The 57671-nt window shown below is 30.9% G+C and carries 52 protein-coding genes (1 of these 52 running past the window's edge); 27 read left to right on the plus strand and 25 right to left on the minus strand.

The genetic code is table 11. From position 1 onward, the window contains the following. Positions 1–110 precede the first annotated feature (110 nt). A complete protein-coding gene (gene tsaB, locus ACW9UN_RS01180) occupies positions 111–797 on the plus strand; it encodes a tRNA (adenosine(37)-N6)-threonylcarbamoyltransferase complex dimerization subunit type 1 TsaB (protein WP_459483152.1) in 687 nt (228 codons plus the stop codon). Between the two features lies 1 nt (position 798). Here the strand turns inward: tsaB and ACW9UN_RS01185 are convergent, their stop codons facing one another. Further along, positions 799–1593 (minus strand): mechanosensitive ion channel family protein, encoded by a 795-nt coding sequence (locus ACW9UN_RS01185; protein ID WP_459483153.1) that lies wholly within the window; start codon positions 1591–1593, stop codon positions 799–801. Between the two features lie 75 nt (positions 1594–1668). Continuing rightward, the gene (locus ACW9UN_RS01190) at positions 1669–2025 is read right to left on the minus strand and encodes a DUF1304 domain-containing protein (protein WP_459483154.1); all 357 of its coding nucleotides are present in this window, start codon (positions 2023–2025) and stop codon (positions 1669–1671) included. Between the two features lie 218 nt (positions 2026–2243). Between ACW9UN_RS01190 and ACW9UN_RS01195 the strand changes: the two genes are divergently transcribed. Next, the gene (locus ACW9UN_RS01195) at positions 2244–2597 is read left to right on the plus strand and encodes a toxin-antitoxin system YwqK family antitoxin (RefSeq protein WP_459483155.1); all 354 of its coding nucleotides are present in this window, start codon (positions 2244–2246) and stop codon (positions 2595–2597) included. 332 nt (positions 2598–2929) lie between these two features. Here ACW9UN_RS01195 and mdh read toward each other — a convergent pair whose 3' ends face one another. From mdh to gyrB, 3 genes are all read right to left on the minus strand, one after another. Further along, on the minus strand, positions 2930–3856 hold the full coding sequence (mdh, locus tag ACW9UN_RS01200; RefSeq protein ID WP_459483156.1) for a malate dehydrogenase: 927 nt from the start codon (positions 3854–3856) through the stop codon (positions 2930–2932). A 133-nt stretch (positions 3857–3989) separates the two neighbouring features. Next, the gene (locus ACW9UN_RS01205; RefSeq protein WP_459483157.1) at positions 3990–5033 is read right to left on the minus strand and encodes a DUF6588 family protein; all 1044 of its coding nucleotides are present in this window, start codon (positions 5031–5033) and stop codon (positions 3990–3992) included. Positions 5034–5146: 113 nt separating this feature from the next. Then, positions 5147–7084 carry a DNA topoisomerase (ATP-hydrolyzing) subunit B gene (gyrB, locus tag ACW9UN_RS01210; RefSeq protein WP_459483158.1) on the minus strand — a complete coding sequence of 646 codons (1938 nt, stop codon included), beginning with the start codon at positions 7082–7084 and terminating at the stop codon, positions 5147–5149. A gap of 361 nt (positions 7085–7445) precedes the next feature. On the opposite strand from gyrB, the gene ACW9UN_RS01215 reads away from it, so the two are divergent. Beyond that, positions 7446–8702 (plus strand): porin, encoded by a 1257-nt coding sequence (locus ACW9UN_RS01215; protein ID WP_459483159.1) that lies wholly within the window; start codon positions 7446–7448, stop codon positions 8700–8702. Between the two features lie 65 nt (positions 8703–8767). On the opposite strand, the gene gatB/aspS is transcribed toward ACW9UN_RS01215, so the two are convergent. The 3 genes from gatB/aspS to ACW9UN_RS01230 are packed head-to-tail and all read right to left on the minus strand — an operon-like array spanning position 8768 to position 13778. After that, positions 8768–12106, minus strand: coding sequence for a bifunctional amidotransferase subunit GatB/aspartate--tRNA ligase AspS (gatB/aspS, locus tag ACW9UN_RS01220; protein WP_459483160.1), 3339 nt, complete (start codon positions 12104–12106; stop codon positions 8768–8770). Then, complete coding sequence (locus tag ACW9UN_RS01225) at positions 12106–13506, minus strand: amidase family protein (RefSeq protein WP_459483161.1); 1401 nt, start codon at positions 13504–13506, stop codon at positions 12106–12108. The genes gatB/aspS and ACW9UN_RS01225 overlap by 1 nt, the downstream gene beginning before the upstream one ends. Positions 13507–13508: 2 nt before the next feature. Next, a complete protein-coding gene (locus ACW9UN_RS01230) occupies positions 13509–13778 on the minus strand; it encodes a hypothetical protein (RefSeq protein ID WP_459483162.1) in 270 nt (89 codons plus the stop codon). A gap of 719 nt (positions 13779–14497) precedes the next feature. On the opposite strand from ACW9UN_RS01230, the gene ACW9UN_RS01235 reads away from it, so the two are divergent. The 9 genes from ACW9UN_RS01235 (at position 14498) to trpA (ending at position 22141) form a co-directional block, all read left to right on the plus strand. After that, positions 14498–15889, plus strand: coding sequence for an anthranilate synthase component I family protein (locus ACW9UN_RS01235; RefSeq protein WP_459483163.1), 1392 nt, complete (start codon positions 14498–14500; stop codon positions 15887–15889). Between the two features lie 155 nt (positions 15890–16044). Next, positions 16045–16650 carry an anthranilate synthase component II gene (locus ACW9UN_RS01240; RefSeq protein ID WP_459483164.1) on the plus strand — a complete coding sequence of 202 codons (606 nt, stop codon included), beginning with the start codon at positions 16045–16047 and terminating at the stop codon, positions 16648–16650. 28 nt (positions 16651–16678) lie between these two features. Further along, entirely contained in the window at positions 16679–17671 is a 993-nt protein-coding gene (gene trpD, locus ACW9UN_RS01245) for an anthranilate phosphoribosyltransferase (protein WP_459483165.1), read from the plus strand. A gap of 133 nt (positions 17672–17804) precedes the next feature. Further along, positions 17805–17975, plus strand: a complete 171-nt coding sequence (locus ACW9UN_RS01250; RefSeq protein ID WP_459483166.1) for a hypothetical protein — start codon at positions 17805–17807, stop codon at positions 17973–17975. 26 nt (positions 17976–18001) lie between these two features. Then, entirely contained in the window at positions 18002–18355 is a 354-nt protein-coding gene (locus ACW9UN_RS01255) for a four helix bundle protein (RefSeq protein ID WP_459483167.1), read from the plus strand. Positions 18356–18377: 22 nt separating this feature from the next. After that, complete coding sequence (gene trpC, locus ACW9UN_RS01260; RefSeq protein WP_459483168.1) at positions 18378–19166, plus strand: indole-3-glycerol phosphate synthase TrpC; 789 nt, start codon at positions 18378–18380, stop codon at positions 19164–19166. 165 nt (positions 19167–19331) lie between these two features. Further along, complete coding sequence (locus ACW9UN_RS01265; RefSeq protein ID WP_459483169.1) at positions 19332–20015, plus strand: phosphoribosylanthranilate isomerase; 684 nt, start codon at positions 19332–19334, stop codon at positions 20013–20015. 81 nt (positions 20016–20096) lie between these two features. Next, positions 20097–21281: a tryptophan synthase subunit beta gene (gene trpB / locus ACW9UN_RS01270; protein WP_459483170.1), complete on the plus strand. Its 1185-nt coding sequence runs from the start codon at positions 20097–20099 to the stop codon at positions 21279–21281. Between the two features lie 92 nt (positions 21282–21373). Further along, a complete protein-coding gene (gene trpA, locus ACW9UN_RS01275) occupies positions 21374–22141 on the plus strand; it encodes a tryptophan synthase subunit alpha (RefSeq protein ID WP_459483172.1) in 768 nt (255 codons plus the stop codon). Positions 22142–22166: 25 nt separating this feature from the next. Here the strand turns inward: trpA and ACW9UN_RS01280 are convergent, their stop codons facing one another. The 7 genes from ACW9UN_RS01280 to ACW9UN_RS01310 all read right to left on the minus strand — a co-directional run bounded on the left by ACW9UN_RS01280 (position 22167) and on the right by ACW9UN_RS01310 (position 26814). Further along, the gene (locus ACW9UN_RS01280) at positions 22167–22382 is read right to left on the minus strand and encodes a helix-turn-helix domain-containing protein (RefSeq protein ID WP_459483174.1); all 216 of its coding nucleotides are present in this window, start codon (positions 22380–22382) and stop codon (positions 22167–22169) included. Between the two features lie 2 nt (positions 22383–22384). Beyond that, positions 22385–22888: a DUF2975 domain-containing protein gene (locus ACW9UN_RS01285; protein WP_459483176.1), complete on the minus strand. Its 504-nt coding sequence runs from the start codon at positions 22886–22888 to the stop codon at positions 22385–22387. A gap of 83 nt (positions 22889–22971) precedes the next feature. Beyond that, positions 22972–24132, minus strand: coding sequence for an aspartyl protease family protein (locus ACW9UN_RS01290; RefSeq protein ID WP_459483178.1), 1161 nt, complete (start codon positions 24130–24132; stop codon positions 22972–22974). Beyond that, on the minus strand, positions 24129–24563 hold the full coding sequence (locus ACW9UN_RS01295) for a LexA family protein (RefSeq protein WP_459483180.1): 435 nt from the start codon (positions 24561–24563) through the stop codon (positions 24129–24131). The genes ACW9UN_RS01290 and ACW9UN_RS01295 overlap by 4 nt, the downstream gene beginning before the upstream one ends. Positions 24564–24573: 10 nt before the next feature. Beyond that, positions 24574–25182, minus strand: coding sequence for a dethiobiotin synthase (gene bioD / locus ACW9UN_RS01300; protein WP_459483182.1), 609 nt, complete (start codon positions 25180–25182; stop codon positions 24574–24576). Then, positions 25179–25559 (minus strand): putative signal transducing protein, encoded by a 381-nt coding sequence (locus tag ACW9UN_RS01305; RefSeq protein WP_459483184.1) that lies wholly within the window; start codon positions 25557–25559, stop codon positions 25179–25181. Before ACW9UN_RS01305 ends, bioD begins: the two co-directional genes overlap by 4 nt. A gap of 16 nt (positions 25560–25575) precedes the next feature. Beyond that, positions 25576–26814: an aminotransferase class I/II-fold pyridoxal phosphate-dependent enzyme gene (locus tag ACW9UN_RS01310; RefSeq protein WP_459483186.1), complete on the minus strand. Its 1239-nt coding sequence runs from the start codon at positions 26812–26814 to the stop codon at positions 25576–25578. Between the two features lie 37 nt (positions 26815–26851). Between ACW9UN_RS01310 and ACW9UN_RS01315 the strand changes: the two genes are divergently transcribed. The 14 genes from ACW9UN_RS01315 (at position 26852) to ACW9UN_RS01380 (ending at position 47158) form a co-directional block, all read left to right on the plus strand. Further along, complete coding sequence (locus tag ACW9UN_RS01315) at positions 26852–28111, plus strand: Y-family DNA polymerase (RefSeq protein ID WP_459483188.1); 1260 nt, start codon at positions 26852–26854, stop codon at positions 28109–28111. Between the two features lie 53 nt (positions 28112–28164). Continuing rightward, on the plus strand, positions 28165–29478 hold the full coding sequence (bioA, locus tag ACW9UN_RS01320) for an adenosylmethionine--8-amino-7-oxononanoate transaminase (protein ID WP_459483190.1): 1314 nt from the start codon (positions 28165–28167) through the stop codon (positions 29476–29478). Positions 29479–29661: 183 nt separating this feature from the next. Beyond that, the gene (locus tag ACW9UN_RS01325; protein WP_459483193.1) at positions 29662–30894 is read left to right on the plus strand and encodes a beta-ketoacyl synthase N-terminal-like domain-containing protein; all 1233 of its coding nucleotides are present in this window, start codon (positions 29662–29664) and stop codon (positions 30892–30894) included. Between the two features lie 150 nt (positions 30895–31044). After that, complete coding sequence (locus tag ACW9UN_RS01330) at positions 31045–31770, plus strand: hypothetical protein (protein ID WP_459483195.1); 726 nt, start codon at positions 31045–31047, stop codon at positions 31768–31770. A 15-nt stretch (positions 31771–31785) separates the two neighbouring features. Continuing rightward, positions 31786–33855, plus strand: coding sequence for a flotillin family protein (locus tag ACW9UN_RS01335; RefSeq protein WP_459483196.1), 2070 nt, complete (start codon positions 31786–31788; stop codon positions 33853–33855). A 140-nt stretch (positions 33856–33995) separates the two neighbouring features. Further along, positions 33996–38870, plus strand: coding sequence for a DNA repair ATPase (locus ACW9UN_RS01340; protein ID WP_459483198.1), 4875 nt, complete (start codon positions 33996–33998; stop codon positions 38868–38870). Positions 38871–38911: 41 nt separating this feature from the next. Further along, on the plus strand, positions 38912–40009 hold the full coding sequence (gene bioB, locus ACW9UN_RS01345; protein WP_459483200.1) for a biotin synthase BioB: 1098 nt from the start codon (positions 38912–38914) through the stop codon (positions 40007–40009). A gap of 110 nt (positions 40010–40119) precedes the next feature. Next, positions 40120–40968 (plus strand): cupin-like domain-containing protein, encoded by an 849-nt coding sequence (locus tag ACW9UN_RS01350; RefSeq protein WP_459483201.1) that lies wholly within the window; start codon positions 40120–40122, stop codon positions 40966–40968. A gap of 1180 nt (positions 40969–42148) precedes the next feature. Beyond that, positions 42149–42547, plus strand: a complete 399-nt coding sequence (locus ACW9UN_RS01355) for a RidA family protein (protein WP_459483203.1) — start codon at positions 42149–42151, stop codon at positions 42545–42547. An 89-nt stretch (positions 42548–42636) separates the two neighbouring features. Next, on the plus strand, positions 42637–44109 hold the full coding sequence (locus tag ACW9UN_RS01360; RefSeq protein WP_459483205.1) for an aldehyde dehydrogenase: 1473 nt from the start codon (positions 42637–42639) through the stop codon (positions 44107–44109). Between the two features lie 74 nt (positions 44110–44183). Further along, the gene (locus ACW9UN_RS01365; RefSeq protein WP_459483207.1) at positions 44184–44423 is read left to right on the plus strand and encodes a DUF6500 family protein; all 240 of its coding nucleotides are present in this window, start codon (positions 44184–44186) and stop codon (positions 44421–44423) included. Positions 44424–44505: 82 nt separating this feature from the next. Continuing rightward, entirely contained in the window at positions 44506–45282 is a 777-nt protein-coding gene (locus ACW9UN_RS01370; RefSeq protein ID WP_459483209.1) for an SDR family oxidoreductase, read from the plus strand. Positions 45283–45429: 147 nt separating this feature from the next. Beyond that, on the plus strand, positions 45430–45954 hold the full coding sequence (locus tag ACW9UN_RS01375) for a 3-hydroxyanthranilate 3,4-dioxygenase (RefSeq protein ID WP_459483592.1): 525 nt from the start codon (positions 45430–45432) through the stop codon (positions 45952–45954). Between the two features lie 73 nt (positions 45955–46027). Then, positions 46028–47158, plus strand: coding sequence for an amidohydrolase family protein (locus tag ACW9UN_RS01380; RefSeq protein WP_459483211.1), 1131 nt, complete (start codon positions 46028–46030; stop codon positions 47156–47158). A gap of 66 nt (positions 47159–47224) precedes the next feature. On the opposite strand, the gene ACW9UN_RS01385 is transcribed toward ACW9UN_RS01380, so the two are convergent. The 7 genes from ACW9UN_RS01385 to ACW9UN_RS01415 all read right to left on the minus strand — a co-directional run bounded on the left by ACW9UN_RS01385 (position 47225) and on the right by ACW9UN_RS01415 (position 53726). Then, the gene (locus tag ACW9UN_RS01385; RefSeq protein WP_459483213.1) at positions 47225–47848 is read right to left on the minus strand and encodes a hypothetical protein; all 624 of its coding nucleotides are present in this window, start codon (positions 47846–47848) and stop codon (positions 47225–47227) included. 32 nt (positions 47849–47880) lie between these two features. Then, complete coding sequence (locus tag ACW9UN_RS01390; RefSeq protein ID WP_459483215.1) at positions 47881–48300, minus strand: DUF2141 domain-containing protein; 420 nt, start codon at positions 48298–48300, stop codon at positions 47881–47883. Positions 48301–48549: 249 nt separating this feature from the next. Then, positions 48550–50706 carry a TonB-dependent receptor gene (locus ACW9UN_RS01395; RefSeq protein WP_459483594.1) on the minus strand — a complete coding sequence of 719 codons (2157 nt, stop codon included), beginning with the start codon at positions 50704–50706 and terminating at the stop codon, positions 48550–48552. A 151-nt stretch (positions 50707–50857) separates the two neighbouring features. Further along, entirely contained in the window at positions 50858–51781 is a 924-nt protein-coding gene (locus ACW9UN_RS01400) for an AraC family transcriptional regulator (RefSeq protein WP_459483217.1), read from the minus strand. Continuing rightward, positions 51778–52131, minus strand: coding sequence for a hypothetical protein (locus ACW9UN_RS01405; RefSeq protein ID WP_459483219.1), 354 nt, complete (start codon positions 52129–52131; stop codon positions 51778–51780). Before ACW9UN_RS01405 ends, ACW9UN_RS01400 begins: the two co-directional genes overlap by 4 nt. Position 52132: 1 nt before the next feature. Then, entirely contained in the window at positions 52133–52432 is a 300-nt protein-coding gene (locus ACW9UN_RS01410) for a hypothetical protein (protein ID WP_459483221.1), read from the minus strand. Positions 52433–52439: 7 nt separating this feature from the next. Beyond that, on the minus strand, positions 52440–53726 hold the full coding sequence (locus ACW9UN_RS01415) for an NAD(P)/FAD-dependent oxidoreductase (RefSeq protein WP_459483223.1): 1287 nt from the start codon (positions 53724–53726) through the stop codon (positions 52440–52442). A gap of 188 nt (positions 53727–53914) precedes the next feature. Between ACW9UN_RS01415 and ACW9UN_RS01420 the strand changes: the two genes are divergently transcribed. Then, the gene (locus ACW9UN_RS01420) at positions 53915–55630 is read left to right on the plus strand and encodes a hypothetical protein (RefSeq protein WP_459483224.1); all 1716 of its coding nucleotides are present in this window, start codon (positions 53915–53917) and stop codon (positions 55628–55630) included. A gap of 50 nt (positions 55631–55680) precedes the next feature. Here the strand turns inward: ACW9UN_RS01420 and ACW9UN_RS01425 are convergent, their stop codons facing one another. The 3 genes from ACW9UN_RS01425 to ACW9UN_RS01435 all read right to left on the minus strand — a co-directional run. After that, on the minus strand, positions 55681–56217 hold the full coding sequence (locus tag ACW9UN_RS01425) for a hypothetical protein (RefSeq protein WP_459483226.1): 537 nt from the start codon (positions 56215–56217) through the stop codon (positions 55681–55683). Continuing rightward, positions 56218–57105 carry a metallophosphoesterase gene (locus tag ACW9UN_RS01430; protein WP_459483228.1) on the minus strand — a complete coding sequence of 296 codons (888 nt, stop codon included), beginning with the start codon at positions 57103–57105 and terminating at the stop codon, positions 56218–56220. A gap of 297 nt (positions 57106–57402) precedes the next feature. After that, a protein-coding gene (locus ACW9UN_RS01435; protein ID WP_459483229.1) for a LytR/AlgR family response regulator transcription factor crosses the window boundary here: on the minus strand, positions 57403–57671 show its 3' end. Its footprint extends 472 nt past the window's final position; 269 of the gene's 741 nt are visible here — the last part of the coding sequence; its start codon lies off the right edge, out of view; its stop codon occupies positions 57403–57405.

Raw genomic sequence — 57671 nt, forward strand, 5'->3', positions numbered from 1 at the left:
TTATTGATAATTAAATACATAGATTTTTCGACTTCGCTCAAAATGACATCCAAACCTACTTTTCAGACAGCCTCTTTCTTTTTGAACTATATTTGCATAAAAAATACATTTTGAGCATCATCCTTAACATAGAAACTTCCACAAAAAATTGTTCTGTAAGTATTGCTAAAAACGGAGAAATTTTAGCAATTAAAGAATTAAATAATGGCAAGTACTCACATGCAGAAGTTTTACATCCATTTATTGTTGATGTTTTAAAAGAAGCAAATTTAAAAACTGAAGCTATAGATGCAGTAGCTGTAAGTAAAGGACCGGGTTCTTATACAGGATTAAGAATAGGAGTTTCTGCAGCTAAGGGTTTGTGTTTTGCTTTTGATAAACCTTTAATTGCTATAGATACGTTAACAGCATTATCTCATGCTATTGCTATAGATAAAGGTATTATCATTCCAATGATTGATGCTAGAAGAATGGAAGTTTATGCAGCAGTTTACAATCAAAATCATCAACAAATAAGAGAAATTAAAGCAGAAATTATCGATGAAAGCTCTTTTGCTGATTATCTAGAAAAGGATAAAGTTTATTTTTTAGGTGATGGTTCTACGAAGTGTAAACCAATTGTAAATCATAAAAATGCTGTTTTTGTTGATGATAAATTTCCATCAGCAAAACAAATGGCAATTTTATCTTTTGATAAATACAAAAAAAGCGACACCGAGAATGTCGCTTATTTTGAACCATTTTATTTAAAAGATTTTGTAGTGATTCCTGAAAAGAAGAAAAAACCTACTTTTTAATCTACTCAGATTTATTAATGTTAACTCTATGAGGATAAGGTATATCTATACCAGCAGCATCTAGAGCTTCTTTGGTTTGCTCAATTAAATCAAACTTTACATTCCAATAATCTTCCTTTTTTACCCAAACTCTTGTAAAAAAGTTAATTGAGCTATCTGCCAATTCAGATAGATTTACTGCTGGAGCAGGTTCTTTTAAAATAGATGGATGTGCATTTATTACACTAAATATTACTTCTTTAGTTTCTTTAATGTTAGAATCGTAACCAACACCAAAAGTTATGTCTAAACGTCTAGTATCTTCTGTGCTAAAATTAACAATATTGCCATTAGAAAGTGATCCATTTGGTATAATAATTTCTTTATTATCGGGTGTATTTAGTTTTGTTGTAAAAATTTGAATTTCTTTTACAGTACCGCTTTCTCCTTGAGCTTGTATATAGTCTCCAATTTTAAAAGGTTTAAAAATCATAATTAAAACTCCACCTGCAAAATTACCTAAAGATCCTTGTAGCGCTAAACCAACAGCTAAACCAGCAGAGGCAATAATAGCAGCAAACGACGTAGTTTCTATGCCTAATAACGATATTACTGTAATAAAAAGCAGAACTTTTAAAACCCAATTGATAAGGTTTCCTAAAAATCTTTGAAGCGTAACATCTACACCTTTTTTTGTCATTATTTTTTTAGATGATTTAGTAATGACTTTAACCAAGTATAAACCAATAATGAGTATTAGTAAAGCTGTTATCACTTTTGGGGTGTATAAAACCAAAAGATCTATTGCTGATTCCATGTATTTATCCATCATATAATTTGCTAAAATTAGCCACAAAAATAATAGTTTTAAATAGAAGTGTAAAATGATTTGCTAGATTAATAGTGTTGAAATGATACCAAATATTGCAGGTAAAGATTGAATGTAAAATATTCTTATTTTTTTTGTTGAATAACCGCCATAGATTCCAGCAGTAAAAACACATGATAAAAAGAATATTGTAACCTCTGCATTACTTGTAATTAATGACCAAATTAATCCAACAGCTAAAAAACCGTTGTATAAACCTTGATTTGCTGCCATCACTTTAGTTTGCTCAGCAAATTCTTTATTCTTTAATCCAAATGTTTTAATACCTGTTTTAGTGGTCCAAAGCACCATTTCTAAGTAAACGATATACATATGAATGATAATAACGAGTAATGTAAAAGAGATGGCTAGATATTTCATAAAAGAAAAGTGAAAGATAAAATATAGGTTAGTTAGCGTATAACTTGTATTATATCAGGTTGTTATATTTTTTGATCAGAGTAAATATACTTCATTGTCAATAAATAAATCATCTTAAATTTAGTTTCAATGTTAAATTAATGTTACCAAAACATTGGTAAAATGTAAATAAATATGTATATTTGTAAAGTAAATGTAAACCTTAAAATTAAACGATTATGAGAAAAATAATTTCACTTGTTATCTTAAGCTTAACTATAGCTGGATATGCGCAGGAAAATGAACCAACTTTTAAGGCTGAAAAAGATTTAGTAAAAGCTACTTATTACTACGAAGATGGATCTATCAAAACTCAGGGTTTTTTTAAAGATAAAAAATTAACTGGAGAATGGGTTCGTTTTGATAAATCTGGCAACAAAATTCAAATTGGTAATTATGACAATGGTAAGAAAGTAGGAAAATGGTTTTTTTGGGCCAAAGAGTCTTTAAAAGAAGTTAACTACCAAGATAATGCTGTAGCTTCGGTAAATATCTGGAAGTCAGAATCTAAAATAGCACTTAATAACGATTAAATAAAAGTTCAATGTTATTTAAATGAAATCCATTAGAGAATATCTTTAATGGATTTTTTTGTTAAACTTATTTGTTATGATGACCACTTGTTTGAGATAGATTTTTATTTGCTATATTGTATATAATATATAATATGAGTTATACTAAATAAAGTAATGGAGAAAAAGATACGTTGTACTTAAAGGCAAATAGAGTACATGTTGAATTACGTATAGTAAAGAACCGAAACAAAATGAACTCAAAAAACGTTTAGAATTTTCTAAACGTTTTTTGGGTTTTGACTTTATGATTAATCAATATTGTCTAACTTTTCTGTAAACTTTACAAAAAACTATAATTCTAACAATCCGTTAGTTTTAGAAACTCCAGCAGCAGATTCTTGAAGATGTGTTTTTTCAGCTTCATTTAAGTTAATTTCTACAATGCTTTCAATACCGTCTTTTCCTAATATTACAGGAACTCCTATACATAAATCTGATAAGCCATATTCACCATTTAATAAAGTAGAGCATGGGTATATTTTCTTTTGATCGCAAGCTATAGCTTGAACCAAACCAGAAACAGCAGCTCCAGGAGCATACCAAGCAGAAGTGCCTAATAAACCCGTTAAAGTAGCTCCACCAACTTTAGTATCTTGTTTCACTTGTTCTAATCTTTCTTCAGAAATAAATTCTGATACTGGAACAGAGTTTCTAGTAGCCAATCTTGTTAAAGGAACCATACCTTTATCTGAGTGACCACCAATTACCATTCCATCAACATCAGAAATTGGCGCACCTAAAGCTTCAGCTAATCGATATTTAAAACGTGCAGAATCTAAAGCACCACCCATACCAATAATTCTATTTTTAGGCAAGCCAGTTGTTTTATGCACTAAATAAGTCATGGTATCCATAGGGTTAGAAACCACAATAATAATAGTGTTTGGAGAATGCTCTATTAAATTAGAAGAAACTGTTTTTACAATTCCTGCATTAATTCCTATCAATTCTTCACGCGTCATTCCTGGTTTACGAGGAATTCCAGAAGTAATTACACAGATATCAGAACCTGCTGTTTTAGCATAATCGTTTGTGCTACCTGTAATTTTGGTGTCAAATCCGTTTAAAGACGCAGTTTGCATTAAATCCATGGCCTTACCTTCTGCATAACCTTCTTTAATGTCTAACAAAACAACTTCCGCAGCAAAGTCTTTAATAGCTATGTACTCTGCACAACTTGCACCCACTGCACCTGCACCAACAACTGTAACTTTCATATCTTTTCTATTTTTAATTTGTAATCTATTTGTGATGTAAAAATACAATTTATAAAATATTTATATATGATATAAATCATAAAAAAAGGCATCTACAACTAGATACCTTTTTTTGTTAATTTTTTAAGCTTATTTATCTTAAACTAAAAGCAATACCTGCATTTATAGTATTGTATTCTTGTAATGTATAACTTCCAAAAATTTTGAAGAATCCTAAACTAAATCTTGCACCAACAGTTGTCATAAAACCACTAGATTCAAAGTCTAAATTACCTGGAATCAGTAAAGTTTCAGAAATGGTATCATTTGGAGCTGGAAAACCTGTATCATACACACCAGTAAAAGTTCCTGACATTGAGTATGATGAGGAGCCAGAGTTGAAACCTAAACCTCCAAATACGTTAATAAATGGAAAATTTAGTGAAGCAATGGCTTGGATGGTATACGCTGATAAATCGAACTCAGCTAAAGCTGCCTGTGTTCTTATAGGACCTGTTGTAACGTCTGCAATGCTATAACTTACGGTCATATTTGTATACCCGGCTAATAATGATACATGTAAAGGGGTTTTATCTAAAGGGCCAAACCAATCTGTAATTTCTTTTTTCAATCCAACACCAAACATTTGTAAAGAACTATCATCACCATCATCACCAAAATTTAAATTGGGTAGGAATCTACCCATAACTTCAAACTTGTAAGGTAAACCCAAGCTAACCTGCAATGCTGGTGCAGGTACTCTATTTGCAGGAAGATTAACTCCTCCAGGTGCTGTAAACTGTGCATTTACATCTTGGCCTTGAATAGTTCTATTTACAGTAAAAGTTGCTTTTCCAGAATCAGAACCAGAGAAAGATGGTGTTGTATTTGAATTTGCACTTAAGCTAGAGGAGAGTCCTAAAGCAGAGATGTTAATTAGATCTTTTTCAGAAGGTATTGAAGCTCCACTTACTCCAATTGTAATGTCAAATCCTAATTTTTTATGAACTTTAGCTGTGTGATACCAGCCTGTATTCATAGCGTTTATAAAACCTTCCATTCCTGGTGCAAAATAAGCTTGTAACAGTTTTTGTGAATCTTCTGTATCTGCAAGAAGAATGTTTTCGAAACCGTCTTGCGCTCTTAGATTGATTGATAAAGCGAATACAGTTATAAGAAATATAATAGCTTTCTTCATATCGTAGTTGTTTGGTTAATAATTAATTAAATTTAGTTTTTATTTCTACTAATATAAAAAAAAATACACATTTCTTTTAGGAAATGTGTATGATTAGTTCTTAATAGAGTGTATTATACATCAATATTTGCATATTTTGCATTACGTTCTATAAAATCTCTACGTGGTGGAACTTCATCGCCCATTAACATAGAAAAAATACGATCAGCTTCTGTCATACTATCAATGGTTACTTGACGTAAAGTTCTAAATTCTGGGTTCATAGTAGTATCCCATAGTTGTTCGGCATTCATCTCTCCTAAACCTTTATACCTTTGTATATTTACATTTCCACCCAATCTTTGCGCTATTACATCGCGTTGATTGTCATCCCAAGCATATTCTCTTTTTTGTCCTTTTTTCACTAAATATAGTGGAGGTGTAGCAATATAAATATAGCCTTGCTCAATCATCTCTCTCATATATCTAAAGAAAAACGTTAAAATTAAGGTGGCAATGTGAGAACCATCAACATCGGCATCACACATAATTACTACCTTATGGTAACGTACTTTAGTTAAGTTTAAGGCTCTTGGATCTTCTTCTGTACCAATAGAAACTCCTAAAGCTGTAAACATATTCTTAATCTCTTCATTCTCGAAAACCTTGTGTTGCATCGCTTTTTCAACATTTAAGATTTTTCCACGAAGCGGAAGAATTGCTTGAAAGTTTCTGTCTCTACCTTGTTTAGCGGTTCCGCCTGCAGAATCTCCCTCAACTAAGAAAATTTCACATTGTGCAGGATCTGTTTCAGAACAGTCAGATAATTTACCAGGCAAACCACCAATACTCATTACAGTTTTACGTTGCACCATTTCACGCGCCTTACGTGCTGCATGCCTAGCTTGAGCCGCTAAAATTACTTTCTGAACAATGGTTTTTGCGTCATTTGGGTTTTCTTCTAAATAATCAGTCAGCATTTCTGAAACTGCCTGAGAAACAGCAGAACTTACTTCTCTATTTCCTAATTTTGTTTTGGTTTGTCCTTCAAATTGAGGTTCTTGTACTTTTACAGAAACAATTGCGGTTAAACCTTCACGAAAATCATCACCAGCAATATCAAATTTTACATTTTTTAGTAAACCAGATTCATCTGCATATTTTTTTAAAGTATAAGTTAAACCACGTCTAAAACCAGATAAATGTGTTCCACCTTCGTGCGTATTGATATTATTTACATAAGAATGTAAATTCTCTGAGTACGAAGTGTTGTAGACCATAGCAACTTCTACAGGAATACCATTTTTTTCGCCTTCCATTGCAATAACACCTGCAGTTAATTGCTCTCTTGTTGAATCTAAATATTTTACAAACTCAGATAAACCTTCGTTAGAGAAAAAGGTTTCAGAGATATAATTGCCTTCGTCATCTGTTCTTCTTTTATCTGTAAGCGTAATTTTTACACCTTTATTTAAGTAAGATAACTCGCGCATTCTATTGGCAAGTGTTTCGTAATTGTACTCAGTGGTTTGCTGAAAAATAGATTTATCTGGTAAAAAAGTAACTATGGTACCTGTAAAATCTGTTTCTCCAATAGTTTTAACAGGATACAGTGTTTTACCTTTTTGGTACTCTTGTTGCCAAATTTTACCTTCTTTATGAACTGTTGCTGTTAAATGGTCTGATAAAGCGTTTACACAACTTACACCAACACCATGTAAACCTCCAGAAACTTTATAAGAATCTTTATCAAATTTACCACCAGCACCAATTTTTGTCATTACAACTTGTAATGCAGAAACACCTTCTTTTTTATGAATGCCAACAGGAATTCCACGACCATTGTCTTTAGTGGTAATAGAATTATCTTCATTAATAGTAACTTCTATAGCATCACAATGGCCACCCATTGCTTCATCAATAGAGTTGTCTACAACCTCGTAAACTAAATGATGTAAACCGCGAATACCAACATCTCCAATATACATTGATGGACGCATTCTTACGTGTTCCATTCCTTCTAGTGCCTGAATACTGGAGGCATCATAATTATGTTTTTTTTCGTCACTCATTTTATATGATTAAATTATAATTTTGATTGAAAATTGCATCAAGTGCAACCATCAAATATAAGAGAAAAATAGTACTTTTTGACTTGTTTTGTTGATAAAAATAGAAAATGTTAATAAGTATAAAAGTGTCTTAAAACGATTAAAAAGCATCTTAAAATTGATGTTGATAAAAATTATGCTGTTTTTTTTTAATTAAAATCGCAAAATGCGTTATAACTATAGTTTTAAATTTCAAAATTGTAGCAACTACATCGATTTAGCATTAATTTTAGGTAAAAAAAGTAGAATTTTTATGATGTTTATCACGTTTTAACGACATTGTAACTCCTAATTTTGCCTTGTTATTCATAAAAATAATAAAATGAAACATATTAAAAAATGGTTATTACTGGTAGTTTTATTCGCTTCAATCGTTTTAAATAGTCAAGAAAAAACGAAGTTTAAACCAGAAATTAAATGGAATATTAGAGCACAATTATGGATGCGTTATTCTGATTTAAATGAGGGTTCTCTTATTCAAAATGAACCTACTTCTGAATTTTATGATATATCAATTCGTAGATTACGTATTCCAATTTATTCTCAAATAACACCCAAAATATTTCTTTATGCAATTTTGGGTGGCAATAATTTTAATTTTAAAAAGAAAGATATTTCTCTTGAAATATTAGACCTTTATGCAGAATATTCGTTTGCTAAATTTTTTGAAGTTGGTTTTGGAAAATCGGGCTGGCAAGGGTTGAGTCGTTGGAACATTCGTTCTAATAAAACTTTAATGGGGCTTGACTCTCCTTTATTTCCGTTAAATTCAGTCGAGAAAAACGACGATATTGGTCGTTTATTTGGTGCTTGGATTAAAGGACAAGCTGGTAAGTTTGATTATAGATTAGCATTTAATAGGCCTTTTTTAGTGTCTGTTGTTCCTAATGGAGAGGTTAATTTTGCGAATAATATGCCTAGAGTAAAAACATCTACTTATGTGAAATATCAATTTTTTGAACACGAATCAAATAAATCTGCTTATCAAGTTGGTACTTACGTTCAACATAAAAAAGTGTTTAATATAGGTATTGGATATCAATTTCAAAGCAAAGCAATGAGTGATGGTGATGCGATGTTGGCAAGTACTAATTTTTATGATATGGAACATTGGGCAGTAGATTCGTTCTTAAACTTACCTTTGTCTAATGATGATGCAATTACCGCGTATTTAGGGTATTATGATTATGATTTTGGGAATAATTATATTAGAAATGTTGGAGCCAATAACCCTACAAGTGGGGGAGGTGTAGATTTTAATGGTGCAGGAGTAGCTTTTCCGATGATAGGAACAGGAACAACCTGGTACATGCAGTTTGGGTATGCCTTTAAAGAAACAAAAATATTAGGAGATGATTATGTTATTCAGCCAAATGTGGCAATTCAAACCTCAAATTGGGATGCTTTAAATGATCAAATGACCGTATATGATTTTACCGTTAATTTTTTGATGAATGGAAGTCATTCTAATAAGGTTAGTTTAGGTTATCAACACAGACCCATTTTTGATGCTACTACAATTCAACAAAAAGGATATAAAGGAATGGCTGTTTTACAATATCAGGTATCTTTAAAATAATTTTAAAAAAAAATCCTGCGTAAAGCAGGATTTTTTTTGTTTATAAATTCGATAAAATCAATAATCTATCTCATAATCTTTACATTCATTTCTTCTACTTTTTTATCAGAAAGAATTGATGGTGCATTAAATAATAAATCTTCTGATGTTCCCGTTTTTGGGAAAGCCATTACTTCTCTAATAGAAGCTTTCTTTTCTAAAATCATCATTAAACGATCTACTCCCCAAGCAATTCCTCCATGAGGTGGTGCTCCATATTGAAACGCTTTGTACATGGTTCCTACACTTTTCATCATTTCTTCTTTGTTATAACCCATATTTTTATAGGTTGCTTCCAAAATTTCTGCTTTATGTGCACGAACTGAACCTCCACCAATTTCGTAACCATTTAAGATTAAATCGTATTGTTGTGCGATTATGGTTCCAATTTCATCATCTTTACCATTCATGTGTTTTTCTAAATCGTAAACAGCTGGCATAGAAAAAGGATTGTGTGTAAACGTCCATCTGCCTTCATCTGTTTTTTCAAACATTGGGAAATCTACAACCCAAGCTGGTCTTAATTCCTTAGGATTTATCAACTTTAAGATTCTTCCCATTTCTTGACGAACAGCATCTAAGGCTTTGTTTGCTGTAGCATAATCTGCTGCAGAGAAAAATACGATATCTCCAATTTGAGCATCAGTTGCTTTTATGATATTTGCTGCAATTTCTTCGCCTAAAAATTTAATAATTGGCGACTGCAAATCATTTTCATTTACAATGATATAAGCTAAGCCTCCTAAACCATGTTGTTGAGCAATGGCAGTTAAGTTTTCTATTTGCCCTTTAGACATACGTTTGTTGCCTTGTTCTGCAGCAGAAACTTTAATACATTTTACAATTCCACCATCATCAATAGGTTTACTAAACACTTGAAAAGTGGTATCTTTTACAATGGCAGTAATATCTTGCATTTCTAAACCATAACGTAAATCTGGTCTATCACAACCATATTTATCCATGGCTTCTTTGTAGGTAATTACTTCAAAAGGACGTAAAATCCATTTTTTACCATAAATTTTCTTTACAATTTCGTTAAACATTTTGGTGTTTAAATCGATAATTTGTTGCATACTTGCATATGCCATTTCAATATCTAATTGTGTAAATTCTGGCTGACGATCTCCTCTAGAATCTTCATCTCTAAAACAACGTGCAATTTGAAAGTATTTTTCAAAACCACCTACCATTAACATCTGTTTAAATTGCTGAGGTGCTTGTGGTAGTGTGTAAAAAGAACCTACTTGTTTTCTGGTTGGTACAATAAATTCTCTTGCACCTTCATCAGTTCCTGCAGTTAAAATTGGCGTTTCTATTTCTAAAAACTCTTCTTCATCTAAAATATCACGTAGTAACTTAATTACCCTATGTCTGTTTACAATTGCTTTGCGAACATCATCATTTCTATGATCTAAAAACTTGTATTGAAAACGCACATTTTCATTGGTTTTCATGGCTCTTTTAATTTCAAAAGGCAAAGTTTTAGATAAATTTAAAATTTCTAATGTAGCTGTTTCAAGCTCAATTTTACCAGTTCTTAAACCTGAATTGTAATCGTCTTCTCTTCTCTGAACTACAACTCCAGTAACCATAATAACAGTTTCTGGTTTTAGTTTTACCAATTCATCTAAGTTCGGGAAAGTTTCTCTACTTAAACGAACTTGAAAAACTTGATTGCTAGAATCTCTTAAATCGATAAAAATTAATTCTCCATGATCTCTAACACTAGAAACCCAACCAGATAATGTTACTTCTATGTTGATAGAATCATCAGATAAATCTGATATTTTATGGGTTCTGTAGTTATCCTTAATTATTATGGGAGTTTGTTGCAACTCTTGGTTATCAGTACTTTTTTGTTGCTTTTCGTTATTTGCTTTTAGCTTTTGGTCTTTAGCTTTTGGTTGTTGACTAACAGTTAAAGGCGAATCGCTAACAGCGTTAAGAATCTCTTCACGAATCACTTTTCCAGAAGCACCTTTTCCAATAATTTTGATGACTTTACCAACTAAAATTCCAGCTTTACCTTGGTTTCCAGCTTTAATATCGTTAGCAATAGCTTCGTTTTCAGAGATTACTTTAGATACAGCATCTTTAATTTTATCTTCAGAAATGGTATTATCTTCAAAATATTTATTGTAATCGAAAGTACGATCTTTTAAATATCTTGTAATTCCATTCTGTACTAAAACAGAAGTAATTTTATCCGCTTTAAATAATTGAAAAATTTCAATCAACTGATTTACATTATGAATATTGGCATATTCATCAGCAGCAATATTATTTACCAAAGTTTTTGCCACAAAAGAAGGATCTTTTATCACATTATTAATGGCAATAAAAGTTTCAGAACGCAAAGAATCTGCCGTAAAAAACTTAGCATCTTGAGGTAAAACTCCTCCTTTTATCAGAATAGATTCAACTGCAAAAGGCAAAGAACTAATATCAACATCAATGGTTTCTACAACATTTTTGATGTTAACAAAAGGCAAATCTGGTTCAGAAATAAAACGATAATCTGCTTCGAACTCCTTTTTACGCATTGTTTTGGTTTGCTTTAAATCTGCATCAAACAAAACAGTGGTTTGGTCTGGTCTAAATTCTTTGTGTTCTATATAGTAGTTTAATTGCTTTTCTACTTCTTCTTTTAAAGCTTCAATCATAAACTTAAAAGAATTCAAGTTTTTGATTTCTGTACGAGGATTTAAATTATAGCTGTGTTTTTTTCTGAGTGATACAGAAACATCCGATTTAAATTCCCCTTTCTCCAAATTTGCTTCAGAGATTTTTAAATTTTGAACAATTCTCTGAATGTATTGTGCATAGGTTGATGCATCTTCTATATGACGAATACAAGGTTCTGTAACAATCTCAATTAACGGAACACCAGCTTTGTTAAAATCCACCAAAGAAATTTTCTTTTCGTGCATTAATTTTGCAGCATCTTCTTCAATATGAACTTGCGTTAAGTTTACCGTAAATTGCGATCCATCATTTCTAAAACAAGAAACTTGTCCATCAGGAATTACAGGATTATGAAACTGAGTAATTTGTATATTTTTAGGATTATCTGGGTATTCATAATGTTTACGATCCCAAGAAATCAACTCATTTTCGAAAGTAGATTTTACAGCTTTTCCAAAGTAAATTGCTTTGGTAATCGCTTCTTTGTTTACAGATGGTAAAACACCCATTTGTCCAGTACATACAGAACAAATATTTGTATTCGGTTGCTCTGTTTCTTTATTTGCACAAGAACAAAACAGTTTCGATTTTGTGTTTAAACGAACGTGAGTTTCTAAACCAATTACAAGTTCTAACTCGTATTTTTTTAATAAATCATTTAATTTCTCTAGCTCCATTATATCAAATCATTTAAGAAATTAGCGAATTGTAAAACGTATGCATCATTATTTTTAGCCGCTGAAATTTGCAAACCAGTTGCAGTTCCTTTTGGTATGGTTAAGGTTGGTAGTTGGCCTAAACTAAAACCAACTGTGTAAGCATCTGATAAATACATAGCCAAAGGATCGTTTAAACTATCTCCAATTTTTGGTGGAGTAGATGGTGTTACTGGCGATAATATCACATCAACTTCATTAAAATCTTTTTCAAAATTATCAGCAATTTGATCTCTTAAATTCAATCCTTTTAGATAAATTTCATCAGAAAAACCTTGCGATAAAACTTGATTTCCACCTACAATTCTACGTTTTGTTTCTTCAGAAAAATTTTCTGAACGAGTAATAGAATAGGTGTCTTTTAAATTATCACCTTCAATTCTGCTGCCATAATTTGTGCCATCTAATCTAGATAAATTAGAAGCAGTTTCTGCCATTGCTAATGTATAATACGTAGAAACTAAGGTGTCAGATTCAAAGAAATCTAGTTCTTTTACTTTTATTCCTTTGGATTTTATTTTTTCTATGGATGCTAAAAAATCAGTTTTTACTTGAGCATCAATAGCATCACTATCGATAAAGTTTTTAAAATAACCAATGGTTTTTATTTTATCAGTATTTAAAATAGTTTCTTCGGATATTTTTTCTGATTGATACGTAGTTTGATCTTTTATATCTTTACCACTCATCGCATTTAAAACAATTCTAATATCTTCGATCGATTTTGCAATTGGCCCAACACAATCTGTAGAAGATGCGTAAGCCATAATTCCAAAACGCGAAATTCTACCATAAGTTGGTTTTAAACCGTAAACATTATTGTAGCCTGCTGGCTGACGAATAGAACCTCCTGTATCTCCACCAATTGAAAAAACAGTATAATCTTTTGCTACATTTACTGCAGAACCACCACTAGAACCTCCTGAAACTAAATCAGGATTTATGGCATTTTTAACAGCACCAAAAATGGTGTTTTCAGAGGATGATCCATGTCCAAAAGAATCACAATTTTCTTTTACTAACGGAATTGCACCTGCATCTAATAATTTTTGAATGGCTGTTGCTGTGTAAGCAGATTTGTAATTTTTAAGCAAATCAGAACTTGCAGTAGTGTACGTTCCTTGTACCATATAAACGTCTTTAATTCCAAATGGAATTCCTTCTAAAAGTCCGATTTCTTGTCCGCTTTCAATTTTTGCATCAACTTTTGCTGCTAAATCTAACGCCATTTTATCTAACAAAGAATTTACAGAATTGTACGCGTTAGATTTAAGTAAATCTAATTTGTCTTGTACTAACTTAGTACACGTAAATTCTTTGGCCATCAATTGTTGATGGATTTTGTGTATTTGCGATTTCATATTTATTCTTCGATCACTTTAGAAACAACTAAATAGCCGTTTTTTTCTTTCGGAAAATTTTCTAAGATGATTTGTTTTTCTGCGCTTGGGCTATCTATTACAACATCATCTCTTAAATCATCTAGAGAAACAGCATTATTATGATTATTTTGAAAAGAATTATTATTTGTAGCATTGGCATTTTTAATTACTTCAAATAATTGATTTACAGCTTCTGAGGGCTGAGCTCCTTTAATGCTAGACAATATGTCTACTGTCATAATTTTACTCATCTTAATATGCTTTTAATTAAAAAGTAAAGCCTTCCGATTTCGGAAGGCTTCATTTATATATTTCTAAACAACAACCTTCTAATCCTAGAAATTAGAATTATTGAAATTATTATTATTGTTGTTATTATTCATAATTATCACTAATTGCGGGCAAATATATACAGAATTGTTTTCTCTGCCACGTTAATTATTTAGTTTTTAAACGAAAACACCAATAATTTAATAGATAAATCATTGGTGCAGACATTAATTCAGTAAATTCAAATCAAACACTTTGTTTGGAGGTACAAATAAACAAGATTTAATTGTTTATGTAAATCAATACTATTGAATCTGTTAATAATTAATGCTTTTTGGGGTAATTTGGTTTTAAATTGTAATTTATTGGTGATTTGAACTCTGTATCTGTTTAAAGAAATAAATTCGCTAAAAAAAATTTCACAATAAATTTGTTCAACTAAAAAACCCTTTCTACATTTGTATGGTAAATGAAAAATAGTAAAAACAATACTTGGTGGTGGAACTCTCTTATCTAATAAGTGAGAAGAATCCTATATGTATAAAATATAAAAAAAGGCTTATCTCACGATAAGCCTTTTTGCTTTTTTAGTAAGCGTTGTTGCAAGAGTTTACAATAAAGTAATCTCTATTATGAATAAAAACAGGTTGCTAAAGCAAATTAAAATTAGCTTAGCAAAGACAGATAAGATAATTGAAGAATGAAAAAAATACAATTTAAAACCATCCACAAAACAAAAGTTGCAGATACCATAACTCCTGTTGGGTTGTATTTGCGCTTTAGAGATAAATATGCAAATACGCTTTTGCTAGAAAGTTCAGATTATCATAGCAAAGACGAAAGTTTTACGTTTATAGCTATTGAGCCTGTGGTTTCTATAAAAGCAGAAAATCATCATTTAAGTTTTTCGCATAATGGAGTTGAATTAGAAAATCAAGAAATTGGTAGAAACTTTAATACTATTTTCGAAAACTATAGTAAATCAATAGCTTTAGATTGCCCAGCAGCATTAAAATCATTTAATGGTTTGTATGGTTATACAGCTTACGATTCTGTTCAGTATTTCGAAAATATAGAATTATCTGTTGCTGATGCTCCTTCTGCAATTCCTTTATTACAATATAGTTTTTACAGGTTTATTATTGCTATCAATCATTTTAATGATGAAATGACTTTGATAGAAAATATAGAAGAAGGTACTGAATCTCGCATTAAAGAAATTCAGACAATTATAGATGCACAAACTTTTAACACTCAAAAATTTGATATTGTTGGTGATGAAACATCAAATGTAAAAGGAGAAGAGTTTATTGAGTATGTTAAAAAAGCAAAATCACATTGTAAAAGAGGAGACGTTTTTCAGTTGGTTTTATCTCGCCAATTTCAACAAAAATTTAAAGGTGATGAATTTAATGTATACAGAGCATTACGTTCTATAAATCCATCACCATATTTATTTTATTTCGATTATGGTTCTTTTAAATTGATGGGATCATCTCCAGAAGCACAAATTAAAATTTCTGCTGGTAAAGCAACCATCAACCCAATTGCAGGAACCTTCAGAAGAACAGGAGATATGGCTAAAGACATTCAGTTGGGTAAAAAATTATCTGCAGATAAAAAAGAAACTGCAGAACACGTTATGTTGGTAGATTTAGCACGAAACGATTTAAGTAAACATGCAGATAATGTAGAGGTTGAGGTGTTTAAAGAAGTTCAATATTTTAGTCACGTAATTCATTTAGTTTCTACGGTTTCTGGTCAATTAAAAGGAAATCCTATAGAAATTGTGGGCGATACTTTTCCTGCAGGTACTTTAAGTGGTGCACCAAAATACAAAGCTATGGAATTGATTGATACATATGAAAATCAATCTCGTGGATTTTATGGAGGTGCAGTTGGTATTATTGGTTTAGATGGTTCTGTAAATTTAGCCATTGCAATTCGTAGTTTTGTAAGTAAAAACAAGACTTTATATTACCAAGCAGGAGCAGGAATTGTAATTCATTCGGATGAAGAAAAGGAATTGCAAGAAGTAAATAATAAGTTAGCAGCGTTAAAAAAAGCGTTGATTTTAGCAGAAAATATTTAGGGCGTTTTAACGGGCTTTCATTACTCGCTTTTTTTGAGAAAAACAAAAAAGAGCTCAAACAGACCATTCAATCCCTAACGCAGATTGAGCATTTTAATAAAGATTTGTAAACAATTAAACAAATCCACAATTAAACGATTAGACAACAAAAGAATATGAAAATATTAATTTTAGATAATTACGATTCGTTTACCTATAATTTGGTACACATGGTAGAAAAAATTACAGGAAATTTCCCTGCAGTTTTTAGAAACGACGAAATCAGTATTGCAGATGTAGGCAACTACGATATCATAATGTTATCTCCAGGACCAGGAATTCCAGATGAAGCAGGAATCTTAAAAGAAGTAATTAAAACCTATGCAGGAATAAAGCCAATTTTCGGAGTTTGTTTGGGCTTGCAAGCAATCACTGAAGTTTTTGGAGGTACAATTATCAATTTAGATGATGTTTTTCACGGAGTTGCCACTGAAATGAAAGTAACAGATAAAAATGCGACTATTTTTAAAGATGTTTCAGAAACATTTTTAGCAGCACGTTATCATTCTTGGGCAGCAACAGATGAAGGTTTTCCAGAAGAATTAAAAGTAACTGCTATAGATGAAGATGGATTAATACAAGCAATTGAGCATAAAATTTTTCCAATTTCAGCGGTTCAATTTCATCCAGAATCTATTTTAACTGATGTTGGTGAGCAGTTGGTTACTAATTTTATCAACTCTGTAGAGTTGAATGCTGAACTTGATTCAGCATCTAAATAAAAAGATACTGAAATAAATTCAGCATAAAATGAAATCAATTTTAAACAAATTATACAATCACGAAAGATTATCCAAAGCTGAAGCAAAACAAATCTTAACAGATATTGCAGCAGAGAAATATAATGATGCGCATTTGGCTTCATTTATGACGGTTTTTATGATGCGCCCAATTACAGTTGATGAACTTTCTGGATTTAGAAACGCCTTAAAAGAATTGGCTATAAAAGTCGATTTTTCTGATTACAATACCATTGATATTGTTGGTACAGGTGGAGATGGAAAAGACACCTTTAATATATCAACTTTAACCTCTTTTATTGTTGCAGGTACAGGACAAAAAGTAGCAAAACACGGTAATTATTCTGTGTCTTCACAATCTGGATCTTCAGATATGTTAGAGAGTTTTGGTTACAATTTTACCAATGATGAAAACATTTTAAAAACGCATTTAGAAAAAGCGAATATTTGTTTTTTACATGCGCCAAAATTTCATCCAGCAATGAAAGCGGTTGGGCCAACTAGAAAGGCATTAAAATTAAAAACATTCTTTAATATGTTAGGGCCTTTGGTAAATCCGAGTTCGCCAAAAAACCATATGTTGGGTACTTTTAATTTAGAGGTTGCACGTTTGTATAATTACATTTTGCAAGAAGATTCAACTATCAATTACGGAATTATTCACGCCTTAGATGGTTATGATGAAATTTCGTTGACTAGCGGATTTAAATTGTTTACTAAAAACGGAGAGCAATTGATAAATCCTGAAGATTTAGGTCAGAAAAGAATACAACAATCAGAAATATTTGGTGGAAATTCTGTGGATGATGCAGCAAAGATTTTTAAGTCTATTTTAGACGGAAATGGAACTGATGCTCAAAATAATGTTGTTTTAACAAATGCAGCGTTTGCATTAACAATTGTTGATGAAAACAAGTCTTTTGAAACTGCATTTACAGAAGCTAAAGATTCGCTATTTGGCTTAAAAGCCAGACAGACATTAGAAAAATTAGTAAGTTTATAAAATGAAAAAGTTCTCGATACAATTTTCTCAAAAAAAATCGAAAATCACTCGAACTGACATACGTACTGTCGTATTGAGTTAATTTGAGAAGAATGAACAAATTAGTATCGAGCTGTTTTAATAAAAAGTAATAATGACAAAAAAGAAAAACAATATTATTCTAATTATTCCTGCATTTTTGTTGATAGGAACAGCGATAGGAATACAAACCAAAGATCTTTTTAAACAAATGAGTATTGGTTTAATAGTAGGTGTAATTGTTTACTTTTTTTTAAGGAATAGAAATAAGAAATTGAATAGCTAATAATTACGAATTCTTAATTACGAGTGATGAAAAAACACAACATTATACAGATAAAAAGCTATGATTTCGCTGTTAGAGTTGTTAAGTTGTATAAACATTTATCACAAGAAAAGAAAGAGTTTGTATTAAGTAAACAATTATTACGTTCAGGCACTTCAATAGGAGCTAATGTAGAAGAAGCTATTGGAGGGCAAAGTAGAAAAGACTTTTTTGCTAAATTAACAATAGCATATAAAGAAGCACGTGAATCTCATTATTGGATTCGTTTATTAAAAGATACTGACTTCTTGTCTGAAAAAGAATCAGCATCATTATTGACAGATATTGAAGAAATTTTAAAAATTATCGGAAGTATTCAAAAGACAATTCGTAATTCATAATTAAAAATTTGTAATTATTAAAATGACAATTTTAGATAAAATAATCGCATTTAAAAAGAAAGAAATTGCTAAAATAAAAGCAGAAGTTCCTGTTAAAAAATTAGTAGAAAGTCCTAGTTTTGATAGAACACCTTTTTCATTAAAAAAAGCTTTGTTAGAAGTGGGTTCAACAGGTATTATTGCCGAGTTTAAACGCCAATCTCCATCCAAAGGAACTATTAATGATAAAGCAACAATCACAGAAGTAACCAATGGTTATTTAGATGCAAATGTTGCTGCTCAATCCATTTTAACAGATACTTCTTTTTTTGGAGGAACTATGGCAGATTTAATGGAAGCTAGAACAATTAATCAACAAAAACCAATTTTAAGAAAAGACTTTGTAGTGGATGGTTTTCAAATTGTAGAAGCTAAAGCCATTGGTGCAGATGTAATTTTATTAATTGCATCTTGTTTAACATCAGCAGAGTTAAAAAACTATGGAAATCTTGCTACAGATTTGGGTTTAAGTGTTTTATATGAAGTGCATACGCAAGAAGATTTAGATAAAATTAATGATTTAGATAACAAAATTATCGGAATCAATAACAGAAATTTAAAAACGTTTGAGGTTGATTTAGAGCACTCTATAAAATTAGCAAATCAAATTCCTGATACTTGTATTAAGGTTTCAGAAAGCGGAATTTCTGATCCAAAAATTATAACTGGGTTAAAAGAATTTGGTTTTCAAGGGTTTTTAATTGGCGAGAGTTTTATGGCTGCAGAAAATCCTGGAGAAGCTTGTCAAGAATTCATCAGTCAAATTAGGTAGAAAAAGCCCATCCTAACCTTCCCAAAGGGAAGGAACTCTCACTGTTGAGAAAAAGAAAATAATATAATTAAGAGATTTGAAAATATGAATCAGAATAAACCGCAAAGTAATTCACACGTGTTCCCCTTTGGGGAAACAGGGGCTCTGAAATTAAAGGTTTGCGGAATGAAATACATAGAAAATATTCAGCAAGTTGCTGAATTAAATCCTGATTATTTAGGGTTTATTTTCTATGAAAAATCCAAAAGAAATTTTGAAGGTATTATTCCAGAATTTTCAAATTCAATAAAAAAAACAGGTGTTTTTGTTAATGAATATAGAGAGATTGTTATTTCTTTGGTAGAAGAATATAGATTAGATGCTATTCAATTACATGGTGATGAATCTGTAGAATATATTATCGAATTAAAGAAACAATTAGCAGAAAACAGAGCTTTGTTTATCGAAGAAAATAAGCAAATTAAAAAGAAGAAAAATCAACATTATATCTCTAAAAATGAAATTGAAATCATTAAAGTTTTCGGAATTAAAGATGAATTTAATTTTGATGTTTTACAGCCTTATTTAGAAGTTGTCGATTATTTTTTATTCGATACAAAAGGAAAAGAAAGAGGAGGAAATGGAACAAAATTTGATTGGTCTGTTTTAGAAAAATATCCTTATGATAAGCCTTTCTTTTTGAGTGGTGGAATTGGTCCAGAAGATATAGAACAAATCCAAATAGTAAGAAAAACAAATTTACCCATTTATGCGTTAGATGTAAATAGTAAATTTGAAATTGAGCCAGGATTAAAAAAAATTAAGGAATTAGAAAAATTTAAAGCAACTGTCATTTCGAACGAAATGTAATGAAGTTGAGAAATCTAAAGTTAAAATATTTTGAGATTTCTCCATAAAGTGGAAATGACAATCAAACGAATTATATAAATTATGAAATCACAATTTCAGCCAGATGAAAATGGATATTTTGGACAATTTGGAGGAGCTTTTATTCCTGAATTATTGTATCCAAATGTAAAAGAATTAGAAGATAATTACATACAAATTATCGAATCTGAAGAATTCCAAAAAGAATACAAATCTTTATTAAAAGATTATGTTGGGCGTCCAACACCTTTGTATTATGCCAAGCGTTTATCAGAACAAAATGGAGCGTATATCTATTTAAAACGCGAAGATTTATGTCATACAGGTGCACATAAAGTAAACAATACCATAGGCCAGGTTTTAATAGCTAAAAAATTAGGAAAAACTAAAATTATAGCAGAAACAGGAGCAGGCCAACATGGAGTGGCAACAGCTACAGTTTGTGCTTTAATGGGTTTAGATTGTACTGTTTTTATGGGCGAAAAAGATATTGTTCGTCAAGCACCAAATGTTGCTAGAATGAAAATGTTAGGTGCTAAAGTTGTACCAGCAACTTCTGGATCTAAAACGTTAAAAGATGCTACAAACGAAGCCATTCGTTATTGGATTCAGAATCCAGAAACGTTTTATTTAATTGGTTCTGTAGTTGGTCCTCATCCACATCCAGATATGGTGGCTCGTTTACAAGCAGTGATTTCTGAAGAAATAAAATGGCAATTAAAAGAAAAAACGGGTAAAGAAAATCCTGATACGATTATTGCTTGTGTTGGTGGTGGCTCTAATGCTGCTGGTGCTTTTTATCATTATATGGATGATGAAAATGTAGAATTAATTGCAGTAGAAGCTGCAGGTTTGGGTGTAAATTCTGGTGAAAGTGCAGCTACTTCTCAATTAGGTGAAGTTGGAATTATTCACGGATCTAAAACCATTTTAATGCAAGATGAATATGGGCAAATTGTTGAACCGTATTCTATTTCTGCAGGATTAGATTATCCTGGAGTTGGCCCTTTACACGCTTATTTATACGAAAGTAAAAGAGCTAAATTTATGAATGCAACTGATAAAGAAGCATTAGCTGCTGCTTATGAATTAACTAAGGTAGAAGGAATTATTCCTGCTTTAGAAACAGCACATGCATTAGCGGTTTTACCTAAAATTGAGTTTAAAAAAGACCAAGTTGTGGTTGTAAATTTATCTGGTAGAGGAGATAAAGATTTAGAAACCTATATCAAACATTTAGAAGAATAGATTAACTATTGTCATTATGAGGAAGAATGACGAAGTAATCTTTTAATTTAAGATTGCTTCACTTTATTCGCAATATCGAAATAGAAAAAATTATGAATTCAATCGAAAAATTATTTCAAGAAAAAGATAAAAATTTATTATCTATATATTTTACTTGTGGTTATCCAAATTTAAATGATACCACCACAGTAATTTCATCTTTAGAAAAAAGTGGTGTAGATTTTATTGAGGTTGGTTTGCCTTATTCAGATCCTTTAGCAGATGGCCCAACCATACAAGATAGTAGCCAAAAAGCTTTACAAAACGGAATTAACTTAGACTTGGTTTTTGAGCAGTTAATGAGCATTAAAGCATCTAATAAAACTCCTTTGGTTTTAATGGGATATCTAAATCAGATGTTAAAATATGGCGAAGATAAATTCTGTCAAAAAGTTGTAGAATGTGGAATTGATACTTTAATTCTTCCAGATTTACCAATGGTTGAATTCGAAAATCATTATCAAGAATTATTTGATAAATACGGACTTACCAATGTGTTTTTAATCACACCTCACACATCCGAAGAAAGAATTCAAAAAATTGATTCTTATACAAAAGCATTTATTTATGTTGTGGCTTCTGCATCAATCACTGGTGCTAAAGGAGAAATTTCTAACCATCAATTGGCTTATTTTGAGAGAATTAAAGCAATGAATTTAAAAAGTAAATTAATTGTTGGTTTTGGTATTTCTGATAAACAGACTTTTAATACAGCTTGTAATTATGCAAATGGAGCCATAATTGGGTCTGCTTTTATTAAAAATTTAGGAAAAAACGGAGTTGCATCTATTGATGATTTTATAAAACCGATCATTAGCTAGAAAACGGATATATAAACTACTTATCTTAGATAGAAGACTCTTTTTTATACTCTAAAATATCTGCAGGTTGGCAGTCTAAAGCCTTGCAAATAGCTTCTAATGTAGAAAAACGAACCGCTTTTGCCTTACCCGATTTTAAGATCGATAAGTTGGCAGTGGTAATACCAATAATCTCAGCTAATTCTTTACTCCGCATTTTACGTTTGGCAAGCATTACATCTAAGTTTACAATGATTGCCATATTTATATTGTTAAATCGTTTTCTTGTTTTGTTTTTCTGGCTTTAGCAAACACTTCACTTAAAAACATAAAAAATAATCCTATCAGAATAGAAACGATAAGAGAATTATTAATACCTAGTTTTATATCATTAAGAATAATTATTCTAAGAATGAAATTCAATACAGAATAGCTTATGCCTGTAATAAGAATTAGTTTTCCAATTTTTTTAAAATTTTGAATAACCAATTCGGTGAAAAAATTGCCATTAGTTAAGTCTGTAAGTGTGTTTTTTAATAGAAATATGGCTTTTAAAAAAAGAATAAATATTGTAGCATTAAAGAAAATAATCATTGCAAATTGGGGTAAACTTAAGTTAGCAACATCATATTCTCCGTTAAGATCTAAAGATTTAATTTTCCCTAAACCAAATAAAATTGGAAGTACTGCAACCGTAATTACAAAGATTATAAGAAGTAGATAATAGTAAATATGAATTAATTTATTGAGTGTAGCAATTGTTTTCATAAGAGAATAGTTTTTATTATTTGACAATGCAAATATATAAAAATTATTGAAAAACAATAATAAAATATTAAAAAAGAGTAATTTTAATCTTGTAGTATAGAATTCTTGGTTATAGTAAATTGTTTACCATCAGCTAAAGTTATTGTAAAAGGTTTTGAAAGACGAACTGTTTTTCTAAAATAGTTGTCTAAATCGCAAAAATTGTCAAACTGTTTTCCATTTACAGATAACACTTCATCTCCTTGTCTTACACCATTTTGCCATAAAACGCTTTCTTCTGCTACTTTAATAATTCGCATTTTGTTTTTATAAAATAAAACAGAACATGGATATCCTTTAAATGTATTGTTGATATTGGCTTTAGAACTATACAACACATCTTTTTTTAAAGACAAAAAAAGTTGATTATTTTGCCATAATCGATTTCCTATTTTAGAAGATTTTTGGTTGTTATACACTACAATTGGTGAGATACTAACGTCATGAGAAATGCCTTCTGCATACTTTACAATTTTAGCCGATGATGAGGTAAGAAGACCATTTACATCCATACTAGCACTTTGCGTTGACAAATTTGGATAATGATCAATTGTAGAAAATTTGTATTCGCGTTTAGAAATATTAGAAAAACCTCCAGCACCAGTATCTAAAAGAAAGCGAATTTCTTTATTTTTTCGTTTTAGAAAAACATAAGGTCTTTTATCTTGATAATTAAAGTTTAAACGATGCATCGTTTTTAGCTTGTCTGGAAAATAATTTGATGGATACATCACTAAAATTTTTCGCTCAAAATCAATAGTCCAATTCAGCTCTTTTATAATATCTACACCCAGAATTCCGTCGATATTATAGCAAGAAAACACATCATTTTTAGCAGTATTTAATATGCTGTGTTTTCTAATTTTTCTGCTTCCTAGTTCTATTAATCCACTTTTATAAAAGCGCATTTTACTTTTTAAACCACTAGAGGAAGTAATATTTATTGTTTTTCTTGTTGGTTTTAGCTCGTTTTTTGCCCAATCATACGAAACAGAATTGGTAGCGCCAGTATCAAAAGCAAATTGCTTTTTAATGCCATTAAAAGTTATCGGAATAATTATTAAGCCTAAATCAGTTCTAAACGGAATAGTATCTTGAAATGCTGCATGGTTTTGAGCAAAACTTGATGGTAGTAAAGCAATTAAAAGTAAAAATAATAGTTGCTTTCTTAAAAATTCTAAGTAATAGTTAAGCGCTAGATTCAAACTTTTTTAATCACATTCGTTACAATGCCCCAAATCACAAAATCATTATCTTCTGTAATTTTAATAATTGGGTAATTAGGATTTTCTGGTTGCAGCCAAACTTCATTTTTTTCAACTCGTAAACGTTTTACCGTAAATTCGCCATCTAAGAAACAAACGGCTATTTTGTTATTTGCAGGTTCTAGGCTTCTATCAATTACCAATAAATCATTATCATCTAAACCAGCATTAATCATAGATTGCCCTTTTACTTTGGCAAAAAATGTGGCATCTTTATTCTGTATTAACTCATCATCTAAAGAAATTCGAGTTTCTCTAAAATCATCAGCAGGTGATGGAAATCCAGCAGAAATTCCGGTATCTATTAAAACAGCTCCAGTTCCTAATGAAGTTTTTGGTGTAAAAAAAGTAAGTGTATTTGAGCTTCTCATACTGTGCAAATTACAATTTTTCTACAAATTTCTGCGCATATTCTTTAATGATATTTTGATCAAAATAAGGTTCTTCTTCAATACGCCCAATTACATTTACATTCGTCATTTTTTTGATGATACTTTCTGTAGTGGGGTGCTCATCACCAGAAAAAATAAGAGATACATCAAATCCTTTTTCTTGTAATAAATTGATGGTTAATAAGGTATGATTAATACTCCCCAAATAATGACGAGAAACCACAATTACTTTATAATCAGGTTCAATGATGTCTAAAATAGTATCGCAATCATTTAAAGGAACCAACAAACCACCTGCGCCTTCAATAACCAAATGATTCTCTGTTTTTGGTTTTACAATATCTTTTAAGTTGATGTGAATTCCGTCAATTTCAGCAGCAGCATGTGGACTCATAGGCGTATGTAACGCATATGCATTTTGATGAAAAACAGATCTAGAATTCGATATAAATTGCTGTACTTTGTGTGTGTCAGAATTGTCTAAATCTCCAGCTTGAACAGGTTTCCAATAATCTGCTTGTAAAGCTTCTGTTACAATCGCAGCAGCAACTGTTTTGCCTACTTCTGTTGATATTCCTGTGATAAAATATGTTTTCATTTAAAAAGTGTCTTACAGTTGTTGCAAATTAATTTTCTTCCTTCAAAAAAAGGAAATAGCATATAAAAAATATTTTTTCGGTGTAATGGAGCAACTAAAATTTTGTTTGATTTGCATTTTGGGCAGCAAATATCCTTTCCATCGGCATCTTTTTGGTATGTTCTAATTTCAGTGTATATTTCTACAGCTTTATCAAAGTCATCTTTATGTACTAATAATTTTACACCTCCAATTGCTCCACTAATTAAGGGGTCAGAATCTATAGTAGCTTCATCCATTAGCATTGTTTTTAATTGTTCAGAATCTAACTTAGATTTTGTAACATAAGCCTCAGAAGAATACTCAAAAAGAGCTAGTATTTTGTAATTATCATTCATAAAAGATAAAACATTATTAAACAAAAATACGCATCACTTCTAAGACTTTACTAATTTCTTCTGTAGAATTATAACTGTGTAAACAAAAACGTAAACGTTCTTTACCTTTTGGTACTGTTGGCGATAAAATAGCTTTAACATCAAAACCTTTTTGATGCAGCTTTTCTGAAATTAATTTTACAGTTGAATTTTCTGGAATTATACAACACTGTATGGCTGAGCAACTGGGTATAAATCCCCATTGTCTTTCAGACATTTCCCCAAAGGGAAACATTGGAAACTCGAATCTTTTTACTTCTTTTATAAAGTGATGAATATTTTTCTGCAATTGATCCTGTGGGTTCTCGATACAAATTTGTTCATTCTTCTCAAATTCACTCGAACTGACACGAAGTTGCTGATAAGCCATTTTTATAGTTGCCAAAGAATGAGGAGGCAAACCAGTTGTATAAATAAAACTACGTGCAAAATTTACCAAATAGTTCTGTAAACTTTTGCTTCCTAAAATTGCTGCTCCATGGCAACCCATCGCTTTTCCGAATGTAATAATTCTGGCAAATACATCGTTTTGTAAATTTAGTTTTTGAACCAAACCAGCACCAAAAACGCCAATGGCATGGGCTTCATCAACAATTAAAAAGGCATTGTATTTTTTGCAGATTTTAGAAATGGCAACCAAATCTGGTGAATCTCCATCCATAGAAAAAACAGATTCTGTAACTACATAGACCTCCTGCTGAATTTGATTCAGTATCTCTTTGTCTCCTTGAGCGCAGTCTAAAGGTCTTAGTCGTTTTAACATCTTCTCCAAATCCTCCAAATCATTATGCAAAAACTTAAAAGCTTTTGCATTACTTAATTTAATTCCATCGCGTATGGAAGCGTGACTCAATTCATCATACAAAATAATATCTCCACGTTGTGGAACTGATGAAAAAAAACCAATATTAGCATCATAACCAGAATTAAAAATTGTGGCAGATGCAGTTTGATGAAATTCACTTAAAAATTTTTCAAGGTCATTATATAAACAATGATTTCCAGACAATAATCTACTGCCTGTTGCTCCATTTTGATTGAAGTTATGATTAATTAAGTATTGATGAGTTTCCTTGAAAATAGTTTCAGATTGTGCAAAACCTAAATAGTCATTTGAAGAAAAATCGACTAATGTAGTGGGTAACGTTAAGTTACGTAACGCATTATTCTCTTTACGAGATTGTAATCGATTTGTTAATTTCTTTGGAGCATTCATCACTACAAAAATAACAAAATTATATACCTTTACTTTTATGTTTGCATTGGTAGATTGTAATAATTTTTATGCGTCTTGTGAACGGGTTTTTAATCCGAATTTACAAAACAAACCGGTTGCTATTTTAAGTAATAACGATGGTTGTGTGATTTCTATGAGTGATGAAGCTAAGAAAATTGGCCTGCCTTTTGGCGCTCCAATTTTTAAATGGGAACAGTTTTGTAGAGAGAAAAATATTACTGTACTATCTTCTAACTATCCTTTGTATGGAGATATGAGTGCAAGAGTAATGAATATTCTTGCTGATTTTTCTCCAGATATCGAAGTCTATTCTATTGATGAATCTTTCTTAGAATTTAAAGGTTTTGAGCATTACGATTTTGCAGAATATGCTGTAAAAATGCGAAGCCGAATTTTAAAATGGACAGGAATACCTACTTGCGTAGGTGTTGCACCTACAAAAGCATTGAGTAAAGTTGCCAATAAAATTGCACGTTCTAATTTAAAGCAATCTAAAGGTATTTGTATTATTGATTCTGAAGAAAAAAGAATTAAAGCCTTAAAGTGGATGCCCATTAGTAAAGTGTGGGGCATAGGTAAAGGTTTGCAAAAAAGGTTAGAAGCCAAAGGTTGTGTAACCGCTTTTGATTTTACGCAAATTTCAAGTGATTGGGTGCTCAAAGAATTATCTATTGTAGGTTGGCGCTTGCAAAAAGATTTACAAGGTATATCTAAAATTCCTCTAGAAGAAGCAGTTACTTCTAAAAAAATGATTGCTACAACACGTAGTTTTGAAAACACCTATTCAGATATCGATAATATTAAAGAACGCATTTCTACCTTTGCAGCAAGTTGTGCCAAAAAATTACGTGAGCAGAAATCAAATTGTCATGTAATTTATGTTTTTTTAAGAAGCAATCGGTTTGATAAAAGTCAGCAATATCAAAAAGAAAACAGAACTGTTATGCTGTCTTATCCAACAGACAGTACATTAACTATTGCTAAAGCTGCTGTAGCTGCTGTAGAAACTATTTTTAAAAAAGGGGTAAAGTATAAAAAAGCAGGAGTTATTATTTCTGGTTTAGTGCCTAATGATAATTTTCAACTTAACCTGTTTGCACACGAAAACCCGAAACACAAACCCTTAATGTCTGCTATTGATAGTTTGAATAAAAAATACAAATCAGATAAAATTAAATTGGCAAATCAAGATTTAAAACGCACCTGGAAAATGCGTCAAGAACGATTATCGCCTAAATACACCACAAATATTAATGAAGTTTTGGTGGTAAGATAAATAGATGTAGTGAGCACCTGAAATAAGTTCAGAGTTAAAAAAGTTTAAAAAGAATGCAAAAAGTAGCAAATACATACCAAACTAAAAAAATGCAAGAAAAAGGCGCTCTACAAAAAAGAGACAAAAAACACCTTTGGCATCCACTAAAACAGCATCAAACACATCCAGAAAGTTTGGCCATTGTAAAAGCAAAAGGATGCATCTTAACCGATGAAAATGGTAACGAATATATAGATGCCATTTCTTCTTGGTACACCTGTATGTTTGGGCATTGTAATGAGTATATTACAAGTCGTGTTCATCAACAAATGCAAGTTTTAGATCAAGTAATGTTTAGCGATTTTACGCACGAACCTGCCATACAATTATCAGAAAATTTAATTAAAATTTTACCAAAAAATCAGAATCGTATTTTTTTTAATGATAATGGTTCAACAGCGGTAGAAGCTGGTATTAAAATGGCATTGCAATACTATTTTAATTTAGGTGAAAAACGAAACACATTCATCGCTTTCGAAAACGGTTTTCATGGAGATACTTTTGGGGCAATGTCAGTTTCTGGTTTATCAGTTTACAATGGGCCTTTTGAAGATTTTTTGATGGATGTACAACGAATTCCTGTTCCTGATGGAAAAAATCATCAAGAAATTCTAAATCAAATTCAACAAATTACAGTCCAAAATAAAGTAGCAGGATTTATTTACGAGCCGATTATTCAAGGTGCAGCAGGTATGAAAATTCACGATGCAAATGGTTTAAATGCAATTTTAAACTTTTTTAAAACCAATGATATTTTAACGATTGCAGATGAAGTAATGACCGGTTTTGGCAAAACAGGGCGTAATTTTGCATCCGATTTTATCGAAACAAAACCAGATATTATTTGTCTAAGTAAAGCACTTACTGGCGGTTTAGTTCCGCTAGCAATTACCAGTTGTACAGAAAAAATTTACACGGCTTTTTTAAGTAACGAAATGGCAAAAGGTTTTTTTCATTGTCATACCTACAGTGCAAATCCAATAGCCTGCGCAGCTGCAAATGCTGCAATTGAGTTGTTACAAACCGATGAAATTCAACAAAACATTAAAACGATTTCAGCCTCACATAAAGCTTTTCAAGAATACATTTGCAAACATCCAAAAGTAAAAAGGGCACGTTTTCAAGGGGTTATTTTTGCTTTAGATTTAGATACTAAAATGCAACGCTATGGAAGTTTACGAGATAAATTATTACAATTTTTTATGCAGCGAGGTGTTTTTTTACGTCCTTTAGGCAATACCATTTATATTCAAGTTCCTTATGTAATTACAAAAAAAGAATTGCAAAAAGTGTATAAAACTATAGAGGAAAGTTTAGCAATTATTTAGGGCGTTCAGTGGTTTGCATATATGCAACAAACCACTGCAGGCTTTCGGCAGTCGCTTCCCGATGAAAAATCGGGAGAGCTCCAACAATGCCTCAATCCTTAACGCGAAAAAAATTAGAGAAGACCTTTCAGGTTTCAAAAACCTGAAAGGTCTCAAAAGAATACTTATTTTTACAGCCTCAACATGAATCAACCCATATCCATTACAGCTTTTGCTTCCATTTCTGCATTAGGAAGTAATCCAAAAGAAATTTGGCAAAATTATTTGTCAGATAAACACTTTTTAACTGAAAAAGAGATTTCGCCAAAAGGTCGAAATGAGACACTTAAGCACAATAAAAAATTTGTTTTTGTTGGTCAGCTATCTCAAGAAAATCAACAAAAAATATATGAGTTGAGAAACTCAGATTCAAAATATAAAAAGTTAGATGATACTGTTTTGTTTGCCATTTATGTGTCTAGAGAAGCTATAAAAAATGCAAATTGGAATTCAAACGACAACTTCGGAGTCAATTTTGGATCTTCAAGAGGTGCAACAGCTTTGTTTGAAAAATACCATCAAGAATTTTTAGAAACGCAAAAATCATCTACCTTAAGTTCGCCAACCACAACTTTAGGTAATATTTCTTCTTGGGTGGCGCACGATTTACAAACTTCGGGTCCAGAAATATCACATTCTATTACCTGTTCTACAGCTTTACATTCTTTGTTAAATGGTATAGCTTGGATGAATTCAGGAATGTCAGATAAATTCTTAGTAGGTGGAAGTGAAGCTCCTTTAACCGATTTTACAATTGCACAAATGCAAGCGCTCAAGGTATATTCAAAATCTCAATGTCATTCTGAGCTTGCTAGTACTGAACTTGATTCATGTGTCGAAGAATCTTATCCCTGCCAATCTTTCGACCTAAATAAAAAACAAAACACAATGGTTTTGGGTGAAGGGGCATCAGCCATTTGTTTAGAAAAAGGAATCTTAAAAAATGCTTTAGCAACTATTTCAGGTATTGGTTTTGCCACAGAAGTTTTAAAACACAACACTTCTATTTCTGCAAATGCAGATTGTTTTCAAAAATCGATGAAAATGGCTTTAGGTACTACTTCTCCAGATGAAATTGATGCCATTGTAATGCACGCTCCAGGTACTATAAAAGGAGATCAATCTGAAATAAATGCAATTTCTAAAATATTTTGTAACAAAATTCCTTTTCTAACTACTAATAAGTGGAAACTCGGTCATACTTTTGGAGCTTCAGGGTTGTTAAGTCTAGAATTAGCACTCTTCATGTTGCAACATCAAAAAGTAATTGCTGTTCCTTTTGCTAACCAACAACTTGAACCCAAAAAATTGAAAAAGATATTAGTGAATGCTGTTGGTTTTGGTGGGAATGCAGTTTCTATTTTATTGACGAAATAAGTGCTTTTATTACGTCTAAATTTTATTATATTTATTGGCTTAAAAAAGAATTGTTATGAAAATAATTATCAACACAAGTTGTCCTTTTTTTTAACGAGTCAGTAATATCGTACGATAGTTTATATTGACAAATACATTAAAACCTATAAATTGAACAACTTAATAGAAATCTTATTCTCTCCTGTAAACATTACTTTAACTGTTTTAATGTTGATTCTAGTTCTATATTGGATTCTTACCATGGTTTCTGGAGTCGATTTTGATTTGGACGTTGATGTGGATGTAGATATTGATATTGACGCCGATATTGATGCTGATGTAGATACTAGTATTGATGGTGGAAATGTTGATTTTCAAGATTTTTCTAGTACAGAAGTCAGTAAAGAGGTAAAAGTAAAAAACAGAAAAAAGTCATTAAAATGGTGGCAAAAGCTGTTAATTTTTTTCAATTTTATTGGCTTACCTTTTATGTTTACGTTTACTTGTTGGATTTTTATTTGGTGGATGGTTACAACAATAACTACAACAATCACAGATAGCTATAACAATTCTCTAGGGCATACCATTATGTTGTTAGGGCTTTTTCCAGCGTTGATGTTAACCAAGCTTTTTACAACACCTTTTAAAGGGTTTTTTAAAAATTTAAATAAAGACGGAGATTTACCCATTGAAATTATTGGTAGAAGAGGAGTCTGTTTATCAACAATAAAAGATGATAAAATGGGGTCTGCTGAGGTAGTGGTAGATCATACACCATTAGCGATTTATGTAAAATCTTTGAGTGGTGTACAAATTGATTATAAAGAGCCAATTTTAATCGTAAAACAAAGTAAAAACAAGAATTATTATTACGTACAATCATATAAAACTAACTAAAAACAAAAAAAAATTATGCCAGAAGGATTATTAGGAATTATAGGAATCAGTTTAGGACTTATACTATTCCTCGTTATTGTTTATTTTGCAATTATTGCAATGTTCTACAAAAAAATTCCGCAAGGAGATGCGCTTGTAAGAACAGGTTTTGGAGGAACCAAAGTAGCTACAGATAAAGGTTTATATGTAGTACCCGTTTTTCACAGAGTAGAAATTATGGATATTTCTGTAAAGAAAATTCAAATTGAAAGATTGGGTAATGAAGGTTTAATCTGTAAAGATAATATGCGCGCAGATATTAAAGTTGCCTTTTTTGTACGTGTAAATAATGAAATTGAATTCATTAAAAAAGTTGCACAAACTATTGGATGTGGCAGAGCATCAGACATAAAAACATTAGAAGATTTATTTGAAGCAAAGTTTTCAGAAGCTTTAAAAACGGTTGGTAAAAAGTTTGAATTTATAGAACTATATGAAGCTAGAAGAGAGTTTAGAGATGAAATCGTAGATATTATTGGCACTGATTTAAATGGCTATACTTTAGAGGATTGTGCTATTGATTATTTAGAGCAAACTCCAGTTTCATTCTTAAAAGCAGATAATATTTTAGATTCTGAAGGAATTAAAAAAATCACGGAATTAACTGCGGCTCAAAATGTAAAGTCGAATTTAATTATGCGTGATGAGCAAAAAACCATTAGAAAACAAGATGTTGAAGCACGTGAAGCGATTTTAGAATTAGACAAGCAATTGGCAGAAAAAGAAGAACAACAAAAAAGAGAAGTTGCCAATATTAAATCTAGAGAAGAAGCTAATATTTTAAAAGTATCTGAAGAAGAGCGTTTAAAGTCTGAATCTGCCAGAATTTCTACAGAAGAAAAATTACAAGTTGCCGAAGAAAATATGCAACGTCAAGTAATTGTAGCTGCTAAAAATAAACAAAGAACAGATGCAGTTGAAACCGAAAGAGTAGAAAAAGATAGAATGTTAGAAGCTACTGAAAGAGAACGAATTGTAACTTTAGCACAGATAGAAAAAGAGAAAGTAGTTGAGGTTGAGAAAAAGAACATTCAAGATGTAATTCGTGATCGTGTTGTATTAGAAAAAGGCGTAGTACAAGAGCAAGAAAATATGAAAGATATTCAAGCTTTTAAAACTGCGGATAGAGATAAACAAGTAAAAATTACCTTAGCAGAAGCTGATGCAGAAGAAGCATTAATTAAAACTACAAAAGCTGCAGAAGCACAGAAACAAGCAGCAATTCAACAAGCTGAAGAAATTAATATTGAAGCTTTAGCGAAAAAGCAAGCTAGCGAAAAAGAGGCTGAAGCACGTAAGATTTTGGCAGAAGCAACTGCTAAAGAAGAAGCTGTAATTGGTATGTCTGAAGCACAAGTAATGCACGCAAAGGCAGATGCACACGAACGTGAAGGTTTGGTTGAAGCAATAATTATTGAGAAAAAAGCTAAAGCAGAAGCAACAGGAATTGAAGCAAAAGCAGTTGCCGTTGAAAAAGAAGGAATGGCAGAAGCAGCTGTAATCAAAGAAAAAGCTTTAGCGGATGCTGCAGGAATTGAAGAGAAAGCAAATGCAATGAAAAAACTGGATGGTGTTGGTAAAGAGCACGAAGAATTCAAGTTGCGTTTAGATAAAGAATTAAAAGTTGATTTAGCTGAAATTAATATTCAAAAGGATATTGCAGATGCACAAGCAAGTGTAATTGCAGAAGCGTTAAAAGCGGCTAATATTGATATTGTTGGTGGAGAAACGATGTTCTTCGATCAAATTGTTGGGCAAATTACCAAAGCAAAAGGTTTTGATAGATTAGTGCAACATTCAGATAATATTCAAGATGTTAAAGATGCTATTTTAGGAAGTAATGATGTTAAAGGAAATCTTCTAGAAAAAGTAAGAGATTTTGCTACGAAATACAATGTGTCTTCTGAAGATTTAAAAAATCTTTCTGTAGCGAGTATTTTAATGGATTTAAAATCAAAAACTTCAGATAAGCAAGAAAGTAATTTGTTTTCTAACCTCCTAAATTTAGCCAAAAGTTTAGGTCTGGATGATAAGAAATTGGGTTAGATTTAATCATACCATATATCCTACAAGGTCTTTTTTTTGACCTTGTAGGTATTTCAAACTCTTCATAAAATTCGGTTTAAACCTACAAGGTTTTTGAAACCTTGCAGGATGGAAAAAAGAATAATCTTTCAAAAATCCAAATGCAAAAAGAAGAAAAAAATAAAAACACTATTCTCGAAGAAGGCACCTACGAAATTATTCAAAGTCGTCTTCAAAAACAGAAAGATGCACTGCAAAGCAGACTTGGGCAATTAAACCAAGAACGATCAAAAGTTTTTGGTAGTGTAGAAACAAAACTGATTGCAAACAACAGAATCAATACAGAAAATAGCTGTATTGCTAGAGATATGATTACGATTGGCGATCTAAGTATTTTTGGCTACAATGTGCATTTTGGTTTACGAACCACCATCAAATTAAATGATGTATTCAGTATTTACACCTATGATGGAACCCAATTCGTCAACAAGAATTTAAGTCTTTTAGAAAACGAAACTTTCGTCAGAGATTTTACAAATCTTTATAAATATTACAGAAATACCATTTTTAGCAAATTCGCCATTATTGGCAATTATTTACATATGGTTTTTCAATTGAGTGAAAGTACTAGTGATATCAAAACCTTTAAATGGTTAATTAGTGATAGCACATTAACCTATATTGATAATAGAAGTGATCACGAATTTAAATTCCCAAATCAGCACGAATATCAATGGCAAGAGGTAACCAGAGATATGCATTTCTATGGGAAACATCCTCATATTGGCATTTTAGATAAGGTTTTTGTAGAAACAGTTGGAGGAGATTTAACCATAAAAATTGAGAATAATACCGAAGACGGAAAAGGTATTTATGATGAGCCAGTTACCCATCCAGATCAGACTTTAGACGATGGGCAATACCGATTTGCAGATTTAGGAAACTTGATTGTTTTAGAAATAAAACCATTTCAAGAAGCAACTCGTTATTTTGTCTATAATCATAAAATTCAAGAAGTTAAGAAAATCGACGCCATAAAAGACGCTGCAGTTTTGTTACCTAATGATCAAGGAATTATTTTTTCGAACGGATATTATTTGCAATCTGGAGCGTTTAAAATCTTCGATAATCAAATCTCTGATTTAAAATTTCAGGATAAAATTACGTCTCAAAATGGAGAAGATTTCTTCTATGTTTTTTATCAAGAAAAAACAGGTTTATATGTCTTGATGTCGTACAATGTTATCGAACAAGAAGTAAATACACCAATTATTTGCAACGGATTTACCTTCTTAAAAAATGGAGAACTCTGTTATTTTAAAGATGACGAGCAAACGCGCCATCATGTAATTCAGATTTGGCAAACACCATTTATTCAAGGTGCAGAAATACCATCAGAACATAAAGATTCTTTACTCTATAAAATTGGAAATAAAGACGTTGTAAAAGCAATGGCAGAATGCCAAGTGCTAATTACGCTCTTAAATAAAGAGGACAATTACGATGGCTTATATGAAGATATTGCCAAAAATTCATTAGATATTATTGATAGTTATTATTGGATTAACGAACCCAAAACTTATGAATTATCAGTTCCACTAAAAGCCATAAATGCAGCCGCAAATTCAGCGATTGATGAGTTTGATAAAGTGATGCAATTGCGTAAAAACGCGAAAAAAATAACAGAAGAAATTTCTGGAAAAACAAATCGTTTTTTTAGCAAAATAAAAAGTACATCGTTCAAAATTATTGATGATTTTGTAGCAGCATTATCCCAAGTAAGAACTTTACGAGGCGAAATTATCGGCTTTAAGGAAGTACGTTACGTTGATGTTGCCTATTTAGAAAAATTAGAGGAAGAATTAACGCAACAGGCTGATACCATTTCTCAAAGATGTGTGGCTTTTTTGTTAGATGAAAAAGCATTATTGCCTTATCATAAAAGGGTTGCTGAAAAAGAGACAGAATTAGAAAAAATAAGCAAAGTAATCGTTGCAAAAGCCTTAGAAAAAGAGGTAAACCAGATTGTGACTGATTTAGAATTACTGATAGAAATTGTTTCTAATTTAGAAATTGAAGACACCTCACATTCCACAAAAATTATTGATGCGATTTCGTTGATATTTTCAACAATCAATCAATTAAAAGCTGGAATTAAGAATAAAATAAAGAGTTTAAGTTCAGCTGAAGCTAGCGCAGATTTTGCAGCCAAGATTAAGTTGATAGATCAAAGTATTGTCAACTATTTAGACATTGCTACAACTCCTGAAAAAACAGATGAATTGCTAAATAAAGTAGCGATTCAATTGGAAGATTTAGAAGGTAGATTTGCAGATTATGACGAATTTATTGCTGATATTCTAGAAAAAAGAGAAGAGGTTTATAATGCGTTTCAGGCAAGAAAAAGTAGCATTATTGAAGCCAGAAATAAAAAAGCGGTTGCTTTAGAAACTGCTGCCAAACGTATTTTAAACGGCGTTGTTAAAAAAGCAGAAAGTTTTAAACTTCAGAATGAAATTAATGGGTATTTCGCATCCGATTTAATGATTGGAAAATTGCGAGACATCATCACTCAATTGTATGATTTAGATGATGGTGGAAAAGCAGAAATGATTGAAACTGGTTTAAAAACTGCCAAAGAAGATGCTACCCGAAAATTAAAAGACAAACAAGATTTATATGAAGATGGCGAAAACGTCATCAAGTTTGGGAAACATAAATTTGGGGTTAACAAACAAGTATTAGATTTAACGATTGTTTATAAAGATAAAACACTTTTTTACCATTTAACAGGTACAGATTTTTACCAAGAAATTGAAAATGAAGTGCTGTTGAAATCAGAGAAATACTGGGATCAATCTTTTGTTTCAGAAAACGAAAATGTGTATCGTTCATCCTATTTGGCATATAGAATTACTCAAGAAAATAATGTAGAAGAATTATACAATTTAAATGATGAAGAAATCCTGAATCTAGTAAAAAGTGTAGCTTCAAAAAGTTATACAGAAGGCTATACAAAAGGAGTTCACGATTTAGACGCATTTAAAATTTTAAAAACCTTTTTGGTCAAAGAAAACTCTTTAGGTCTGTTAAAGTTTCAACCAAAAATACGAGCGTTTGCACAATTGTTTTGGCATTGTTTATCCGAAGAAAAAAGAACTTATTATACTGATAAAATAAAAGCATCAGCAGAAGTGTTGAGCTTTTTTCCTAAAAGTGAAAGTCATTTTCAGTTGTTAGAAGATTTAGGCAAATCAATTCACACTACGTTTACTGAAACATTAGTAAATATTGATGAATTTAATGAATCGCTTCAAGTAGAAATTGCAACATATTTGTTTGAGGAATTGAGTAACGAAACGTCATTTTCTGTAAGTCAGAAAGCAATTTATTTATTTGAGGAATTCTCAAAAGCAATTCAAGATAAAAAGAATGTCCAGAATTTAAGAACTGAAATTCAATTAATAAAAAACGAAGCTTATAAAATTGATTTGGCAACAGAATGGATATCATCTTTCATTAAATCGAAACATATAAATGATGAAGCTTATATTTATGAAGTGGTATGTTTGTTTTTGTATGAAGATAAATCTGCAACAAATATTATAAATATAGAGGCAGAGGCAATCATTACAGATTTGTCAGGCAATCATCCATCTATAAAAGACCAAGAACTGCATTTCGATTATCACAAATTTGTAACCCAATTAAATCATTTTTCTAATGTTGAAGTTTCTGGATTTCATCAATATAAAAAAGAAAAACACCAGGTTACTGAAGATTTAAAAGAGGCTTTAAAGTTAGAAGAATTCCTACCAAGAGTATTGACTTCTTTTGTAAGAAATCAGTTGATAGACCAAGTGTATTTGCCACTTTTTGGAGATAATTTATCCAAACAATTAGGTAGTGTGGGTAGCAATAAACGTACAGACAGAATGGGTATGTTGTTGTTGATTTCTCCTCCAGGTTATGGAAAAACTACTTTGATGGAATATTTAGCAAATAGATTAGGATTCATTTTTATGAAGATAAATGGGCCAGCAATTGGGCACGAAGTTACGTCTGTAGATCCAATGTCTGCCAACAATATTGCAGCTCGTGAAGAATTGAAAAAGTTGAATTTAGCTTTTGAAATGGGAAACAACGTAATGTTGTATTTAGATGATATTCAGCATTGTAATCCTGAGTTTTTGCAAAAATTTATTTCTTTGGCAGATGGAACTCGTAAAATTGAAGGAGTGTATAATGGACAACCAAAAACCTACGATTTTAGAGATAAAAAATTCTGTGTAATTATGGCTGGGAATCCATATACAGAAAGTGGAGATAAGTTTCAAATTCCAGATATGTTAGCCAACAGAGCAGATATTTACAATCTGGGTGATATTATTGGTGATACTGAATCGTTATTTAAAATGAGTTTGATTGAAAATTCGTTGACCTCAAATCCTATTCTAAGTCAGGTTTCCAATACTCATTTTGATGATATTTATCAATTGATAAAAATTGTAGAAACAGGAAACAGAGAAGGAATAGAACTTAAAGGAAATTATACCAAACAAGAATTGAACGATTATCTGTCTGTTTTAGAAAAAGTAATGATTGTTAGAGATCGAGTGATGGAAGTAAATGCTGCCTACATAAAATCGGCTGCAATGGATGAACAAAACAGAACAGAACCTGTATTCAAATTGCAAGGTTCATATAGGGACATGAATAAATTGGTAGCTAAAATTGTTCCGATTATGAACAATAAAGAGCTAGAAACCTTGTTGAGCTCTCATTATGAAAATGAATCGCAAACGTTAACAAGTGCAGCAGAATCCAATTTATTAAAATATAAAGAATTGGGTGGTTTATTAACTTCGGATGAAAAACAACGTTGGGAAACGATTAAAACTACTTTTGTAAAAAACAACAAATTAAAAGGTTTTGGTAACGCAAATGAAATGGCACAGGTGCTAGCACAAATGATGCAATTCAGCGAACATCTTGGAGGAATACAAGAAGTTTTGAAAAAAGGATTAGAGAAATAAATCAAATAACGTATTTTTGAGGCATCAATGAAGCAATATTTATGAGCGAAGTAAGACATAACTGGACGAAAGAAGAAATATTAGAAATCTATAACAGACCTTTAATGGATTTGTTATACGAAGCTGCAACCATCCATAGAAAACAACATAATCCAAATGTTGTACAAGTATCTACTTTATTATCGATAAAAACTGGTGGATGTTCTGAAGACTGTGGTTATTGTCCTCAAGCAGCAAGATATCATACTAATATAGAAGGTAATGATTTAATGACGATAAATCAGGTAAAAGCACAAGCCTTAAGAGCTAAAGAGGCTGGTAGTTCTAGAGTTTGTATGGGAGCTGCTTGGAGAAATGTAAAGGATGGTGAAGAGTTTGACCAAGTGTTAGAAATGGTAAGAAGTATCAACAAGTTGGATATGGAAGTTTGCTGTACCTTAGGTATGGTTACTGAAAACCAAGCACAACGTTTGGCAGAAGCTGGGTTGTATGCCTATAACCACAATTTAGATTCATCAGAAGAATATTATAAAGAAGTAATTTCTACAAGAGGATATCAAGACAGATTAGACACCATAGATAATGTGCGTAAAACAAACGTAACTGTTTGTTCTGGTGGAATTATTGGAATGGGAGAATCTGCAGAGGATAGAGCAGGAATGTTAGTAGCGTTATCAACTTTAAATCCACAACCAGAATCCACTCCAATTAATGCATTAGTAGCTGTTGAAGGTACGCCTTTAGAGGATGAAAAACCAGTTGAAATTTGGGATATGATAAGAATGGTTGCTACTACAAGAATTGTGTTGCCAGAAACCCAAGTGCGTTTATCTGCTGGAAGAACGCAAATGAGTAGAGAAGGACAAGCCATGTGTTTCTTTGCTGGGGCGAATTCTATTTTTGCAGGTGATAAATTATTGACGACTCCAAATCCTGATGTAAATGAGGATATGAAAATGTTTGAGTTGTTAGGATTACAACCACAAAAACCGTTTACAAAAAAAGTACAACCACAAACTGTAGAGGCAAAAGACTCTCAATTTGAAGCGTTAGGTGAAAAACCGAAATGGACGAGACCAGATCATAAAATTGAAAGAAATGAAGCTGCAAAACAAAAAGGAAAAGCAGTAAAAATTTAGATAATATACAACCTTTACTTCATAACCATCGTCTATTTTTAGAGGATGGTTTTCTTTTACATAACAATTTTATAACATTTTATTAATTTTGTTTTCTAAATTTTCAAGTAATGTCTTTAAACTTATCAAAAGTAGATCGTGTAAAAACGATAACTAAAGAAGATTTTATTCTAAAATATTTTAAACCTCAAAAGCCAGTAGTTATTGAGAATTTTACAGAAGACTGGCCAGCATATTCTAAATGGAGCTTAGATTATATGAAAAGGGTTGCTGGTGATAAAATAGTTCCTTTGTATGATGATAGGCCAGTAGATTACAAAGACGGTTTTAACGAGCCTCATGCAACAATGAGGATGGCTGAATATGTTGATTTATTAAAACGTGAGCCTACAAAATTTAGAATTTTTCTGTGGAATATTTTAAAAGAAGTACCAATACTACAAAAAGATTTTCTGTATCCTGATTTGGGTGTTCGGTTGCTAAAAGGCTTACCAATGTTGTTTTTTGGTGGTAGAGATTCACATACCTTTATGCATTATGATATCGATTTAGCAAATATTTTCCATTTCCATTTCGAAGGAGAAAAAGAGGTGATTTTATTCGATCAACAACAAAATAAACACTTATATAAAATCCCTTTTTCGTTAATTACAAGAGAAGATATTGATTTTTCTAACCCTGATTTTAATAAATGGCCTAACTTAAAAAAAGCAGAGGGTTTTAAAACGACTTTAAAACACGGAAATATGTTGTATATGCCAGAAGGATATTGGCACTATATGAAATATGTTACACCTGGTTTTTCTATGAGCCTAAGAGCACTAGCTAGAAATCCTAAAAATTTAGGTAAAGCAATTTATAATGTGCTTATAATGCGATCTTTAGATAATTTAATGAGAAAAATTAAAGGACAAAATTGGATAGAATGGAAAAATAAGCAGGCAATATTAAATAATTGATAATAATTATTAATAATTAGCATAAGCAACTCTTTTGTATTAAATTCGGTGTTACCAAACCGAATAATATTGCTAAACTATGAAAGCCTGTCCAAGATGCAAATCTGTGTCCAGACACAGATTAAAAAGAAAAGGAGTTGTAAAACTAATACCCGGTGCAAAAAGTTACGGTTGCGATAAATGCAATGCCCAGTATACCTGGTTCTCCATCATCAATAGAACGTTAAGAGTATAAACATTATTTAATTATATGTGTTTAGATGACTAGTTATATTCAAAATCTCCCTTTTAAAAGAATAAAAATGAAAAGATTTAAGTCAATTATGTATAGTGTAATTGATTGATTATAAGTTAAATTGCATTGTAAAAGCATTAAATACCTCTAATTATGAAAGCTTGTCCTAAATGTAAATCGACATCGAGATATAGAATGAGGCGAAACGGAATTATTCGTGTAATTCCTGGCACACATTCATACGCTTGCGATAAGTGTAATACAAGATATACGTATGTTTCGTTTTTAAATCGTTCTTTTTAATTAAAAAGAAACTGAATCCATAGGTAAGAAAGACAAAAACTGTCTTAAACTTTTAGAACTTATCATTTCGATTATAAAAAAATATTTATTGTAAAATAAAGCTATTATTTTGTGACTTTGACCTAAAATGATAGCGTAATAAATTCTTTATACAGCCTCTTTAAATTGGGTGTTAAAACTGGTTTTTTAACAGTATAATTCTTGTAACCAAAAACAAAAGTGCTGCTCCCTTTTCAGGACCTTTATTTGGAAAGTTTCAACAATTTTAGAGAACTAAAGACGTAAACATTTAAAAAAACGAATTAGTTCTGAATCACAAGTAGTTGCTTTTTTCTTTTTTGAATTATCTTTGGAAGTTCTTTGCATGCAAAACTGCAACGAACCTTAACAATAATGTTTTTATCTATAGCAGCGTTTATTTTTAGTTACAAGAACAATAAGAATCGACATTAAAAATAACTTTAAATTCTTTATATCTTTCATAAGGTAATTGTCTGTTTAAAAGTGTTTTATAGGTAAAAATTTGCTATTTTCTTTTCGAATATCATTAGTTAAAAGCCTGTTGGTTTTAGTTTATTGAAAAAGTATTAAATTTAGTACCAATAGATTGTTCGTTTTAAAATTAAAAAAACAGTATAACAAATGAGTAAAGTAACACCAAGAGGCGCATATCCACACGTAAAAGTTGTGGGCGATTTTATTTTTGTTTCAGGAACAAGTTCAAGAAGAGCAGACAACAGCATTGCAGGTGTTGTTATTATTGATGAAATGGGAACAAAAAAATTAGATGCATACTTGCAAACAAAAGCAGTTTTAGAAAACATCGATAAAAATTTAAAAACTGTGGGCGCAAGTTTACAAGATGTCGTAGATGTTTCCTCGTTTCTTGTAAATATGAACGATTTTGCAGATTACAATAAAGCGTATGCAGAGTTTTTTGAAAAAGAATCAGGTCCTACAAGAACAACAGTGGCTGTGCATCAATTACCACATCCAGATTTGGTTGTTGAGATTAAGGTAACAGCTTATAAAAAAGAATAATTGAATATTAATAATAAAGAATAGAGCGTCTATAATAAAGATTGCAGTGGTCTTTTTCTCTCTTCTTTTTTCTTTAATCTTTTAATGAAATGAAAATTCAAAACTACATCAATGGTGAATTTGTAAATCCAATTCAAGATAATTGGATTGATAACTATAATCCTTCAAATGGAGAAATATATTCTCAAACACCAAATTCATCTAAAGATGATGTAGAAAAAGCTTACCAAGCTGCAGCAAAAGCCTTTCCAAAATGGAGTAATTCTACCTTAGAAGAAAGAAGTAAAATATTATCTAAAATAGCCAATTTAATTTTAGAAAAAATAGAATTTTTAGCAGCAGCAGAATCTAAAGATAATGGAAAGCCAATAAGTCTAGCAAAACAAGTAGATATACCAAGAGCAGCAAGTAATTTTCAATTTTATGCAAATGCCATTACACAGTTTTCTACAGAAGCTCATGAAAGTGTGGGGTTAAATGCCATTAATTTTACATTACGTCAACCAATAGGAGTTGTGGGGTGTATTTCTCCTTGGAATTTACCTCTCTATTTATTCACTTGGAAAATTGCTCCAGCTATTGCAGCAGGCAATTGCGTAGTTGCAAAACCAAGTGAAGTTACACCAATGACAGCTTTTTTATTAGGCGAAATTTGTAACGAAGCTGGCCTACCAAAAGGAGTTTTAAATATTGTTCATGGTTTAGGGGCAACTACAGGTCAAGCAATTGTAGAACACTCAAACATCAAAGCAATTTCGTTTACAGGAGGTACAAAAACAGGAGCGCATATTGCTAAAATTACAGCACCAATGTTCAAGAAAGTATCTTTAGAATTAGGAGGTAAAAATCCGAATATTATTTTTGCAGATTGCGATTATGATAAAATGTTAGCAACCACTGTTCGTGCTTCATTTGCCAATCAAGGGCAAATTTGTTTGTGTGGCAGTCGAATTTTAGTTGAAGAGAAAATCTATGAAAAGTTTAAAACAGATTTTATCAAAAAAGTATCTAAGTTAAAAATTGGTCATCCATCAGAAGAAAATACAGATTTAGGCGCTTTAGTATCCAAAGAACATTTAGAAAAAGTAAAAAGTTACATAGATAGTGCAGAAAAAGAGGACGCTAAAATAATTTTTGGTGGTAAAAAAGTAGTGGTAAAAGGTGCTGAAAGCGGTTACTATTTACAACCTACAATTATTGAAGTTAAAGACAATAAATGCAAACTAAATCAAGAAGAAATTTTTGGTCCAGTAGTAACATTAATTTCATTCAAAACCGATAAAGAAGCCTTAACTTTAGCCAACGATACCAAATATGGTTTAGCAGCAATGCTTTGGACAAACAATTTAAACAGAACCATGCAATTTTCAAAACAATTACAAACAGGCATTATTTGGGTAAATACTTGGTTGTTAAGAGATTTAAGAACCCCTTTTGGTGGAGTTAAAAATAGTGGAGTTGGACGTGAAGGTGGTTTTGAAGCACTCAGATTTTTTACAGAACCAAAGAATATATGTATTGAATATAATGCCCACTCCAACTCCCCCAAAGGGATTGAGTGAGCAAGTTTATAAATAATAAAAACTCAGATTCCAGTTTGAGTTCCTCCCTTTTGGGGAGGTTAGGTGGGGCTACTATGAATAAAGAAATCAAAGAAAAAATCATTCAAGTTTGTAATGATAAAATTGCCAAAAAAGGAGAAAATGTTGGTTTGTCTTTTTATGCTTTTTTCAAAAATAAAAACGATAATCCAAAATTATTAATGCAAGTTGCCACTTGGTGGATAGAAACGCATCAATTAGATCATTTTGAAAAAGCGGTTAAGATTAAGCAAATGATTAAGGCTCACCCCAGCTCTCCCAAAGGGAGGGAGTGAGCAATATTATGAAAATAACAACAAAACTTTAACCACCCAGTTTAAAGTTCCTTCCCTTTGGGAAGGTTAGGATGGGCTTTTTATGAATTTAGAACTTAAAAACAAAAACGCATTAGTTTGTGGTAGCACACAAGGCATAGGTAAAGCAACTGCAATTTTATTAGCAGCAGAGGGTGCAAATATCACATTGTTAGCCAGAAACGAAGATAAATTGCAATCAGTTTTAGCAGAATTGCCAAATTCAGACCAAAAACATAATTATTTAGTTGCAGATTTTTCGCAGCCAGATGAGTTAAAAAAAGTGTTAGAAACATCAAGTTTACAGTTTCATATTTTGGTTAATAATACAGGAGGTCCTGCAGGAGGTCCAATTTTTAATGCAGAAATTGGTGAGTTCGAAAGAGCATTTACCCAACATTTAAAATGCAATCATATTTTAGTACAAACTGTGGCTCCATTTATGAAAACGCAATGTTTTGGTAGAGTAATTAATGTAATTTCTACCTCAGTAAAACAACCTTTAGAGGGTTTAGGAGTTAGTAATACAATTCGTGGAGCAGTTGCAAGTTGGTCTAAAACCATGGCAAATGAGTTGGGCGAATTTGGGATAACCGTAAATAATGTTTTACCAGGAGCCACGAATACAGAACGTTTAAATGAAATCATTAAAAATAAAGCAGAAAAAACTGGCTTAGCAGTAGAAAAAGTAGCAGAAATTATGATGAATGCTTCACCAGCAAAACGTTTTGCAAAACCAGAAGAAATTGCAAATGCTATTGTGTTTTTGGCTAGTGAAAAAGCAAGTTATATTAACGGAATTAACGTTCCTGTAGATGGTGGAAGAACAAAAAGTTTGTAAGCCTATCCCTAACCCTTCCAAAGGGAAGGGAATTAAGTTCTGAAAAATAATTACATTAGTAATTGAAATTTAAAAAAATATTAATCAAGAATTCCAATTCCCACCCAGATTGGAGTTCCTTCCTTTTGGGAAGGTTAGGATGGGCTTATTATGAATCTAGTACAACCAATAAATTTTAAAAAATGGATAGATGAACATCGTCATTTATTAAAACCACCTGTAGGTAACAAACAAGTTTGGGATAATGGCGAATATATTGTTATGGTTGTTGGTGGGCCAAATAATAGAAAAGATTATCATTATAACGAAACACCAGAATTTTTCTATCAATTAGAAGGCAATATGATTTTAAAAATCATAGACGATAAAGGCAAACAGATTGATGTAGAAATTAATGAAGGCGATATTTATTTACTGCCAGGTAAAGTACCACATTCACCACAAAGAAAAGAAAATACAGTAGGTTTGGTTATCGAATATCCACGTTCAGAAGGTATGTTAGATGCTTTAGAATGGTATTGTGAAAATTGCGGAAATCAATTGTATAGAGAAGAATTTAAACTCGATAATATAGAAACAGACATGCCTATTATTTTCGATAAATTTTATTCTGATAAAGAAAAATGCACTTGTGATAATTGTGGAACTGTAATGGAAGCTCCAAAAAAATAGCCCATCCTAACCTTCCCAAAGGGAAGGAATTCAGCACGAAAAGCTAAACAATAAAATTAAAAATGAAAATAGAATGTCAAATCCATTAGAAAACAAAAATGTTCTCCCTTTGGGGGATAGGGGGCTTCGTAAATTACGCATTAACGGACATTCGCATTTGTTGCCTTATCCAGAAGAAATTCCTCAGTTTATGAAAGAAAAAGAAATTTTTTGGGTAGATGATGAGCGAAAACACATGTTGCAAAAAGGCTGGAAAAGACCTGTAACAGATTCTAGTTTCTTTTTAGATGAAAAGCTAAAATGGATGGAAAGAAATAAACTAGATCATGCTGTTGTGCTGAATCTTTCTCAGTTATATGGTAATGGTTTGCGTTTAGAAGAGATGAAAAAAGCTTTGCGTTTTCAAAACGATTTTAATGCTAAGATTCAAAAAAATCATCCAAGTAAGTTTACTTGCGGTTTTGTGGTTCATCCTGGTTTTATTTATGGTGCTCTAGACGAAATTAAACGTTGTGTAGAAGAATTAGATTTAAAAGTACTTTGTTTGCCCACACATTTTATGGATTCTATTGGACAATGGAGATGTGTTTTTGATAAAGAAAATGACCGAATTTTTGAATTGGCAGATCAATATAAATTGGCCATTGAAATTCATCCTTATGATGGAGATAAAATGATAAAATTAGAAAATACCAATTGGCGTTTTCATTTAATTTGGATGCTGGCACAATGTGGAGATGCTTATCATTTTTATACGTTAAACGGAATGCAAGAACGTTTTAAAAATATTAGAACTTGTTTTGCGCACGGAGGTCAATTGGCACAAATGAACTTAGGAAGAAGAATTCAAGGTTTTGATGGCAGACCCGATTTGTTTGAAGGTAAATACCATCCTAGAAAAGCTGTGGGGCATAAAAATATCTTTTTTGATACTTTAGTACACGATACAGATTCATTAAAATTGATGTTACAAAGACAAGGAACCAAACAAGTGTTAATGGGCTTAGACGACCCTTATCCTTTAGGAGAAATGGAAAGTGATAAACAATCTTCTTATCCTGGTAAAATTTTAGATCTAGCTATCGAAAAAAATATTATTTCTGAAGTAGAAAAAGGTCAAATTTGGGAAGATAATGTGTTGCAATGGCTTTTTGGTGATGATGAAGTTGCAAAACAAAATTTAATTGATAAAATTCTTAGTTAAAAATCAGTAAGCAGTTGCCAGTCTGTTTTAACTGCCAACTGCCAACTGCTAACTGAAAACTAATTTCTATCCTTCACATTTTTGTAAAACTTCTTCAGCTCTTTTTAGTTGAAATTTAGGATAGAATTCGATATCTATTTTTTCTTCTTTACTCAATTCAATAGCCTTTTTAATTTGGTCGCAGTAGGGTTTGGTAGATTTTCCAAAAAACTTAGCTGCTCCCATATTCCATTCTGCATTAGCCAAAATAACTCTAGGGTTTTTAGGGGCTATAGCTAGTGCTTTTGCATATAATTGGGCATTTTTACCAGATAAAGACATGCCATATTTTTGACCATCAAAAGCAATATAGGCTGTATTTAGTAAGGCTTGAGCAGCAATAATTTCTGGATTATTTTCTGAATTTGATTTTGCCAAATCTAAAAATTCTTGAGCCCTGTTTAGTTTTGCGTTAAGTTTACTTTCCTCTTTTATTCCAAATGCGCTTAAAACTTCTACATAAGCAGTATAATAGGCAGGTAGCCAGTTTTCTGTTTCGGCTTTCGAGATTCTTTCAAATAGTTGAGAAGCTTTTACCATCTCGTTTTTTTCCCAATGTGCAAATGCTTTTTGCATTCCTTTTTGATATTTAGATTGTGCAGCAAGGATGCCAGTACATAAAATAGCGATAATTAAGATTGATTTTTTCATTGTATAAAAGATTGATTTTTGTGAATATATTTTTAAATTTTTATGTCTATAGATTTATTTTCAGATAATTGAAAGTTTGCATCATCGTATTTTGGAGGACCCATAAAACCTGTTGCGTTGTTAGAGCATCCATAATCTTCTTTTGGTATTCCTAGAAAATTGGTGTCCATTTTTTTATTGTCATTTTCGTCGTGTACAAAAGAAACTGCATATTCTCCTTTTGGTAGATTTTTAAAAACTACCACAGATTTTTTGTTTTTAATTTTTGCCAGATTTCCTTTAAATTGTTTTTTTAAGAAATCTTCTTTTTTGTTGTAAACAGCAACCATTAAAGTTCCTTTGTCAGAATTTAATCCAGATATGTTAACTGTTAAATCAAAGGTTTCTTCTTGTGCAATTGTTGATGAAATTCCGCTAAAGATAAAAACGATGATTAGGATTAGTTTTTTCATAATGTTATTTTTTATTGTTTTTGATTGATGATTCAAATATCTGATGTTTTTGCTTTAAATAAACAAGAAACATACCGAATTGTAATTTTTTGTTTCTGAACTGTTATTAAGGTTCTTTAATAGTACTATATTTATAATTCTGCCATTTGTTGATAGATTGGTTTAGCCCTGATTGAAGCATTTGTTTGAGCTCTCCCGATTTTTAATCGGGAAGCGAGTGCGAAAAGCAGGAAATAGCTTCTAAAAATATTATAAATTATCTAACTGATTCGATTTTTTATCATCGCTAATGGTCCAGAAAAAGCCTACAAAAAAGAAGCTGTCTGCATTGGGTACAATGGCTTGCCTATCGAAATTTCCATTGGTATTTGGTGTGTTTTTATAATTGTAGCCAAAAACATTTTTAGTGCCTAAAGCGTTGTTTACAGAGAAATACAAAATCTTTTGTTGGTCTATTAAATACGCCCAGTTTAAACTCACGGAATTGTAATTTTTAGTTTTTTGGTTTAAAAAACCGGGCTCATTTGGGTTTGTGTAGGTTCTACCAGACGCAAAATTGTAAGTAATACCTAATTGACTTTGCCATTTTTCTACCCAATGTTTAGCCACAATCGATAAATTATGAGCAGATGCAAAATTAGGTGTTGCTGAGGTTGTGTAGTTTCTGTAATCTCTTTCTGTGTCTAAGAATGAGTAAGAAACCCAATAATCTGTGTTTTTAATTTTTTGATTTTGTCTCCAAAAAATATCAATTCCTTTGGCATAGGCAGATCCGTTATTTGAAAAATTAGAATCGAAACTAGCTATTTCTGAATCGTACTTTACCAAATCTTTATAGTCTTTATAATAGGCTTCAATTCTAAAGATTTGATTCTTTTTTGTATGTTGATAATTGGCAATTAAATGCGAAGTATTTTCTGCTTTAAAATCTTGATGAAACTTTAAATAATTATTGCTAGGATTTTGATAAAACTGACCATAAGCCAATGATAATTGCGAATTTTTACCAGTTTTGTATGATAAAGATGCTCTTGGTGCTATTGTAAATTGGTTTAGTAAATCAGAATTTTCTGCTCTAATACCAATTTTTGCGGCTAAATTTTTAGAGAAAAAGAAATCTGTTTCTGCAAAAGAAGCAAATAGATTATTATTAAAACCATACTCAAATTTTTGATTGTTTATTGGGGTATAATCTTCGTTAAAATCGGTAATAAAATATTCAGAACCAAAGGCAATTCTAAATCTGCTAGAAAATTGTTTTCTTATTTTTACTTTAAAATGTGCCGAGTTTTCTGTGTTGTTTGCAACATCATCAATAATTTTAACGGTAGAATGATCATTGGTAAAACTTATACCACTTTCTATTTTCCAATTGTTGCCAAATTTATTCTTGTAGGTACTATTTATGTAGAGGTTTCTGTTTTGTAGACCAAACCGAAATCCGTCTTCGAAATTAATATCCTCTTGAATAACATCTAAATCTGTATAGCTAAAAGCGCCATATACTTTTAGCATAGAATCGTCTTTAAAACTGTGTCTGTAAACAGCTTCTCCACTTGCAGTTTGGTAAGGTTTTAGCCAATGATTTCTATCTGGAAATGCAGCTGTATAAGGACCAAGGTTTATGTAAGAAGTATTTATACTTAAAGAATTGTTATCCCAAATTTGTGTGTTGCCCAAACCAACACCCAATGTCATTAAAGAAATATCTGTTTTTTCTTGGTCTGGTTTGTCTATGGTTGTTAAATCTAAAACACCAGATAAAGCTTGCCCATATTCAGCAGAATAACCACCTGTAGAAAAGGTAATTCCTTTGAACAAAAAAGGAGAATAACGACCACGAGTTGGAGTGTTGTTTGGTGTTGGACTGTAAGGTGTAAAAACACGAACACCATCTATAAAAATTTGCGTTTCTTCTGCATTACCACCTCTAACAAAAAGACGACCATCTTCTGCTGCTGCAGAAGTTCCTGGTAAGGTTTGTAAAGCTCCTAAAACATCGCCAACAGCACTTGCTGTTGTAACAATATCCAAAGGTTTTAAAACGGTTACTTTTGCTTTTTCACCAGCTTTAAAAGTACCTGCGTTTATAGTTACTGCATCTAAAGCATTTACATCGTCTCTTAATTTTATTTGTAAGTTTTTGAATGTAGCAACATCATCTATTTTTACAAAAGTTTCAAAAGAAACAAAAGAAATGACTAAGGTTTGTGTACCAATTTCTTCTGTTTTAAAAGAAAATTCACCTTTTTCGTTGGTTGATGTTCCATCGTAAGTACCTTCTAAATATACACTTGCGCCTAAAATTGGTTGTTTTTTGGTGTCTGTAACTTTACCAGAAATTGTGGTTTGGGCAAATAAAGAAAATTGAGTTATGGTTAATAATAAGCATAAAATTCGTTTCATCATATTTCATTTTTTATGCTACAAAGATGTTCTGATAAAACGTTAAAAAATAAAAAGAAATACTGAGTTGTAGTTTTTGATTGATGAATTGTATCGTTAAAATATAGGTGTATTTCTATAATTTTAAAGGGTTATTATAACCGCAATTACATTAATCAATTGGAATACAAAAATCTACAATAAATTTATTTTCAGGATGTTCTGTTGCGTCATTGTAATAAATTTCAAACGGATTTGCAATAGCTTTTTTGTAACCATTTTCTGACATCCAAGCAAATGAAGATTCCCAAGCTTGTTGAAATTGAAAAGGTGCAATTTCGAATCGGGAAATGATACATTTTGTTGGGGGCAATACTTTTAAATTTATAGCTCCATTTATATCATCTATAGGTTCATTAAGTATTATACAAGCACTCATTCTTATATTATTGGGGTCTGTAATTTTAGGGCTATCATGATAAATAGTTACCATTCTGGTTTGCTCATTTATTAATCCTTTTGGTGTGGCCCATTTTACTAATTTGTTATAAACACTACTAATTGCTTCTATTTTTCCTTTATGAGAAATGTATGCTAAATCTAATCGTGGTGTTTTTTTTATTTCTGGTTTCGTGTTCATTTTTAACCAATTTAATGCGTTATTAATATTACAAATATATTGCTCAAAACTAATTTCAATTTGTCCTTTCTTGCTTTCTGTTTTGCTAATCTTGCTAAATTTATAAGCACTTGCTTCTTTGAATTTGGATGGCGAAATTCCGTAGAATTTTTTAAAAGACTTAGAAAATGATGACAAATTAAGAAAACCTACAAGCCCTGAAACTTCTGTTACCGTTTTTTCTTTTTGATGTAATAAATAAGAAGCGGCTTTTTCTATTCGTTTTCTATTGATGAAATTTTGTAAAGTTTCATTAGTAACAACTTTAAATAATCTATGAAAATGATAAGGAGAAAAAAAGGCTTTTTGAGCAACTTTTTCTAAGGATAGTTTTGTGTCTAAATTTTCTTCAATATACACAATGACATCACAAATTCTGATAACAGTTGTATTTGAGATTTGGTGATGTTTTTTCAATCGAGTTTGTTTTGTAGTTTGTAGAAAATAAATCCACCTGCAAAATATAAAATAATATCGATGTAATCTTTGGTATATCTTGCTAAATAATTGGGGAAAACAAATTCGAATAAAACACCATACATACAACAGATGTATAGAATTATAGACATTTTTAAAGTGAAATTTGGATTATTTCTAGACCATCTTAAAAAGTACAAACTTAGATAAAGTACAATAGGTATAATTAAAAAATCATTCAAATAATTATTGATGACTTTGGGTAAAGAAATATTAAAATATTGCAGAAGATAAATTGTAATACCAAAAAAGATTGATGAAATACAATAGATAGATAATTTTTTATTCATGTTAACCAGCTGCAACCATTGCAATAAACCAAGCTAAACCAGCACCAATAACGCTTACCACAGTAATTACAGAATACAATACCCAACCAGCAGCTTTAAAAAAGAAATTAGGATGTTTTTTTAAACGCTCAGCTAAATTAGGATTTTCTATTTCGTGCCTAGCTTCATTAATTTGTTTTTGCTTAACTTCTTCTACTTTAATTTCCCTTTTTTTCTGATATGAGATTAAATGACCACAATTTTCACAATAGTCTTTATTGGTGTTAAAAACTCCACAATTTGGACATTTTATACTTCTCATAATTTTCTTAAATTAATTTATTTTTCTTTTTAAAAGGACGAATAATTAATCGAGTTTCTCTATCAAAACGAATGTAATTATACACCCAATTTAAAAATACAATGGCTCTATTTCTAAAACCAATTAAAGAAAAAAGATGCACAAACATCCAAACAAACCATGCAAAAACTCCCTGAAATTTCCATTTTGGCAAATCTACAACAGCTTTATTACGTCCTATGGTTGCCATTGAACCTTTATCGTTATAAACAAATGCTTTTTGTTTTTTATTAAAAAGTTTAGCTAAGATATTTTTTGCCACTAATTTTCCTTGCTGAATAGCAGGTTGTGCCATCATTGGATGTCCATGAGGATTTTCTTTAGAAACCATACAAGCAACATCGCCAATGGCATAAATATTTGGGTGATTTACAACCTGATTAAATTCGTTTACTTTTACTCTAGCTGCTCTTTCAATTACACATTCCGCTTGTAAACCATCAACCATTTCTCCTTTTACACCAGCTGCCCAAATAACAGTTTCTGCTCTAAAATGATCTTCGCCATTAGTGGTTACAATTTTACCATCATAATCTAAAACACTTAAATTTTTCCAAACATTAACGCCTAATTTTATCAAGAAATCTTCGGCTTTTTCAGAAGCTTTTGCGCTCATCCCTTTTAAGATTTCTCCAGAACTTTGTATCAGATTAATGTTCATTTGCCTAATATCTAAATCAGGATAATCTTTAGGTAAAATTCCTTTTTTCATTTCTGCTAAAGCACCAGCTAACTCAACTCCAGTTGGACCACCACCTACAATTACAAAATTCATTAAGGCTTTTCTTTCTTCTAAGTTTGATGTTAAAAGTGCTTCTTCAAAATTTTCTAAAATTAGACTTCTAATGTTTAAAGATTGTGGCACAGATTTCATTTCCATGGTGTTTTTTTGGATGTTTTTGTTTCCAAAAAAGTTGGTTGTAGAACCTGTTGCAATAATTAATTCATCATAATCTAGATTACCTATAGACGTTTCAATTTCGTTTTTATCAGGATTAATTTTGATAACATTTGCTAATCTAAAGTAAAAATTCTCTACATCATTAAAACGTTTTCTTAACGGAAATGCTATAGAATCTGGTTCTAAACCACCTGTTGCAACTTGATAAAGAAGAGGCTGAAAAGTATGATAATTGTGTTTGTCTATTAAAACTACTTGCAGTTCTTGTTTTTCTAAACCTTTTGCTGCTGCCAAACCTGCAAAACCACCACCAATAATTACGACTCTAGGAAAACTTGATTGTGGAATATTCATAGTAGAATTTTAAAAAAAAACAAATTTACAGAAAAGAATACTTTTAAATTTTTATTTCTTTAAAACTTATAGAGAACATATAGGTTTTTATTTAAAAAGTCATTCATACAAAAAAAGCGACAACCTATACATTTTGATATTGTAGTGCTTTAAATCAGTTTTAATTTTACAGCATAAAAAAATAACTTATGAAAAAAATACTATTTATTACAGTTTTTGTAGCACTTAATTTTTTTAGTGTTCATTCTCAGACTCTTCATTTTACTGGAAGTGTAAATCAAAACGATACAGCTATAGACACCAATGGAAATATTATTACAGTTGGTGCAGTATCTGGTAATGTTGATTTTTATCCAAATACTAATGGTTTTACGCATAGTACCCAACACCCAGGAGATGTAAATGCTTATATTACAAAAATATCGAATGCAGGTAATGTACTTTGGGCTAAGGTTTTAAAAACAGAAGAAGTAAACAACAATCCACTGGAAATATCTACAATTACTCATGTAGCTATAGATGGTAATGATAACATTTATGTGGCAGGAAGGTATAAAGGAATTATTCACTTAGACGATTCGATAGTTTTAAACAGTAACTCTGTAGAAAATTACAATTCTTTTATTATTAAATATGATACAAATGGCGCTGTTTTATGGCATAAAGAATTTCTTGATTATGATACGCAACAAAATGGATTTGCTGATGAGTATATTCATCAAATTAAAGTAGATAATAATAAATTGTATGTTGGTTTAACTTTTAAAGGAAATGTCGATTTTGGTTTTGAATCAAACAATACTTCTATTATCAGTCAGTCTTCAAATAACGGCACTCTTAATGACGTTGTTTTAATTCAGTACGATTTAAATGGTACAGAAAATCGTATTGATAGAATTGAAGGTGTAAACGTAGGTTTTAAAAGTTTTGATAACGTAGACTTAATTTTAGTCGATTTTTCAATATCTGATACTCATACCGCTCTTTTAGCAAGAAGTGGAAGTAGTAGAACTTTAAAAATTATAAACCTTTCTGATACAGGAACTTTAACAGACATACAAACATTAGCTGTAAATACTGCCTATTCTTCTTTTTTTCCTACAAAAATTGCCTTAGATACAGATAAAAATGTTTTTATAGCTGGCAGATTTAAAGGTTCTGTTGATGTGAATCCTGATTTAACCATCAACAATTCTTTAGAAGCTTCTGGTTCATACTCTGATATATTTATCTTAAAATTAGACGAGAACAATAAATTTTTATGGGTGAAGCAAATACCGAATTTATCTGCAATTTATACTCAAATGCTCAACGATTTAAAGATTGTAGACGGTAATCCAATTCTTTTTGGAAATGTAAGGTTGAGATCATTTGCTAATTATGATTTAAGTGGCGAAAACACAGACGCAACTACAATAAAAGGAGAAAATGGTTTCTTTGTAAGCGAATTTTCGAATACAACTGGGGCTTTTTCTAAAGCAATATTTTTTAAATACTATGATACTTTTGGAAATATACCTGGTCAAAATTTTGGAACCGATTTAGAATTCTTTAATAACAATCTTTATATATCTGGTCCGCTATTAACAAACGGAACAGTAGATTTTTTAGACAAATCTTTAACATTAGAAACCAATAAATTCGGAAGTTTTATAACTAAGTTTTCGATAGATAATTTAGGTAACACATTGTCTTTAGATGAGAATGATTTATTAGAAAAAAAACAAGCTGTTTATCAAAATAATAATAGGTTTATTACAAGAAATAATCAAGTGTCATTAGAAGTTTATAGCATTTTGGGTAAAAGATTAGAAAATAGAAATTTAAAACCTGGAATCTATTTAGTTAAGGCTGTAGATAAAAAATTAAATGCATTTAAAATATTTAAAAGAATTATTCAGTAATTTTTAGAATCATAAAAAACGCTCATTATTATAAACATAGTGAGAGATTTTTATGATTTAAAAGATGTTTTAATTGTGGATAAACTTTTGTCGGAGTTGATGAATACTGAAATTACTTCTTTGATCAATTGATCTTTTTGCAAGTCGAAATAATTTGTCCATTTATCATCTTTAAATAAAAGATTGATTTGTTTAGCCCTTTTTTGAGCTTCTGAGTAATTAAATAAATGTTGTTGATTTTCTTTTTTCTTTGGATGAATTTTTACAGTTTTATCATCGAAATTAACAGCAATCCAAAAGTTTTTTTCGGTTGAATTTATAGGATGAAAATCTGACCATTTTGCAAAACCAATAATCGTTTTTTGATTTTTGTAAGTATCATTAGTACTGATTTTCCATCTGCAATTGGCAACTCTTCCCCAATGATTGGATTTTCTGTAAACTCCTTCATCAGTATAAAAATACAGGCTTTCAGATTTACTTTTATAATTGGTGTTTTCTGGAAAATGAAAATTATCTACTTGTTGAAACTCACAAAAAGTATGTTTAAAAAAGTTTTTTGAATTGTATTTTTTTGATGTATTCATTTACTGAATCACTAATTTTCTAGAAGGTTCTCTTTCAAAACCCTCAACAAAAACGGTATCTTTGCTAAATTTTACTTTTGCAAAAGCAGAGGTGTTTTCGGTATCAACCATACCTTTAAAAGTAAGGTAATGTACATTATCTACAAACTCGTATGCACCTGCATGATTATGGCCATTAAAAAATAATTTTACGTTTTTATAAGGTTTTATCAGCGATAAAAATTGTTCTCTATTCCAGATATTATGTTGGTCTATAGGATAAATAGGAAAGTGACAATAAAAACCAACTTTTTGATTTTGTTTGGTTGCTAATTCTAATTCAGATTTTATCCAAGCTAATTGTTTATTGCTTAAAGCTCCGTTCCATTTTTTTACATAAGGTAAATTTTTGTTTTTTAATAGATTAAAAAGTGAGTCTGTTTGCTGTTTTTTATCCGAAGAAATTGCACCATGAAAACTTAAATCATTACCATCTAAAACAATAAATCGCCAATCATTTTGTATAAAACTATAATATCTATTTTGTAGGTTTAGTTTAGAAATAATCTTCTCTTTATTAAGCTCATCAACATCAAAATCGTGATTTCCTAAAACGTGATAAGTGTTCGATTTTAAACTGTTCCAAGTTGGCAAAATACTGTCTAAACTAGCCATTTTTTGATCTATAAAATCACCCAAATGAATGGTATAACTTAAAGAATCTTTATTTAATTCTGTTACAGCTTCTTTTAATCTTTGTGGCGATTTTTTGTAATATCGATCCCATTTTACATCGCAATTACAATATTGGCAATCTGAAATAACACCAATTTTAAACGATTCATTTTTGGAACTTTTACAAGCGAATCCGATAGTTAATAAAACTAAAAATAAAAGTAGTTTTTTCATTATTTGGTTTTGTTTGCTACAAAGATATTGGAATAAGCACGGCTATCAAATTAATGCTAATGTTTTCATTTTTGATATGGTAAACTTTAATTTTATATATTTAAAACACAAAAAAACCGAATTGTTAAGAAACAATCCGGTTATTATTTTAAATAAACTATCCCCCAATAGTATATTCAAAAAAAAATATATATTCAATTTTTATGCTAATTTATAAAATTTATTAATAATTGTATGGTGTTAGTTTCCGAACTACAAGTTATAGTTTCCGAATAAAAATTTAAACAGTTTGTTTTTTTATTGGATTTGATCTGCAAAAGCATTTTCAAAATCGTCTTTATGACCTCTGCTAATTGGTATTTTAGAATTATTTATCAAAATGGCCTCTTTGTCTTTTTTAGAATATGTTTTTATTTTATTAATGTTAATAATCCAAGATCTGTGCGCTCTTACAAAACTGGTGTCTTCTAAAAAAAGGTTTTCGTAATAACTAAGTTTTTTAGTAACAAGGTATGTTTTATCGTCTAATAAATGAATTTTAGAATACATTCTATCTGCTTCTATGC

It is taken from the genome of Polaribacter litoreus (genome assembly GCF_054584775.1).

Excerpts from the sequence above, each read along its gene's own strand:
- ACW9UN_RS01185 (WP_459483153.1), bottom strand. The coding sequence starts at position 1,593 with ATGGAATCAGCAATAGATCTTTTGGTTTTATACACCCCAAAAGTGATA.
- ACW9UN_RS01190 (WP_459483154.1), bottom strand. The coding sequence starts at position 2,025 with ATGAAATATCTAGCCATCTCTTTTACATTACTCGTTATTATCATTCAT.
- ACW9UN_RS01195 (WP_459483155.1), top strand. The coding sequence starts at position 2,244 with ATGAGAAAAATAATTTCACTTGTTATCTTAAGCTTAACTATAGCTGGA.
- mdh (WP_459483156.1), bottom strand. The coding sequence starts at position 3,856 with ATGAAAGTTACAGTTGTTGGTGCAGGTGCAGTGGGTGCAAGTTGTGCA.
- ACW9UN_RS01205 (WP_459483157.1), bottom strand. The coding sequence starts at position 5,033 with ATGAAGAAAGCTATTATATTTCTTATAACTGTATTCGCTTTATCAATC.
- gyrB (WP_459483158.1), bottom strand. The coding sequence starts at position 7,084 with ATGAGTGACGAAAAAAAACATAATTATGATGCCTCCAGTATTCAGGCA.
- ACW9UN_RS01215 (WP_459483159.1), top strand. The coding sequence starts at position 7,446 with ATGAAACATATTAAAAAATGGTTATTACTGGTAGTTTTATTCGCTTCA.
- gatB/aspS (WP_459483160.1), bottom strand. The coding sequence starts at position 12,106 with ATGGAGCTAGAGAAATTAAATGATTTATTAAAAAAATACGAGTTAGAA.
- ACW9UN_RS01225 (WP_459483161.1), bottom strand. The coding sequence starts at position 13,506 with ATGAAATCGCAAATACACAAAATCCATCAACAATTGATGGCCAAAGAA.
- ACW9UN_RS01230 (WP_459483162.1), bottom strand. The coding sequence starts at position 13,778 with ATGAGTAAAATTATGACAGTAGACATATTGTCTAGCATTAAAGGAGCT.
- ACW9UN_RS01235 (WP_459483163.1), top strand. The coding sequence starts at position 14,498 with ATGAAAAAAATACAATTTAAAACCATCCACAAAACAAAAGTTGCAGAT.
- ACW9UN_RS01240 (WP_459483164.1), top strand. The coding sequence starts at position 16,045 with ATGAAAATATTAATTTTAGATAATTACGATTCGTTTACCTATAATTTG.
- trpD (WP_459483165.1), top strand. The coding sequence starts at position 16,679 with ATGAAATCAATTTTAAACAAATTATACAATCACGAAAGATTATCCAAA.
- ACW9UN_RS01250 (WP_459483166.1), top strand. The coding sequence starts at position 17,805 with ATGACAAAAAAGAAAAACAATATTATTCTAATTATTCCTGCATTTTTG.
- ACW9UN_RS01255 (WP_459483167.1), top strand. The coding sequence starts at position 18,002 with ATGAAAAAACACAACATTATACAGATAAAAAGCTATGATTTCGCTGTT.
- trpC (WP_459483168.1), top strand. The coding sequence starts at position 18,378 with ATGACAATTTTAGATAAAATAATCGCATTTAAAAAGAAAGAAATTGCT.
- ACW9UN_RS01265 (WP_459483169.1), top strand. The coding sequence starts at position 19,332 with ATGAAATACATAGAAAATATTCAGCAAGTTGCTGAATTAAATCCTGAT.
- trpB (WP_459483170.1), top strand. The coding sequence starts at position 20,097 with ATGAAATCACAATTTCAGCCAGATGAAAATGGATATTTTGGACAATTT.
- trpA (WP_459483172.1), top strand. The coding sequence starts at position 21,374 with ATGAATTCAATCGAAAAATTATTTCAAGAAAAAGATAAAAATTTATTA.
- ACW9UN_RS01280 (WP_459483174.1), bottom strand. The coding sequence starts at position 22,382 with ATGGCAATCATTGTAAACTTAGATGTAATGCTTGCCAAACGTAAAATG.
- ACW9UN_RS01285 (WP_459483176.1), bottom strand. The coding sequence starts at position 22,888 with ATGAAAACAATTGCTACACTCAATAAATTAATTCATATTTACTATTAT.
- ACW9UN_RS01295 (WP_459483180.1), bottom strand. The coding sequence starts at position 24,563 with ATGAGAAGCTCAAATACACTTACTTTTTTTACACCAAAAACTTCATTA.
- bioD (WP_459483182.1), bottom strand. The coding sequence starts at position 25,182 with ATGAAAACATATTTTATCACAGGAATATCAACAGAAGTAGGCAAAACA.
- ACW9UN_RS01305 (WP_459483184.1), bottom strand. The coding sequence starts at position 25,559 with ATGAATGATAATTACAAAATACTAGCTCTTTTTGAGTATTCTTCTGAG.
- ACW9UN_RS01310 (WP_459483186.1), bottom strand. The coding sequence starts at position 26,814 with ATGAATGCTCCAAAGAAATTAACAAATCGATTACAATCTCGTAAAGAG.
- ACW9UN_RS01315 (WP_459483188.1), top strand. The coding sequence starts at position 26,852 with ATGTTTGCATTGGTAGATTGTAATAATTTTTATGCGTCTTGTGAACGG.
- bioA (WP_459483190.1), top strand. The coding sequence starts at position 28,165 with ATGCAAAAAGTAGCAAATACATACCAAACTAAAAAAATGCAAGAAAAA.
- ACW9UN_RS01325 (WP_459483193.1), top strand. The coding sequence starts at position 29,662 with ATGAATCAACCCATATCCATTACAGCTTTTGCTTCCATTTCTGCATTA.
- ACW9UN_RS01335 (WP_459483196.1), top strand. The coding sequence starts at position 31,786 with ATGCCAGAAGGATTATTAGGAATTATAGGAATCAGTTTAGGACTTATA.
- ACW9UN_RS01340 (WP_459483198.1), top strand. The coding sequence starts at position 33,996 with ATGCAAAAAGAAGAAAAAAATAAAAACACTATTCTCGAAGAAGGCACC.
- bioB (WP_459483200.1), top strand. The coding sequence starts at position 38,912 with ATGAGCGAAGTAAGACATAACTGGACGAAAGAAGAAATATTAGAAATC.
- ACW9UN_RS01350 (WP_459483201.1), top strand. The coding sequence starts at position 40,120 with ATGTCTTTAAACTTATCAAAAGTAGATCGTGTAAAAACGATAACTAAA.
- ACW9UN_RS01355 (WP_459483203.1), top strand. The coding sequence starts at position 42,149 with ATGAGTAAAGTAACACCAAGAGGCGCATATCCACACGTAAAAGTTGTG.
- ACW9UN_RS01360 (WP_459483205.1), top strand. The coding sequence starts at position 42,637 with ATGAAAATTCAAAACTACATCAATGGTGAATTTGTAAATCCAATTCAA.
- ACW9UN_RS01365 (WP_459483207.1), top strand. The coding sequence starts at position 44,184 with ATGAATAAAGAAATCAAAGAAAAAATCATTCAAGTTTGTAATGATAAA.
- ACW9UN_RS01370 (WP_459483209.1), top strand. The coding sequence starts at position 44,506 with ATGAATTTAGAACTTAAAAACAAAAACGCATTAGTTTGTGGTAGCACA.
- ACW9UN_RS01380 (WP_459483211.1), top strand. The coding sequence starts at position 46,028 with ATGTCAAATCCATTAGAAAACAAAAATGTTCTCCCTTTGGGGGATAGG.
- ACW9UN_RS01385 (WP_459483213.1), bottom strand. The coding sequence starts at position 47,848 with ATGAAAAAATCAATCTTAATTATCGCTATTTTATGTACTGGCATCCTT.
- ACW9UN_RS01390 (WP_459483215.1), bottom strand. The coding sequence starts at position 48,300 with ATGAAAAAACTAATCCTAATCATCGTTTTTATCTTTAGCGGAATTTCA.
- ACW9UN_RS01395 (WP_459483594.1), bottom strand. The coding sequence starts at position 50,706 with ATGAAACGAATTTTATGCTTATTATTAACCATAACTCAATTTTCTTTA.
- ACW9UN_RS01405 (WP_459483219.1), bottom strand. The coding sequence starts at position 52,131 with ATGAATAAAAAATTATCTATCTATTGTATTTCATCAATCTTTTTTGGT.
- ACW9UN_RS01410 (WP_459483221.1), bottom strand. The coding sequence starts at position 52,432 with ATGAGAAGTATAAAATGTCCAAATTGTGGAGTTTTTAACACCAATAAA.
- ACW9UN_RS01415 (WP_459483223.1), bottom strand. The coding sequence starts at position 53,726 with ATGAATATTCCACAATCAAGTTTTCCTAGAGTCGTAATTATTGGTGGT.
- ACW9UN_RS01420 (WP_459483224.1), top strand. The coding sequence starts at position 53,915 with ATGAAAAAAATACTATTTATTACAGTTTTTGTAGCACTTAATTTTTTT.
- ACW9UN_RS01425 (WP_459483226.1), bottom strand. The coding sequence starts at position 56,217 with ATGAATACATCAAAAAAATACAATTCAAAAAACTTTTTTAAACATACT.
- ACW9UN_RS01430 (WP_459483228.1), bottom strand. The coding sequence starts at position 57,105 with ATGAAAAAACTACTTTTATTTTTAGTTTTATTAACTATCGGATTCGCT.